Source organism: Chitinophaga sp. RCC_12 (assembly GCF_041360695.1).
Taxonomy (GTDB): Bacteria; Bacteroidota; Bacteroidia; order Chitinophagales; family Chitinophagaceae; genus Chitinophaga.
On the sequence record NZ_JBFUPS010000010.1, the window covers coordinates 173014 to 230684 of the forward strand.

The following is a 57671-nucleotide window of genomic DNA, read 5'->3' on the forward strand; positions in this document are numbered from 1 at the left end:
CCGCCAACAACAAACGAAGAAGAATAGGCTTGCTCCCTTCCCTGATAAGTAAAAACCGCATGCGTAATTACCCGTAATTCGTTGAATGGGATTGTTATTTATTTGGATAAATCTAGCTTTATGCTAATTTTGAGCACTTTTTTACATATACAAATAATTTAATTTAAGATAAAATGGTTGCAATAGGAAGTAAGGCACTGTCTCTGGAAGAAGTGTACAGGGTCCTTTTGGGCGGGGAAGAGCTGACATTGGAAGCAGCGGCTTTGCAGCAGGTGGAAGCTAGTTTTCTATTCCTCGAGAAATTTTCGGCAAAGAAACTGATCTACGGTATCAACACTGGTTTTGGTCCGATGGCCCAATACCGCATCAGTGATGAAGATACTTTCCAGTTGCAGTATAACCTGATCCGCAGCCATAGCTCCGGCGCCGGCAACTGCATGTCGCCGTTGCATACCAAAGCCCTGATGATAGCCCGTTTGAGCAGCTTTATGCAGGCGCATTCCGGTATTCACCCGGAAGTGGTACATCTTTTAAAAGACCTGATCAACAAAAACGTATATCCCTGTGTGTTTGAGCATGGTGGCGTAGGCGCCAGCGGCGACCTGGTACAGCTGGCCCACCTGGCGTTGGTACTGATCGGGGAAGGAGAGGTTTGGTATGAAGATAAATATCAGCCTACGGCAGATGTTTTTGCTAAACTGAACCTGAAACCTATAGGCATCCACGTGAGGGAAGGACTGGCCATTATAAATGGTACTTCCGCCATGACGGGTATCGGGCTGGTAAACCTCATTGAAGCGAAGAAGCTGCTGGGATGGTCGGTAGTATTATCTGCCATGATCAATGAAATAGTAGAAGCATTCGACGATCACCTGTCGGCAGAACTGAATGCTGTGAAAAAGCATGAAGGCCAGCAGCAGATTGCTGCGAAAATGCGGGAGATCCTTACCGGCAGCAAAATGGTCCGCCATCGCCCTGATCATCTCTATAAAGAACTGGAAGAAGAAATTTTTAAAGATAAAGTACAGGAATATTATTCCCTGCGCTGCGTACCGCAGATCCTGGGGCCTGTTTACGATACCCTTGCACAGGCAGAGAAGCTGGTGGTACAGGAACTGAATTCCGTGAGTGATAATCCTGTAGTGGATCATCACCTGGAAAACGTTTTCCACGGCGGAAATTTCCACGGCGATTATGTCTCCCTGGAAATGGATAAAATCAAGATAGCCATCACCAAATTGTCGATGCTGGCAGAAAGACAGCTCAACTACCTGCTGAACGATAAGCTGAATCACAAGTTTCCGCCGTTTATGAACCTCGGCAAACTTGGCTTTAATTTTGGAATGCAGGGGGTGCAATTTACGGCAACCTCCACCGTGGCGGAAAACCAGACATTGTCGTTCCCGATGTACGTACACAGTATTCCGAACAACAACGATAACCAGGATATTGTGAGTATGGGAACCAATGCGGCTGTTATGACCAGCAAAGTGATAGAAAATACTTTCCAGGTATTGGCTATCCAGGTAATGACAGTGTTACAGGCGGTGGATTATCTGAATTGCCAGGACCGTTTGGCGGGATTTTCACACAAAGTATACCAGGAAGTGAGAGCAATTTTCCCTAAATTTATTGAGGACAGCCCGCGCTATAAAGATCTTCAGCAAATTAAAGCTTACCTGGTAAAGAATATGCCGATCCAGTTCTGATCAGATAATTGTGGTTAGCCGTCATTCGTCATTCGTAATTTGTAATTCATGAAATGTGCATTAGTAACAGGAGGGTCCAGGGGAATAGGAAGGGCAGTATGTATTAAGATGGCCGAAGCAGGTTATCATGTGCTGATCAACTACAAGGGAAATGAGGCAGCAGCGCTGGAAACGCTGGAAGCGGTGAAGGCAAAAGGCAGTACCGGTGAACTGATACCATTTAACGTAGGCGATGCCGCCGAAGTACAACAGGTATTGGGAGGCTGGGTAGAAAATAATAAAGAACAACAGATAGAAGTGCTGGTGAATAATGCAGGCATCCGGGAAGATTCCCTGATGTTCTGGATGAATGAGGCGCAATGGAGTAATGTACTCAATATCAGTTTGAATGGATTTTTTAACGTGACCAAGCAGGTGCTGAATGGCATGCTGCTGAAACGTTACGGGCGTATCATCAATATGGTATCGCTGTCGGGTATTAAAGGTTTACCCGGACAAACCAATTATTCTGCCGCCAAAGCAGGGGTAATAGGCGCTACAAAGGCGCTGGCACAGGAAGTAGCCAAAAGAGGGGTAACGGTGAACGCCGTTGCGCCGGGTTTTATTAAAACAGATATGACGGCTGAACTGAATGAAAAGGAGCTGGCAGCGCAGGTTCCCATGAACCGTTTTGGCACAGCCGAAGAGGTGGCAGATGCAGTGGCCTTCCTGGCTTCCAGGTCGGCAGGTTATATTACCGGGGAAATTTTGAACATCAATGGGGGGCTGCACACTTAATAACGTCAATATTACTGGGCTATAGGCTAACCGCTAAAAGCTAAGAGCTATGAACAGAGTAGTGATCACTGGGATGGGAATTTATTCCTGCATCGGAAAGGACATGCAGGAAGTGAAAGATTCATTGTATCAGGGCAAATCCGGTATAGTACTGGATCCTGAAAGAAAGACATTTGGTTACCGTTCCGGTTTAACCGGGTATATAGAAAGACCTGAACTCAAAGGATTGCTGGATCGCCGGGCCAGGCTTATGATGCCTGAACAGGCGGAATTTGCCTATATGGCCACCCGGGAAGCCCTCGCACAGGCAGGCATGACACCTGAATATATCGACTCCACACCAATAGGACTTTTATATGGTAACGACAGCTCCGCAAAACCGGTGGTAGAAGCCAATGACGTGATGCGGGCTAAAAAAGATACGATGCTGGTGGGTTCAGGATCTGTTTTCCAGACCATGAACTCCACGGTAAATATGAACCTGGCTACTATTTTTAAGCTCAGGGGCGTGAATTTCACCGTAAGTGCAGCTTGCGCGAGCGGTTCGCATGCTATCGGGCTTGGGTATATGTTTATCCGCAACGGCATGCAGGACGCTGTGATCTGCGGCGGGGCCCAGGAAGTGAATGTGTATGCCATGGGTAATTTTGATGCCATTGCCGCTTTTTCGGTGAGGGAAAGCGATCCTACCCGCGCTTCCCGGCCATTTGACCGCGACCGGGACGGACTGGTACCCAGTGGTGGTGCTGCCACTGTGATCCTGGAAAGCCTTGAATCTGCGCAGCGCAGGGGCGCCACTATTTTAGGCGAAGTGCTGGGATATGGTTTTTCCTCCAATGGCGCACATATTTCCAATCCTACTGTAGACGGACCTGTAAGATCCCTGCAGATAGCCCTGCAGGATGCAGGATTACAGCCGGGAGATATAGAATATATCAACGCGCACGCTACATCTACCGCCGCCGGCGATGCCAGCGAGGCCAAAGCGATTCATGAAGTATTTGGCGGTTCGCGCCCGTACGTAAGCTCCACTAAGTCTATGACCGGCCATGAATGCTGGATGGCGGGCGCCAGTGAAATTGTGTATTCCATGCTGATGATGCAGCACGGCTTTATTGCCCCCAATATCAACCTGGATAACCCCGATGAGGATGCCGCGAGGCTAAATATTGTAACCAGTACAATTAATAAAAATTTTAATATATTTTTGTCGAATTCTTTTGGCTTTGGAGGAACAAATTCGTCCCTGGTAGTAAGGGGGTGGAATGGAAAATAAATATCCTTAACTTTGGGCGCTCGGAATAGGATTAGCTGACCAATAGACTACGTAAACACAATTTTTAAACCGACCTATATCTGATTTCACACTTTATGGACATTAGAGAGATAATAACTGTTACGAATAAGTTTCTGGTAGAGGAGTTTGAAGCAAACCCCGCGGCCATCACGCCGGAAGCAAACATGAAATCCACACTGGATCTGGATAGTTTGGATTATATCGATATGGTGGTAGTAATAGAAGATAACTTCGGATTTAAAGTAAATCCCGAAGAATTCCAGGCTATTGTTACTTTCCAGGATTTCTACAATTATGTAGCCACTCGTGTACAACAAAAAGAACTGGTATAATGCCCTCCTGGCAAGGAAAATCTAAAGGGAGTAAGTTCGGATATAGTTGTTTTGTTTTCCTGTTGAAGCATGGAGGGGTGGTGCCTGCGTATATGTTGCTGAGATTTGTAGCCTTCTATTTTTTTGCATTTTCCTGGAGTTCCTCAAAACCTGTCTATCATTATCTCCGTAAAAAAATTGGTTATGGCAGGGCGCGCGCGTTGCTCAGTTTATACCGGAATTATTACGTATTTGGTCAAACACTGATCGATAAGGTGGTGGTAATGGCAGATATGTCCAATAAATTCACCTTTGAGTTTGAGGGAGAACATCATTTGCGTGAAATGATTGCCGGTGGCAAAGGCGGTATCCTGCTGAGCGCACATGTGGGCAACTGGGAAGTTGCGGGTCATTTGTTTAAGCGCCTGCAAACCCGTATTAATATTGTGATGTTCGATGGCGAACACCAGCGGATCAAAGATTACCTGTCTGGTATTACGGGCGACCGGAATATGAATGTTATCGTGATCAAAGACGACCTGTCGCACATTTATGCAATCAATGAAGCATTGAGTAATAAAGAACTGGTGTGTATGCATGCCGACAGGTTTCTGCCCGGTAATAAAACTGTAACAGTCCCTTTTTTAGGACAGGACGCCCGTTTCCCGCTGGGTCCTTTCCTGCTGGCCGCCACCTTCCGGGTGCCGGTTTCCGTGGTATTCGCCTTTAAGGAGTCGTCTGCCCATTATCATTTTTTTGCGACGGAGCCCCGTCAGTACCACGGCCGGCGTAACCAGGGAGTAGAAACCGCCCTGCAGGATTTTGTGCATCATGTGGAAGAAAAAGTATACCGTTACCCGGTGCAATGGTTCAATTATTACGATTTTTGGGAATAATGCGTGTTTTTACTGTTCATAATTTCGTATAATTCTATTTATTTCGTGTTTCATATTTAATAATAACTTGTGCAGATGTTTATTCATTCAGACGATATCACCGCCTATATTCCCCAGCGTACCCCCATTGTAATGATCAGTGGTATTCTGGCAGTAGATGGTCCCATCACCCGCACAGGTCTTCATATTGCACCTGATAATATTTTTGTGGAGAATGGAGTGCTTACGGCGCCCGGCCTGATGGAGAATATTGCACAAACCGCCGCTGCCCGCATCGGCTATATCGCCAAACAACAAAATACACCCGTTCCCCTGGGATTTATTGGCGCGGTGAAAGACCTGGAAATACTGGAGCTGCCGCCGGCAGGACAAATGATAGAAACGACCACCGAAATCGGCGGTGAAGTGTTTAACGCCACTATGGTAACCGGCAAAGTAATGTTTGACGGCCGCCTGATGGCAAAATGTGAAATGAAAATATTCATCAATCCCCAAATTTAATCACACATGAACTGCAGAAAATTAATTGCACTTCCGTTGCTGATGTTGAGCATGATGGCTATGACAGCAAATGCTCAAACACTGAAGAACTTCCTGGACAACAAAGATTCGAGCTTTACCTGGCTGGGCGTGGATTTTACACAGGCTAAACTGATAGGTGACGCCGCTGCCAAAACAGATGCGATCGTAGACCATGAGTTTACTGCCCTTAACCAGGTAATTGTGAACGAACAAAAGAAGTACGATGTGCCAGGCGCATTTCACCGCGATAAATACAATACCAGTATTGGTTTGGTGAACAAACGCAATGAAGCTATCAATGGAGATGCACTGAAATCCGACGAATCTTCCGACTTTGAACGTCTGAAACCGGAAGACATCACCAAAGTGGTGAAATCGTATGATTTTTCCGGAAAACACGGCATTGGCGTAATGCTGGTAATGGAAGGCATGAGCAAAACCAGCAAAAGTGCGTCTATGTGGCTGGCCATTGTAGATATGGACCGGAAAAATGTACTGCTCACAGAACGTTATGTGGGTAAAGGCCAGAAATGGAGCTTCGCATGGCGCAACTACTGGCTGGCTACCATTAAAAGTGCTTTGGAAGAGATCAACGATGATTACAGCAAACTGAAAACCAAATATGCTGACGCCAGAGATCCGGAAGAACCTAAACCGGTAGTGCAGGCGCCCGCAGCAAAGAAGGAAACTAAAGCTGCCGGTACAACACCCGCAACAAAGAAACCAAAGAAGAAAGGATAAATTATGATACTCACTGAATGCACCAACATACTGATAAGATTTAATGAAGCAGATCCGCTGGGAATAGTATGGCACGGGCATTATGTGCGGTATTTTGAAGACGGCAGGGAAGCTTTCGGAGAAAAATACGGGCTCAGATACCTGGATATTTTTGAAGAAGGATTCACCGTGCCGGTAGTAAATGTACAATGTGATTACAAACGCTCTTTACGCTACGGCGACAGGGTAGTAGTAGAAACAAGGTATGTGGACGACCTGGCAGCAAAAATAAAATTTGAATACATCCTTACCAATCCTGCCACAGGGGAAATAGTAGCAAAGGGTTCTTCCGTACAGGTATTCCTGGACAAGGAAACTTCTTCCCTGCAATTGATTGCTCCTCCTTTTTTCAGTGAATGGAAAAAGAAGCACGGACTGGTATAACCAAAGGGTACTATGCAACAGGTGTATGTAGTAGCAGACAATATTGTGGGGCCTCTTGGCAGTACTACCCGGGAAAATTTTGACCAGGTGTTATCTGGCAACAGTGGCATAGCGCAGCATAACAATGCAGCCTATGCCGCTGCTCCGTTTTATGGCGCCATCACAACGCCTGCGCAACTGGATGCCTTTACGGCAAATGCTAACGTAAAAGGATATACGCGGTTTGAGCGGCTGCTGGTTGCCTCCATACAATCGGCCCTGCAACAAACTGCTGTTACGCTTACGGATGCACGCACCGGTTTCATTGTTTCCACTACAAAAGGAAATATTGAATTACTGGAGCAGCAACCCGAAGGCGCCGTACCGCCGCTGGCCAACATGCAGCTGTACACCACCGCAAAGAAAATAGCGGCCCATTTTAACGCCGCTAATGAACCGCTGGTGATTAGCAGTGCCTGTATTTCCGGACTGGTAGCCATTTTAACCGGTAAACGGCTCATTGAATCAGGGCGTTATGACCATGTAGTGGTTACCGGTGCAGATGTGCTCACCCGCTTTGTGTTGTCGGGGTTTCAGTCGTTCCAGGCGGTAAGCGCCGTTCCCTGTAAACCATTCGATGCCAACAGAACAGGCGTTACACTCGGAGAAGGCGCGGCCACCGTGATCCTCAGCAGGGAGAAAGGGAATGCACGCTTTTCACTGGGTGCAGGCGCAATCAGCAACGACGCCAATCATATTTCCGGTCCTTCCCGTACCGGCGAAGAACTGGCGGCAGTAATGCAGCTGGCGGTAAATGGCAGCGGACTAACCGCTGCCGACATCGGTTTTGTATCGGCGCATGGCACTGCCACCCTGTACAACGATGAAATGGAGGCGAAGGCGCTGCACCACGCAGGCCTGGCAGCAGTACCAGTTAACAGCCTGAAGGGCTATTACGGTCATACGCTGGGCGCCGCCGGACTCATAGAAGCAATCATCAGCATGCAGGCCATGAAAGCCGGTGTGGTATTGCCAACAAAAGGATTTGAAATACCCGGTGTAAGTATGCCGGTGAATGTTCATAATACCCTGCTGCAAAAAACATCCCGCCACTTCCTGAAAACAGTATCAGGTTTCGGTGGATGCAATGCAGCGATGGTTTTTAATCTTAACAGCTAAACAAAGTTATTGTCGTGTTTAATAAAGAAACAAAAACAGCACTCGAAGCAAAAGAAGCGGCATTGCGTCTGGCATTTGCCCCCGTTGCTTTTCAGGCTACCCGGGCATTACGTGATATGGGCATTTTAACGGCAGTGAGCAACAGCCGCTCTGCCGGTATTACCATTGAGGAAATAATGGAGCAAACCAAAATGTCGCGTTATGCCGTAAGAGTGTTGCTGGAAGCAGGTTTAGGGATGGAACTGGTGATCGTGAACGATAAACGGTATACCCTCACCAAAACCGGTTACTTTATTTTACATGATCAGCTTACCCGCATCAATATGGACTTTTCGCAGGAAATCTGCTACAAAGGCATGAACCACCTGCAGGAAAGCCTGAGAGAAGGAAAGCCCGCCGGCCTGCGCGAACTCGGTCCCTGGGATACTATTTATCCCGGCCTGTCGCTGCTGCCACCCGAAGTAGGTAAAAGCTGGTTCGACTTCGACCATTACTATTCAGATCTTGCCACCCCACAGGCGCTGGATATTGTTTTTGAAAAGAAACCGAAACGTTTACTCGATATCGGTGGTAACACCGGTAAGTGGGCCCTGGCCTGCACCGCCAAAGATCCGGAAGTGGAAGTGACCATCTTTGATTTACCAGGTCAGGCAGGACTGGCACAGCAGAAAATGAAAGATGCCGGTGTGGAAAACCGCGTGCATTTTCATATTGCCAACATCCTCCACGAGGAAGTGCCTTTCCCGAAAGGCTTTGATGCCATCTGGATGAGCCAGTTCCTCGATTGTTTTTCTGAAGCAGAAATTGTTTCCATCCTGAAACGTTGCCGCGAGGCGCTCAACGAAGGAGGAACTGTATATATCCTGGAACCTTTCTGGAACCGCCAGCAATTTAAATCCGCCGCTTTTTGCCTGCAGCAGACTTCCCTGTACTTTACCGCTATGGCTAATGGTAACAGCCAGATGTATCACACAGATGATTTCTTCCAGTGTATTGACGATGCGGGGTTAACGATTATCGAGGAAAATGACCAGATGGGCATGAATTATACCTTGTTGAAATGTCAAAAAAAATAACCAATTCAATCGCATAAAATTTATAACTCCCAAAATCGTCACTTATGAAAACTGAGCAAGTTGATGTACTGGTAATAGGAGCAGGTCCGGCGGGAACAGTAGCAGCGTCTATTATTCATCAGGCAGGGTACAAGGTAAAAGTGGTGGAGAAGCAGAAATTCCCCCGTTTTGTGATCGGCGAAAGCCTGTTGCCACGCAGCATGGAAGCCCTGGAAGAAGCGGGGTTTATTGATGCCATCAAAGCAAAAGGTTTTCAGCAGAAGTATGGGGCAAAGTTTGTAAAAGGAGATGCGCTCTGCGATTTTACTTTCGAAGAGCAATTTACGCCGGGCTGGACCTGGACCTGGCAGGTAACACGCGCCGACTTCGATAAAACGCTCGCCGACACCGTAGAAAGTATGGGGGTGCCGGTAGCTTATGAAACAACCGTAACGGATATACGTTTTAATGGATCCGATTCCATTACAACCGTGGAAGATAAAGATGGCCAGCAATCGCAGATAGCCGCCCGTTTCATTGTAGACGGCAGTGGCTACGGCCGGGTAATCCCTAAATTATTTAACCTGGAGAAAAACTCCAACCTGCAACCCCGTAAGGCATTGTTTGCCCATACGGTGGATGTGCGCCGTTCAATGGCCGACCAGCCAAACCGCATTACCGCGGTGGTGCATAAAAAAGGCGTATGGATCTGGATCATTCCTTTCTCCACCGGGGTTACTTCCCTGGGTTTTGTAGGAGATCCTGAGTTTTTTGAGCAGTACCCCGGCACCGATGAGGACAAATACCGCGCCCTGCTGGAGGCGGAACCCTATACCAGGGAACGTTTCCGTGATGTAGAGCTGGTATTTGAACCACGTGTTTTACAGTCGTGGTCCGCCACCACGGATAAATTTTACGGAGACGGATTTGTGCTGACAGGCAACGTGACAGAATTTCTGGACCCGATTTTCTCATCTGGTGTAACTTTGGCCTGTGTTTCTTCACAAACGGCGGCAAAACTGGTGATCCGGAAACTGAAAGGCGAGGCGGTTGACTGGGAGAAAGAGTACATGGAGCCTACTATGCAGGGCGTGAATACGTTCCGTTCCTATGTAATGGCCTGGTACGAAGGTACCCTGGATACTATTTTCTTTAAGAAAGATGCTGATCCGCTGATAAAAGGACAAATTTGTTCTGTACTGGCTGGTTATGTATGGGATATGAACAATCCTTTTGTGAAAAATCATGATACTGCCCTAAAACGTCTGGCAAGAACGATTGAATTAACAGAAAAATTAAAAAGCAGCCCTGAGATTGAATAGCGGATCGACATATATTACGGGGAGTTGCGTCATACGGCAAAACAGGGTTTATTTAAATGGCTCTTTGTTGTGGGAAGCGGATTCCGCACTGGAATTACCTGAATTTCTGCGGGCGGGATACGACCGTTTTTCCGGTCAATATCCTAAATTCCATAAAATGGATGCCCTCAGCAAGCTGGGCTGGCTGGCAGCGGAAGTATTGCTGAAAGATACCAGCATCCATTCGTTGTCACCGGAGCAAACGGGCATGGTATTGTCCAACCGAAGCAGCAGCCTGGATACGGATTTGCGGTATTATGCTACTGTAAAGGACTTTGCCAGTCCGGCGCTGTTTGTGTATACCCTGCCCAATATCGTGATGGGAGAGATCTCTATCCGGCATGGTTTTAAAGGAGAGAATACTTTTTTTGTATCAGATGTTTTTGATACGGCTTTAATGAGTACCTATCCGGCACAGCTGCTGGCAGAAACGCCTTTGCAGGCCTGTATTTGCGGGTGGGTGGAAGTCATGGAACAAGCATACGAGGCAATATTATTCCTCGTGGAAAATAAACAGCGAAACAATGCCATCCCGTTAACGGAGGCGGCTTTGTCAGCGTTGTATCAACAAAAAAACAGTTAATAACTTTAATCAAACTACAGTGGAAAAGTTGATGGCGGATCTGAAAGCGCAGATCATAGAACAATTGAACTTGCAGGAAGTAGCACCGGATAGCATTGGCAACGATCAGCCGTTGTTTACAAAGGAGGGGCTTGGGCTCGATTCTATCGATGCGCTGGAATTGATTGTATTGCTGCAACAGCACTACAATATCCGCATTGCCAATCCTGAAGAAGGACCGAAGATCTTCCACTCGGTGCGCACGATGGCGGTGTATATTACCGAAAATCAAACCGTAAAGGCATGAATGAAAAGGTGTGGATAGCAGGTGGTGGTGTGATCTGCGGTATCGGGCTGGACGTACCTGCCTGTATACAATCGTTCCGGGACATGAAGCCCGGTATGGAAGCCATGCAGCACCTGTCTTCTGTTCACCGCAGTACCTTTCCGGTAGCGGAAGTAAAGGCCGATAACGCTACCCTTGCCGATATGGCGGGGATGCCGGAAAATATCAGCCGTACGGCCCTGCTGAGCATGATTGCCGCCCGGGAGGCGTGGCAGTCCAGCGGGTTGGGAGACATTTCCCAATACCGGGTAGGGTTTGTTTCAGGTAATACCGTGGGTGGGATGGATAAAACCGAGGATTTTTTCGCGGAGTACCTGTCTGATCCTCGTGGTGGCCGGTTGCAGAACCTGCTTCACCACGAGTGCGGGAGCATTACTGAACTGGTGGCCGACAGCCTTGGGGTGCGTCATCATATTTCTACCATCAGCACCGCCTGTTCTTCCGGCGCCAACGCATTAATGTATGGCTCCCGGCTGATCCGCAACAACATTGTGGATGTAGTAATTGCCGGTGGTACAGATGCGCTGACCCGCTTTACCCTCAACGGGTTCAATACCCTCATGATCCTGGATCAGCAGCCCTGCCGGCCTTTCGATGATACCCGTACGGGGCTTAACCTCGGCGAAGGTGCAGGTTATGTGGTGCTGGTATCCGACAGCCTGGCTGCCCGTTTGCAGCCCTGGTGCCGCCTCAGCGGCTTCGCCAACGCCAATGATGCCTTTCACCAAACGGCCTCTTCACCGGATGGCACCGGTAACTACCTGGCCATGAAAGGCGCGCTGGATATGAGCGGACTGCAACCACAACAAATTGGTTATATTAATTTACACGGCACCGGCACACAGAACAACGATGTATCGGAAGGAATCGCTATAAACCGGCTCTTTGCACCGTATTTCCCGGCAATGAGTTCTACCAAATCCTTTACAGGTCATACGCTGGGCGCCAGCGGCGGCATAGAAGCTGTATTTTCGGCGCTCGCAGTAAAGGAAGGAATTATTTACCCGAATGCACGTTTCGAACACCAGATGAAGGAGTTACCGTTTGCACCCGTTACCGCCTTTTCTGCAGGTCATGATCTGCAACATGTAATGTCCAACTCATTCGGTTTTGGCGGCAATTGTTCCAGCCTCGTATTTTCAAGGGCCAGTTAACAGCTATAAATTATGCAGATCTATATAAATGGCACCGGTTGTATTTCTCCGCAGGAAACTGCACAGGGAGGCCCCTTGCTGGCCGCTCCAAGGGAATACGAGCAGGTACGCCTGGCCACAGTGGACCCGGACTACAAACAGTGGATTGATGTGAAACAGATCCGCAGGATGAGCCGCGTGGTGAAAATGGGAGTAGGGGCAGCGAATTTAAGCCTGGAAGCAGCCGGTGTTACCGCCCCGGATGCTATCATTACCGGTACTGCTTATGGCTGCCTGGACGATACCGGCGTGTTCCTCACTAAAATGGTGAACCAGCAGGAGGAAATGCTGACGCCTACTGCATTTATACAAAGCACCCACAACACCGTAGCCGGCCAGATTGCCCTGCTACTGGGTTGCAACGGATATAACAACACCTTCGTTCATCGCGGCTTTTCTTTTGAAAACGCCCTGCTGGACGCTATCATGATATTGAAAGAAGGTTCGGCACAACATATTCTCGCCGGAGGCGTGGATGAAATTACGAATCATAGTCACCAGTTGCTGTCGCGTTTCGGACTCTATAAAAAGACGCCGGTAAAAACGATGGAACTGCTGAATAGTCCTTCCAGGGGCACTATTGCCGGAGAAGGCGCTGCCTTTTTTACATTGGGTATTGCCAAACAACCCGGCGCTGTAGCGGAATTATCCGGTGTAAGCACCTTATACAAGCCGCTCTGGGAAGGAGAAGTGATCGGGCACATCATGAAATTCCTGGAAGACAATAATTGCACGCCTGCAGATATCGATCTGATCGTTACCGGCAGGAATGGAGATATTGACCAGGATGAAATTTACGAAGAAGTAGCCGATGCCTTATTTCCTGATCATGCGGAAGCCAGCTTTAAACACCTCTGCGGGGAATACCCTACAGCAGCGGCATTTGGCGTTTGGATGGCGAATGCCATTATAGCGCAGCAGGAAGTGCCGGAAGCAGCGGTGTTTTTTGGCAGGACGCCGGAGAAGATAAAAAAAGTATTAATCTATAATCATCACCAGGGAACACATCATTCGCTGGTATTACTCACTGCATGCTAAACAACAGGATTGTAAATATCATTGCTGTTATCACGCTCCTGGTACTTTTATTCCTGGATAAAGTAATGGCGTATGGTATTTCTTTCTGGTGGTATAGTTTGCCGGTGCTTATTTTTCTCCCGGTAACTGTTTACGGGGCGATGAATATTGAATCGGGCTTTTTTTTAAAGGCGTTCTGTGAGGCCAATACTACGGAAAAGGTAGTGGCACTGTCTTTCGACGATGGGCCACAGGAGGCATATACGCCGCAGATACTGGATATCCTGCGCAGGGAACAGGTACCTGCTGCCTTTTTTTGTATCGGGAAAAATATCAGGGGGAATGAGTACTTACTGAAACGGATATACGAAGAGGGACATGTAATAGGTAATCATACTTATTCACATCACTTCTGGTTTGATATGAAGTTGTCTGGTAATATGCTGAAGGATATGCAGGAAATGGATGCGCTTACGGTAAATGCTACAGGCTTGCATCCACGGTTGTTCCGGCCGCCTTACGGCGTAACCAATCCCAACCTGGCAAGGGCAGTAAAGGCAGGGAATTATCTGCCGGTAGGCTGGAACATACGCTCGCTGGATACTGTGGCAAAAGATGAAACGGCTTTGTTGCACCGGATCATGCAGCAGCTGAAACCCGGAGCAGTTATTTTGTTGCATGATACCTGTAAAATAACTGCCGGTATACTGCCTCAGCTGATCCGGGGCATCCGTGAAAAGGGATACCGCCTGGAGAGAATTGATAAAATGTTAAACGTTCGAGCATATGTGTAAATGGCTGTTAATACTAATTGGATGTGTGGTGAGCCTGCAAATACAGGCGCAGTCCGGATTTAAACCGGTAGCGGACATGGCGCCGCTGAAACAGCAGTTTGCAAAAGCGGCTCAGAGCACACAAAGTATTCAGTGCGATTTTGTACAGGAAAAGAACCTGAGCATGTTGTCTGATAAAATTGTGTCTAAAGGGAAATTCTGGTTTAAGAAAGATAATAAAGTAAGAATGGAATATCTCCAGCCTTCTTATTATCTGCTGGTGATTAACGGGAAAGATATCCGTATCAAAGATGCGCAGAAAGAGAATAAAGTATCGGGAAAGAATAATAAGCTGTTTGAGCAGATCAATAAAATTACGGTGGATTGTGTAAGGGGAACTGTGCTGGATAACGCCGATTTTTCTACCAAAGCCGCTGAAAATGCGCAGTATTACCGCCTGGAGCTTACGCCGGTAAACAAGGTGATGAAAATGTATTTTCAAACGATTGTATTGCTGGTAGATAAACAGGACTATTCTGTATCAAAGATTACGATGGCAGAATCGTCAGGTGATGATACCACCATCAGTTTTTTACATAAACAATTGAACACAAATATCCCGGATGCGGTATTTTCTGCTAAGTAGTTTGTTGGGCATCGTGATGCTGATGGCAGGTTGCCGGTCGGTGTACAAAGGGTTGCAGCCTGTAAACGGCGATGTGAATTGTATCAGGCAGTTCAGCCCGCAGTTCACCTCTACGCTGTACAGCACACAGGTGGATATCCTGAAGCATCACCTGAGCGGACTCCTGTTTTTTAAGCAGATGCCGGATAGCAGTATCCGCGTGGTATTCGCCAACGAGATGGGATTTAAGTTCTTTGATTTTGAATTTGACAAGCAGGGAAATTTCACCAAACACTACCTGATGGCCAAAATGGACAAGAAGGCGGTGGTCAAAACCTTGCAGCAGGACTTTGCGTTAGTACTGCTGCGGCCCGATCTGCGGGCGGCACATACGGCTACGGATAACCGTTACCGTTATACAGTGGTACCTACCGAAAAGGGTAATAACTATTATATCACGGACACAGCCTGTAGTGAACTGGTACGGATAGAAAAGTCGTCGCGCCGCAAACCGGTCGTCACCGTATGGATGCAGCATTATAACAATGGCGTGCCGGATACGATCAACATCCGTCATGAGCATTTCAAATTCAATATTTCATTGCAGAAAGTAGAAAAGTAAAAACGTCACCTTAATTATATAATCACATAAGTTCAATGTTAGCAGGAAATTTTTATACCGTTACAGCGCAATCCCGGGAACCCGGGCAGGTGACTGCCACCATCGAATTGAATGCGGCGCATCCTATATTCCAGGGTCATTTCCCGGAACAGCCTGTAGTACCGGGTGTATGCATGATGCAGACCATTACGGAAATGCTGGAAAGTGCGCTGGATAAAAAGGTGATGCTGAAAAAGGCCAGCCAGATGAAATTCCTGCACATGATAGACCCGGTGAAACAACCACTGGTGGATGTTTCACTTACCTACAAAGAAGATGAAGGAGAGTGGAAAGTGAATGCTACGCTGAAGCGCGACGACAAAACATTTATGAAGTTCCAGGGTATATTCAATTAAGTGACCAGTCAGCCTACACATAACGAACATTTTGAACGTCACCGCGCCGCGGTGCTCATTCCTACGTATAACAACGCCGGTACGCTGGGCGCTGTATTGTCTGATGCGCTTACCTATACCAGTCATGTGATTGTGGTAAACGACGGCGCTACAGATGAAACAGCTGCGGTGCTGGAAAAGTTCCCTTCCCTGCAAATAGTTTCGTATAGCCCCAACCGTGGTAAAGGAGTAGCGCTTCGCCGCGGATTTTCCTATGCGCTGGAGCAGGGTTACGACTATGTAATCACCATGGATGCCGACGGGCAGCATTTTGCGACCGACCTGCCCACCATGTTGCAGCAGATTGAAGAACAGCCCGGGGCGCTGATCATAGGCGCCCGGAACCTGCACCAGGAGAATATGCCGGGCAAAAGTACTTCTGCCAATAAAGTATCTAACTTCTGGTTTCACGTAACTACCGGGTTAAAAGGCCCCGATACCCAATCCGGCTACCGCCTGTATCCCCTGCAACGCATGGGGAGAATGCATTACTTCTGCACCAAATACGAATTTGAGATAGAGGTATTGGTGCGCAGTGCGTGGAAAGGAATCAAGGTGGACTGGACACCGGTGCGTGTATATTACCCGCCGCCGGAAGAGCGGGTGTCGCATTTCAGACCGGTAAGGGACGTTTCGCGTATTACTGTATTGAATACCATACTGGTGTTCGTTACCTTTTTATATATCAAGCCCCGCGACCTGATCCGTTTTCTTTTAAAAAAAGAAAACTGGAAAAAGATGTGGAAAGAAGAAGTGCTGAAGTCTGACGAATCCAATATCAGGAAAGCGGCTTCCATCGGCTTTGGTATTTTTATGGGGATCATACCTATCTGGGGATTCCAGCTGCTGGTATCTATCCTGTTGTCTATAAAATTCAGGTTGAATAAGGCATTGGTACTGCTTTTTGCGCATATCAGCACGCCGCCGCTAACGCCGTTTGTGATCTTTGCCAGCTTCCTGGCAGGCCGGGTGTGGATGGGGCAAACTGCCAAAGACCTGGTATTTTCCAATGGTATTAACTTCGACACCATCAGGGATAACCTGTTGCAATATGTATTTGGCAGCATTACACTGGCAGTATTGGGTGGATTGCTGGCCTGGATAGTGAGTTGGGCAATACTGACAATTTTTAGAAAAGAACGAAGAAATGGGTAATCTTTTTGTAGCGATCCATAATTTTTTTGAGCGGCGTAAAGCATGGCTGTGGTGTTGCACCATCGCCAGTTTTTTGCTGGTTGGATATTTTGCTGCACAAATAAAGCTGGAAGAAGATATTACCAAAATTTTACCGCAGGATAAGAAACTGGACAAACTACAACAGGTGTTCCAGGATTCCAGATTCGCGGACAAGCTGATTGTTACCATCTCCCAGAAAGATACTATACAGGAAGCCCGGCCCGACAGCTTAACGGCTTACGCCGCAGAACTGTCTGTCAGGGCGGGCGCGCAGCTATCACCTTATATCAGGCAGATCCAATCGGAAACAGACGACGCCATGATAATGGGATTGATGCAGGTGATACAACAACACCTGCCCATCTTCCTGGAAAAAAATGATTACGCGAAAATTGATAGTTTGCTGTTACCCGGGCAACTGCAGCAATCGTTACAATATGATTATAATACGCTGATATCACCAACAGGACTGGTGTTAAAAAAGATGATCCAGGCCGATCCCGTAGGCATCTCCTGGATAGGCGTAAAGAAACTGCAACACCTGCAGTATGATGATCAGTTTGAGCTGTACGACAACTACATCATCACCAGGGATCATAAACACCTGATGATCTTTATCACCCCGGCAAATCCGCCGGGCGCCACAAAAATCAATGCACAGTTCCTGAAAGGACTTGATAAAATAAAAGATAGTCTTGATAACCAATACCCCGGCATCGCTGCTTCTTACTTCGGAGGAACCGCTGTATCTGTGGGCAATGCCACGCAGCTAAGACGGGATACTTTTTTAACACAGGGCATTACGGTAGTACTATTGATAGTACTGATCGCCCTGTTTTTCAAAAAGAAAAGAGCGCCGGTGCTGGTGATGCTGCCGGTTATTTTCGGCGGCTTGTTTTCACTGGCATGGATATACGTTATTAAAGGGCATATCTCTGTAATGGCCATGGGTGCGGGCGCTGTCGTACTTGGTATTGCGGTGAATTATTCGCTGCATGTATTTAATCACTACCGTCATTCGCAGGATATCCGCGAAGTGATCAGCGACCTGGCTACGCCTATGACGCTTGGTAGTTTTACGACTATCGGCGGATTCCTGTGTTTGCAGTTTGTGCATTCTCCCATGCTGAAAGATGTGGGGCTGTTTGCCGCACTCAGCCTGGTGGGTGCTGCATTGTTTTCACTGATTTTCCTGCCCCACTGGATGGTGATGGGGCAACAACCGGCGCAGGTAACCGCTCATCATGATAACTGGCTCGACAAATTATCGGCATACCGGCCGGAGAAAAATAAGTACCTGGTAGGCGCTATTTTCCTGTTGACCATCGTGTTTTTCTATACCGCGCGCAACGTATCCTTTGAAAGCGATATGATGCGTATGAACTACATGACGCCGCAATTAAAAGCAGCAGAAGCGCAGCTCAACAGTGTGAATTCTTATGTGGCGCAGTCGGTATACGTGGTATCGGACGGCCGGAACCTGGAAGGGGCGCTTGAAAGCGGCGAAAAGCTGTTGCCGGTTATTGAACAGTTGCAGCAAAAGGGTATTGTAAAAAAGTACGCCGGCGTACAGGCGTTACTGTTATCCAATAAAGAACAACAGGAACGCATTGACCGCTGGAACAAATACTGGACGGCAGACAGGAAACAACAATTGTTGCAATATCTCCGTAGTGAGGGAAGTGCGCTGGGCTTTAGCAAAGCGGCTTTTGATCCGTTCGATCAGCTGATAAACAAAGATTTCAAACCACTTGATCCGGATGCTTTGCAGGTACTGCGTAGCGGTAACCTGGGAGATTTTATCATAGAGAAGAACGGCACTACCTCCGTGGTAACTTTGCTGAAAGTAGATCCGGCGCACAAACAAGCTGTATATGATGCATTGGAAAATATGCCGAATACGACGGTGCTGGACAAACAATACGCCGCTAACCGCCTGGTGGAAGTAGTGAAAGATGAATTTAACAGCATTGCGTGGATGACTTCCCTGCTGGTATTTTTTGCGTTGTTGTTATCGTATGGCCGCATTGAATTGGCGCTCATTACCTTTATCCCGATGGCTATCAGCTGGGTATGGATATTAGGTATCATGGGGCTTTTCGGGATTAAGTTCAATATTGTAAATATTATCCTCTCTACTTTTATTTTTGGTTTGGGAGATGATTACAGCATCTTTATGATGGATGGGCTGTTGCAGGAGTACAGGACCGGAAAGAAAACCCTTTCTTCTTTTAAATCATCCATCTTCCTGTCGGCCATCACTACTATTCTTGGACTGGGTGTGCTCATCTTTGCACAACATCCTTCACTTAAATCTATTGCGCTGATTTCTATTATTGGTATTGGCACTGTAGTACTGATTTCGCAGGTGATGATCCCTTTCCTGTTTAACTGGCTGATCACCGGCCGGGTGCGGAAGGGCTTCGCACCATGGACTTTCAAAGGCTGGACGCTGTCTGTGTTTTCCTTTACTTATTTTGCCATGGGCAGTTTTATCCTCACCGCTATTGGTACAGTATTGATCCGCTGGAATCCGTTCAATAAAGAAAAAGGCAAGGTGTTGTATCACCGTATACTTTCTGCTTATACGCACAGCGTATTGTATATTATGCGCAATGTGAAGAAGCGCATCATCAATCCTTTGAATGAGCAACTAGAGACGCCGGCGGTGATTATCAGTAATCATCAGTCGTTCCTCGATATATTGGTATCCACTATGCTGCACCCGAAGGTGATATTGCTTACCAATCAATGGGTATGGCGGTCGCCGGTGTTTGGGTCAGTGGTTCGCCTGGCGGATTACTACCCCGTAGCGGATGGCGCAGAAGGCGCTATTGACAGGCTGAGGGACAGAGTGAAGGAAGGGTATTCCATTGTGGTGTACCCGGAAGGTACCCGTTCTCCCGATCCGGCTATCAAGCGTTTTCATAAAGGCGCCTTTTATATTGCAGAGCAACTGGGACTGGATATTTTACCAATGGTGATTCACGGTACCGCCTATACGATGAGTAAAGGAGATTTCCTGTTGAAAGATGGGACGGTATCGGTAAAATACCTGCCGCGTATCAGGCAGGAGGATAAGTCGTGGGGAGATAATTACAGCGCACGTACGAAATCTATCAGCCGGTATTTTAAACAACAATACGAGCTATTGCGTGCAGAAACGGAAGTGCCAGAATATTTCCGGGAGCAGCTGAAATATAATTACATCTACAAAGGGCCGGTGCTGGAATGGTATATGCGCGTGAAAACGGCGATGGAAAACAACTACCAGCTGTTTCATGAGTTGCTGCCAAAAGAGGGGCGCATACTGGATATTGGCTGCGGATATGGCTTCATGGATTACATGCTTGTCTGGACCGCACCAGGAAGAACCATCACGGGTATTGACTACGACGAAGATAAGATTGCCACTGCTGCTTACTGTTATAATAAGCCGGAACAGCTGCAGTTTATTCATGGTGATATTTCCGCTACTCCTTTTAATGAATATGACGCTTTTATACTGAGTGATGTATTGCACTATCTGCCTGCCGGTGAGCAGGAAATGCTGCTACAGCAATGTATAGCGCGCCTTACACCGGATGGCGTGATTGTAATCCGCGATGGCGACAGCGATATGGCCAAAAGGCATGAGCGGACGAAGTTCACGGAGTTTATGTCTACCAAAGTAATTGGGTTTAATAAAACAAAAGACCAGCCATTGTCGTTTTTCTCAGCTGCACATGTCCGTAGTCTTGTTCACAAATATGGCGCGGTAGCGGAGGAAATAGACAATACGCGGTACACCTCTAATGTAATATTCGTGATAAAAAAACTTCCCCGGGAGAATTATGCACCACTATGATGTGATCATTATAGGCAGCGGCCTTGGCGGACTGGTATGTGGAGCTATCCTCAGCCGGCATGGGTATCGTGTATGCATATACGAAAAGAACCGGCAAACCGGCGGATGCCTGCAGACATGGTCGCGCGATAAGGTTATTTTTGACTCCGGGGTGCATTATATCGGCGGACTGGCGCCTGGTGAAAACCTCTACAAAGTATTTAAATACCTCGGCATTTATGATAAGCTCCGGCTGAAACGTATGGATATGGATGGTTTTGACCATATCAGTTTTGCCGGCGATGATAAAGTATACCGGATAGCGCAGGGAGAAGAAAATTTTATCCGCACGCTGTTGGAAGATTTCCCTGGAGAAGAAAATGCGCTTCGTGCTTATTGTAATAAGATCACGGAAGTATGCAGCAAGTTCCCGCTGTATAATCTCCGTACCGGCGATTATGAAGAGAAGCGGTCGGTGTTGCAGCTGAATACCGCTGAGTATTTGCGCAGTATTACCAGCAATGAAAAGCTGCAGCAGGTATTGGCGGGTAACAATCTTTTGTATGCTGGCGTAGCAGAGAAGACGCCATTTTACGTACATGCGTTGGTGTTAAACAGTTATATGAAAAGCTCCTGGAAGTGTGTGGATGGCGGCTCCCAGATAGGAAAGCTGTTATGTCGCCAGATCCGGGAGAACGGCGGAGAGGTAATCCGCAACATGGCGGTTACCGCTATCCACGGCGAAGGTGATAAGGTAAATCACATTGTATTACAGGATGGGAGCATGGTACAGGCCACGCATTACATTTCTAACCTGCACCCTGCTCAAACCATGGCGATTACCCACAGCGATGTATTGCGCAGCGCTTACCGCATTCGTATGCAGGGGTTAGAGAACTCTATCGGTGCTTTTGTATTGAACGTAGCATTGAAACCGGGTACCTTTAAATATCTTAACTACAATCATTACTACCATGCCACGGGCAATGCCTGGGCAGGAATTGACTATAAAGAAGAAGATTGGCCGCAAACCTATGCGATGTATGTGTCGGCCAGCTCACGGCATGAAACCTGGGCAGATAGCTTATCCATCATGACCTACATGCGGTACGACGAGGTAAAGCAATGGCAGCATACTTTTAATACGGTGTTGGAAACCGGCAGCAGGGGAGCGGACTATGAAGCTTTTAAAGAAAGAAAAGCCAACCTGCTGATCGGTTGCGTGGAAAAGCAATTTCCTGGCTTCCGTGATTGTATTCATACTTCCTACGTGGCTACGCCGTTATCTTATCGTGATTATATCGGTACCGGCGACGGCAGTATGTACGGCATTGCAAAAGATAGTGCAGATCCGCTGCGGACAATGGTTTCGGCCCGCACTAAACTATCCAATTTGTATCTTACCGGTCAAAACCTGAACTTGCATGGAATTTTAGGGGTAACTATCAGCAGTGTGATCACCTCGGCAGAGTTGCTGGGAATGGATTTTTTGGTAGATGAAATTAATCAGTCAATATATACTTGAAGTGAAAAATAAGAAACGCAGCGGCTGGAGAAGATTTGGACGCATACTACTATACATCATTGGCTTTTTTGTATTGCTTTTTATCGGGCTGGCCATTTACCTGGTATCAGTAAGTAAAATGCCGCCGCCGGTAATAGCCGACCAGCGTGCGTTGCAGCTGCAACGTACTCAACTGGACAGCACCGCGTATACACTGGGTAACAACTGGTTCCGTAAAAGCAACAGTGGTTTATACGAGATGTATGTAGAAGGCGCTCCTTTTGAAAGAGGGGTGATCAACGGGAAGCTCTCCGGGGAGTTGATCCGGCGCCAGGAAGACGTATTTGTGGCGCAGTTCAGCAAAATGGTGCCTTCCACCTTTTACCTGCACTTCCTGAAATATTTTATCGGATGGTTTAACCGCGACCTGGCGGATCATGTGCCGGAAGAGTTTAAAGAAGAAATTTACGGGGAGTCTTTTTCTGCTTCTCCCAACTACGATTATATCGGTACCAACTATGCCCGGCTGATGAACTATCATGCAGCGCACGACATTGGGCATGCCCTGCAAGGCATGATGCTGGTGGGTTGTACGTCGTTCGGCACCTGGAATGACCAGTCGGCCGACAGTAACCTGATCATCGGCCGCAACTTCGATTTTTATATGGGCGATGCCTTTGCGGAACAGAAGATGGTAGTATTCTACCGTCCTGAAAAGGGGCACAACTTTATGTTTGTCACCTGGGGTGGCTTTACCGGCGTGGTTTCCGGCATGAACGACAAGGGACTCACCGTAACCATCAATGCTGCCAAAACCAGCGTGCCTACAGCTGCTGCTACGCCGGTATCGCTGGTAGCGCGGGAAATACTACAATATGCGAAGAACATCCAGGAAGCATGGGAGATTGCGCGGAAGCGTAAGATGTTTGTTTCGGAATCTTTCCTCGTAGGTTCTGCGGAAGATAATAAAGCGGTGCTCATTGAAAAAACGCCTGAGGGCATGGATATGTACAGCTCCGGTAAAAATTTTATTACCTGTACCAACCACTTCCAGGGCGATTCACTGGGCAGCCTGGCCTCTAACAAATTGCAGATAAAGGAAAGCGCCTCTGAATACCGCTACGAAAGGTTGACAGAGCTGATGAAAGAGAAAGGACCCAATACTGTTCAGAAAACGGTGGATATCCTGCGCGACCGCGGTGGTTTACACAACGCCGATATCGGGATGGGGAATGAGAAAGCCATTAACCAGCTGATTGCGCATCACTCTATTGTATTTGAACCTAAGAAAGGGATGGTATGGGTATCTACAGCTCCCTACCAGCTGGGGCAGTTTGTGGCGTACGATCTGAATAAAATTTTCAGCATGCATGGTCTTACTACCGACCATGAAGTATATGACAGCGCACAGAACATTGCGGCTGATAGTTTCCTGCTGTCAAAAGATTATCTTGCCTTTGAAACCTACCGCAGGCTGAGAGACCAGCTGAAAGAAGGAAAGGCAGTGGATATACAGGCATTGATCGCTTCCAACCCGGCTTATTATCATACTTATGTGCTGGCGGGCGATTATGAGTATCAGCTGAAAGCATATGCAAAGGCGAAGGATTATTACGAAACAGCGTTAACAAAAGTAATTGCTACCAAAGGAGAGGAAGATCACATCCGCAAACAACTGGCACTGTGCAATGCTAAACTAAAAAGCTAACCACTATGATCATTGGCATCGGAACAGATATCGTAGAAGTACCGCGTATCGCGGCCAAGCTGGCGAAAGGAGATGGATTCCGTAACCTGGTATTTACTCCTTTTGAAATCAGCTATTGTGAGAACCAGGCGATGCCGGCAGAAAGTTATGCTGCTCGTTTTGCTGCGAAAGAAGCCCTGCTCAAAGCATTGGGTACCGGCTGGGGAAACGGCGGTGTGAACTTCGATGAAATAGAGATCCGCAATAATGAAGTTGGGAAACCGGAATTATTTTTAATAGGAAATGGCGCAGACAGATATGCATCATCAGGCATCAGGAAAATATGGGTATCCTTATCCCATGAAAAAAGTGCCGCTGTTGCAATGGTGATTTTAGAAGGATAAATTTATAGAAGATGTATATACCGGATATTGAACTACAGTCGAAAGCAGCCATCAGGGCCTACCAGGAGAAGGAAGTAATGCGCCTGCTGGGTTACCTGCGAGAATTTTCACCATTCTATAAAGCATGGTTTAAAAAACACGGCATCGTTGCAGACCAGGTTCAATCGCTGGAAGCATTTTCACAAATCCCGCCCGTAACAAAAGAAGATCTCCAGGAACACAACTGGGAATTTCTTTGTGTAGATAAAAGTAAAATAGCCGAATACACTACTACATCCGGCACTTTAGGACGCCCGGTGATCATTGCCTTAACGGAAAAGGACCTGCAGCGTTTAAGCTATAATGAATATATTTCTTTCTGTTGTGCAGACGGTACCGATAGCGATATCTATCAGCTCATGCTCACGCTGGACCGCCAGTTTATGGCAGGTATGGCTTATTACAACGGCATCCGTAAACTGGGAGCGGGCGTACTGCGTGTGGGGCCTGGGGTACCAAGCATGCAATGGGAAAACATTCAGCGGATACAGCCTACCACCATTGTAGGTGTTCCTTCTTTTATTGTAAAGCTGATTGCTTATGCCCAAGAGCATCATATAGATATCAATCAAACGTCTGTAAAGAAAGCTGTTTGCATCGGGGAGAATATCCGTAATACGGATTTTTCACTGAATGTACTGGGCAAGAAGATCACGGAGCAATGGAATATCCAACTCTATTCTACCTACGCATCCACTGAAATGCAAACTGCTTTTACCGAATGTAAAGCCGGGCAGGGTGGTCATCACCATCCGGAACTGCTCTACGTTGAGTTGCTGGATGAAAACAATCAGCCTGTTGCCCCCGGTGAAGAAGGCGAAGTAACTATTACCACCCTGGGCGTGGAAGGCATGCCCCTGCTACGTTACAAAACCGGCGACATCTGCCAGTATCATTATGAAGCCTGTTCCTGCGGCAGACATACGCTCCGGTTATCTCCCGTAATAGGCCGTAAAAAACAGATGATCAAATATAAAGGTACTACGCTGTATCCACCTGCCCTGTTTGATTTGCTCAATGATATGGAAGATGTGAAAGAATTTGTGGTGGAAGTATATTCCAATGAACTTGGTACGGATGAAATACTGCTGCACTTGTGGCCGCGGGAAGAATCAGAGGAAATGGACCGGAAGATAAAGTCCTATCTGCAGGCGAAGCTGCGTGTCATTCCGCAGGTACGGTATACGGGTCAGCAGGATATTATGCGGATGCAGTTCCCGGAGAACAGCCGGAAGCCGGTGAAGTTTTTGGATAACAGGAGTTAAACATGCTGCATAATAAACTCCGCATCAATTTTGAGCTTGTGATAAATTTTCTTCAGAAAATCCACATCCGGATCCCGTTTGCCATTTAATATCTGTGAAAATTTGGCTTCTCCGATATCCAACATACTTGCCATCTCTTTTTGTTTGAGTTTCATCTCAAACATTTTTAACGCTATCATGCCAGCCAATGTAGTTGGCTTAGGGATTGGATAACGTGTATCTTCATAATGCTCAGCAGCGATGGAAAGTTGTTGAAGTTCTTTTAATTCATTAGCACTTAAATTGGATTCACCTTTTTTCATTAATAGGTGAATACGTTGCATTGCGGCAGCATACTCTTTTTCAGTAGAAAAGGAAGGGTTGGGTAACTTTTTCATATTATCGTTTTTACTGTGTGCACACATCACCCCATGTGCAGATGGGCCTGTTATTAAAGCGAGTCAGGTTTTACTTTATCATATTCTTTGTGAGTACCTATAAATCTTATATACACGGTTCGGACACGAAAGAAAATCCTTGCTATTAGTCTGAATTTATTTCCACCTATATCAAAAACGTATAAGTCGTCACCAATATAGTCTACAGTATTAAAGCTTTCCTTTATATCCGAAAACTTTGACCAATCAGCCAGTTTACTAATATAATACCAGTATAATAAAGGGTCAACAGCGTCTGGATGTTTTAAGGAAAACTCATTGATTGCAGTTTTCGAAACGATCACCATAACAAGAGTTTACCTCTCGAAGATAGGAATTAAATTTCAATAAATGAAATTTAATTTAGTTTATTGAAACTTTCGAAATCTGTTTTTATGGCCTAAAACCCCATCACCGCCACCTCTTTCGGGTTATCCAGTTTCACACTTTTCCGCTCTCCGCCCACCAGCACATGCACCATATTTGTTTGCGTGGAATGGCGTTCATACAACAGGTTATTCTTTACCTGTACCTGTTTTGGCGCGGGCACATTTTCCGCTTCCAGGAAGCTCCACACTGCGTCTTCTTCTATTTTATAGCCAATGAAGTGCAGGGGAACATTTTTACCGTCGAGTGTGATCACGAGGTGCTGGGAAAGATAGGCGGAAATATAGCCTTCCACCTGTTTCCGGTTGGAAGGGTGGGTGATATCCAGCGGCATTTTATACTGTGCTTTAAGGGTATTTTCCAGGTCGTCTGTAAAAATGCGGCAGCTTACCTGCAGTTCCTTTTTACCGGCGTCGTGCGAAATCTCTGTCACGCTTGCATAGAAGGGATGCAGGGCTGTGAGCCACAAAGTCATCCACCATTTACATAATAATAAACCCACTGGACTAAGATTTTAAAAAAAATTAACTTTTACTTTTTATAATTACCAAAATTATAGAAAAGGGAACAATGGATGAGTTGTATTTTCAGCTGGGGTGGCAACATATTATAAATTGGGATGCGTATGACCATATTCTTTTTATAATAGCGTTGAGTGCCATATACCTGCTGCGTGATTGGAGGAAAGTACTGGTATTGGTGACCGCATTTACCATCGGTCATTCTATTACGCTGGCTTTGAGTGTGTTACATATTGTTCGTATACCTGCGGCGCTTATTGAGTTCCTGATACCGGTCACTATTTGTGTAACGGCTGTTTCCAACATTATCCGGAAAGACGATGAGCCGCAAAAGCTGCAACTGAACTATTTTTACGCCTTATTTTTCGGTTTAATTCACGGACTGGGGTTTTCCAATTATCTGAAAAGTTTGCTGGGAAGCCAGGCAAATATTGTAAAGCCACTGCTGGGATTCAATTTAGGGCTGGAATTCGGGCAGATCATCATTGTGATGTGTATACTGCTCATTTCCTCTGCGATCGTGAATTTTGGAGGCGTAAAACGCCGGGATTGGAACATGTTCCTTTCTTCTGCCACCTTTGGCGTCGCATTTTTAATGATCATTCAAAGCGTAAGAGCACTGTTTATATAATACTGTTTATGAGAAAACAACTTTACCTCGCGGGGGTATTGTGTTGCAGCGTTTTGTTGCTGCAGGCGCAAAATAACCCGGGATCCAACCATGGCAACCGTTTTGAGCAGCTGGGAACCATGCTGCAAACACCCAACATGTACCGCTCGGCCTCCGGCGCTCCCGGCCCTAAATACTGGCAGCAAAGAGCCGATTACGAGATCGAGGCGCAACTGGATGATGAGCAGCAGAAACTCACCGGCGCAGAAACCATCACCTACTTTAATAATTCTCCCGATCCGCTTACCTACCTGTGGCTGCAGCTCGACGAGAATGAACACGACAGCAAAAGCGATAACCAGCAGTTCAATGAAAGCCGTATGTCTGATAAAATGACGCTGGCTACGTTGAACAACATTCTGCCTTCCGGGAAGGACCTCGGCGTAAAGATTGTAAAGCTCACAGATGCCGATGGCAAAGCATTGCCTTATACCATCAACCAGACCATGCTCCGCATCGACCTGCCAAAGCCATTGATGCCCGGCGAGAAGTACCGGTTTAAAGTATCCTGGTGGTATAATATTTCCGATCGTATGACCATCGGGGGCCGCGGAGGGTATGAATATTTTCCGGAAGATAAAAATTACCTGTACACCATTTCCCAGTGGTATCCGCGACTGGCAGTATATTCCGACTTCCAGGGCTGGCAGAACAAGCAGTTTACCGGCAGAGGGGAATTCGCCCTCACGTTTGGGAACTTTCGTGTACGCATGACCGTTCCTGCCGATCATGTGGTGGGCGCCACCGGTGAATGCCAGAACTATAAAGAAGTACTCACACCGGCGCAATACCAGCGCTGGCAACAGGCGCAGAACAGCAAAGAGCCTGTTGAAGTGGTGAGCCTCGACGACGCAAAGAAAGCCATGCAGGGCCACGCCGGCAAAACAAACACCTGGGTATATGAAGCGCAGAATGTACGCGACTTCGCCTGGGTATCTTCCCGCCGCATCGTATGGGACGCCCTGGCTACCAATGTGGAAGGCAACAAGGTAATGGCCATGTCGTACTACGGGCCGGAAGCCTATCCGCTCTACCGCCGTTATTCTTCGAAAGTAGTGGCGCATACCCTTCAGTCCTACTCCAAACATACTATTCCATATCCTTACCCGGTGGCTATTTCTGTAGAAGCGGCCAACGGCATGGAATATCCAATGATCTGTTTTAACTATGGCCGCGCCGATAAAGACGGCACCTACAGTGAGTCAACAAAGAACGGGATGATCGGGGTAATCACCCATGAAGTGGGGCACAACTTCTTCCCCATGATCGTGAACTCCGATGAAAGGCAGTGGACCTGGATGGATGAAGGCCTCAATACCTTCTGCCAGTTTATGGCGGAACAGGAGTGGGACAGCAACTTTCCTTCTTCCCGCGGGCCTGCTCATAAGATCGTGGATTATATGAAGATGCCGAAAGATCAGCTGGAGCCCATCATGACAAACTCCGAGAACATCGTGCAGTTTGGGCCCAATGCCTATGCAAAACCGGCTACAGGATTGAACATCCTCCGCGAAACTATCATGGGCCGCGACCTGTTTGATTTTGCATTTCGTGAATACGCACGCCGCTGGGCCTTCAAACATCCCACACCGGCCGATTTCTTCCGTACCATGGAAGACGCCTCTGCAGTAGACCTGGATTGGTTCTGGCGCGGATGGTTCTTTGGAACGGAACCGGTGGATATCTCTATCGACAGCCTCAAATGGTATCGCATGGATGGCAAGAATCCGGAAGAAACAGCCAAAACAGCGCAGGCAGCCTACGATAAAAATATGGATCACGTAGCGATGCAGAGGAATAAGGCGGCCGGCGTAAAATACACGGTGGACCAGGATACCAGCCTGCAGGACTTCTACAGCAAATGGAACCGCTTCGAGGTAAGCCAGGAAGATAAAGCGGCTTACACTCAGTTCTATAACGACCTGAGCAAAGAAGAAAAAGCCTTGTACGACAGTAAGAAGAACTTTTACCAGCTGACATTCTCTAATAAGGGAGGGCTGGTGATGCCGCTCATCATTGAGTGGACGTTTGCAGATGGCACCAAAGAAACCGACCGGATCTCCGCCTACATCTGGCGCAAAGATGAAAATGCCGTTACAAAGGTGTTTGCAAAAGATAAAGAGGTAGTAGCCGTGAAGCTTGACCCATTGCGTGAAACAGCCGATATCGATGAAAGCAACAACAGCTGGCCACGGGAAGCTGCTCCCTCCAGGTTTGAGTTGTTTAAGTCATCAGGAGGTATCCGTGGCGCTTCAACCGGCGATAACCCGATGAAGAAAGCAAGTACAAAATAAACAAGCTATTTTATATTTTGTGGCGGCTATCATCCTGGTATGGTAGCCGCCATACTTTTTTTAGAGTCTTTTAAAAGCCCGAGTTATGAAAGGAATAGCCCGATTTTTATTATTGATATGCCTGGCGCAAACAGCCAGGGCCGCGGATGTAGATACCGTTTCTATTCACAGCGGCAAAATGCAGCGTGCCTACAAATGCGTGGTCATCACCCCCAATACCTATAAAAACGGTACGCAACGCTACCCGGTGGTATACCTGCTGCACGGCGCCGGTGGCAACTTCGCTAACTGGGTAACCAACGTACCCATTATCAAAGAGCTGGCAGACACCTATCAGTGCATGATCGTATGCCCCGATGGCGCAGTAACCAGCTGGTATTTCGACAGCCCCATAGACAGCTCCATGCGTTTTGAAACCTATGTGTCGAAGGAAATTCCACAATACATTGACCAGCATTACCAGACCTTACCCGAACCCGCTCACAGGGCCATCGCCGGTTTAAGCATGGGTGGCCATGGTGCTATGTTTCTTGCCATCCGCCACCAGGATGTATTTGGAGCCGCCGGCAGCATGAGCGGCGGCGTGGATTTTCGCCCCTTCCCAAAAAACTGGGACCTGAAAAAACGCCTGGGCGAACCCGGCACAGATGGCGCTAACTGGTACGACTATACAGTGCTCAAGCAGGTAGATAGCCTCAAATCCGGCGCATTGTCCATCATCATCGATTGCGGGGTGAAAGACTTCTTCATCGACGTAAACCGGGATCTTCATAAAAAATTATTACTGGCAGGTATCGCCCACGACTATACGGAGCGCCCGGGAGAACACAACTGGAAATACTGGGCTAACGCGGTGAAATACCAGCTGTTGTTTTTCCACGAGTTCTTTCAAAGGTAAAAAGCGAATTTTGTCTTGGCTCAGGATTACGCTGATTTTACTGATTACCTGGATTTTTACTTTTTGATTTTTTTTGATTTTTAGATTTAATAATAGTTAAGGGAGATTAAAGCGAATATATCCGCTTTAATCTCCCTTAATCCTTTATAAAATCCAGAAGTAAAAATCCAGGTAATCAGTAAAATCAGCGTAATCCTGAGCCAAGACAAAATTCGCTGCCGGTCCTCAACAGGACCGGCCTTTTTTATGCACGCGATTCAAAATAAGAATGTCTGGTAATTATTTTTTCGGATCCCACCACAAATGGGTACCGCCTACGTCTTTTGGTTCGCTCAGTGTACTCACGGCTTTCGCAACGGCAGCACCGTTGGTAGAGTATTCGTTACTTGGGAATGGGGCCCTGCGGACGAAATCAGTTGTACTTACTTTTCCACCGCTATTATTCACAACAACAGGGAACAGTTTAGGATAACCGGTGCGGCGGAACTCACTCCATGCTTCCTGTCCTTCAGGGAAGTTAGCGATCCATTTCTGGGTGATGATTCGTTCCAGTTTCCTGTCGAGTGTAACGCCTTCTTCCCATTTGATGGTAACGGTGCTCAGGTACTGTGAACCCTTCTTAATATCATTTTGTCCGGCAGTCATGGCTTTGGGATCAATGTATTCAGCAGGTAGGGAAGTGGCATTGTTGTAATAAGTGCTGGCGCTGCCTAATGAATATTGATTAAAGGATGTCTGGATACCTGTTTCGTAGTTGGTTTGTGCGTTACCTGCGCCTGCCCATCCGCGGATGGCTGCTTCTGCTTTCAGGAACCAGGCTTCGGCAGCTGTTACCAGTTGCAGTTTACCAGGCAGGTCTACCAGTTTGGAATAGTCGGCGTAACGCGCCTTACCGTCAATGTTAATACCATTGCGGATACCGATATACCGGTCTTTTACCGCGGGGTCCACTGCTTTCTTGAAGTACAGGGGCAGGCGTGGATCGTTGTAACCACCGAGATAAGTACCAATGGGTGCACCCATTAGAATATCGCCCCAAGAGCCGCAGATGGTGTTCAGCGGATGCGTGGTGCTTCCGATATCCACCGTGAAGTTATCCTTGTAAGTTTGCAGCAGTCCGCCGGCATTGGCGAGTGCGGCTTCACCTTCCAGCTTGGCTTTTGCAGCATCTACGTTTACGATACGCAGTGCGAGTCTTAAGCGGAGGGTATTGGCAAACTGTAACCATTGTTTGTAATTACCACCGTATACGAGATCTGATTTTTTAAACAGCTCTGTAGACGGTTTATCGGCCAGCGGCGTTAGAATATCGATCGCTGTTTTCAGTTCTTCAAAGAAGGTATAATAAACATCCTTCTGGCTGTCGTACTCAACAGAACCATCACCGCTGGGTGTATTGTATTTGCTGTAGATGATGGGGCCAAAGATATCGGAGGTACGGTGCATGGCTTCCACCTTCACGATCAGCGACATGGCGTAGCTATCGGGTACTTTACCTTTTGTAAAACCGGCTACTTTATAGCAGGGGTTCATTACATTGGTATAGCCGGTGCTGAAAGTAGTGTTGATCCAGCCATCCACGAAGCTGTATGTGATGTTGTTGATGTTGCCGCCAAACGGAGTAGGAGACATCATATAACCACTGTAAATATCGCTCAGGAGATTTTGTTGCAACTGGAAGGTAGGCGCCGGCTGATACAGGTAAATACTGCGTTGTGCCTGTTGCAGTAGGGCAGGTACCAGGGCGAAATCAGCCGCTAACTCCTCATCAGTGGAGCCGTATGGATTTTTGTTGATGTCTTCAAAGTTTTTGGTACAGCTGCTGAAGCATAGTGTGGCTGCCATCGCCAGACCAGCTATTTTGAATATTTTATAATTCATAGCTCTTGTTTTTGTTGTTCTTAATCAGGTTAAAATGCACATTTCAGGTTCAATCCAAAGCTGCGGGTAGATGGTAAACCAAATACATCCACACCTTGTACACCATTGCCGGTACTCATGCTCAATTCAGGATCGTAAGGCGCTTTTTTAGTGATGAAGAACAGGTTACGTCCTACCAGTCCAAGCTTCATGTCTTTGAAGAATCCTGGTTTCAATGCGAAATTATAGCTGATGGATAATTCTCTTAAACGGATGTTGGTAGCATCATACATGTAGAATTCAGTGATGCCTGCGCGACCGCCAATGCCCTGGTAGTAGAGATCTGCAGGAACTTTTCCGGTGTATGCTTTACCACTGGCATAAACAGCAGGTACATCCACACCACCGTTATTACGGGCATCTGCGCTTGCTTTTGATACGCCATACTGGTCCATCATGGCCTGGGTAATACTCATTACTTTACCACCAAAGCGGCCATCTACCAGGATGTTTACATTGAACTTTTTCCAGTTGATAGTATTGCTCCATCCCAGGAGGAAGTCTGGTGTGGGATTACCGAGGTATTCCAGTTTGCCGTCTTTTGCTTTTGGCTTACCGGTTTCGTCATCTATTACGAGTGCACCGCTTTCACTGCGCACTGCTTTCCTGCCGTAAATGTCGCCATAGGAGCTTCCTTCATGCAGTACTAGCGCATATGTATTAACGTTATCGCCTCTTGGTGTGAGGGTATAATCACCGTTTAACTGCGGCGCCAGTCTGATAAGTTTATTCCTGTTACGGGTGAAGTTGAAGGCAGTATTCCAGCCCACGTTCTTCTGTTTAACTACCTGGAAACCCAGCGTGGCTTCTATACCGGTATTCTGTACATCACCTGCATTCAGGTAAGCATTAGGATACAGGTAACCTACGGATACGGGGAAGTCGAAGTACTGGTCTTTGGTGTGTGAATTATACCAGGTAACATCCAGGTTCAGGCGATTGTCGAAGAATCTCCACTCTGTGCCGATTTCAACGGAAGTGGTGATCTCTGGTTTCAATGCCACGCCGCCAAAAGGACCGGCAATGTTTGATATCAGCGTTCCGGAAATGATCTGGTTGGTAGGGCGTGTTACAAACTGGTCCACGTCGTTACCCACCTTCGCATAAGATGCGCGGATCTTTGAATACGTGATCGCGGAAGGCATCTTAAATACATCACTCAGAATAGTATTTAAACCAGCTGAATAATACAGGTAACCTTTCTTCATGGAAGGGGTATAAGCCATGGTGGATGACCAGTCGTTACGGGCGGTCAGGTCCAAGAATACTTTTTCGCTCAGGTTCACACCCGCTGTTGCAAATACGGATTGAATCTGTCTTCTGGCGCCTGTGGGCGTTAATTTTGCGGCAGGGCTCAGGTTCAGGTTACCAATGTGGAATACGTTGGCAAAGGCCAGGTCGCCGTCTTTGGAATCTATAAAGGTACGGTCTTGTTTAAGGTCGTTGATGCTGGTACCGGCAGTGAAATTGAACCCGAGTTTATCGGACAGTTTCCTGTTACCCGATACTAACAGGTCGCCGTAGTATTGTGTGCTGGTCAGGTAATCGTAGGTATAACGGCCGTTGGCGTCTGCAATGGTAGTTTGTGTACCGGCATTTGCTTTCAGCTCATACTTATCCCATGCTTTGTTGGCGTTACCGCGTACCTGTACATTTAACCAGTCGTTGATAGCATAACGCAAACTCAGCGAAGCAATCAGGTTATCTTTCCTGTTTTCAGTGACGTTCCTGTTGAGGATCCAGTATGGATTCTGCTGAAAGTCTTCTCCCGCCTGGCCCTTATCATAATTGATATTCCACCAGTTCTGCATGTTCACGTTACGTTGGGCAGAAAAGTATTCGTAATTGTTTTTATAACTTTCGAAGTCCAGTCCTCTTGGGAAGATGTATAAACCGGTAAGCGGGTTATAGTATAAACCGGAAGTAGGGCGGTTATGTGCATTTTGTGTGGTCATCTGCACATTCGCGTCAATGTTCAGTTTATCGTTGAGGAAAGTACCTGTTTCCCTGAAGTTGAGCGTATGCTGACCATACTTTGCAGTAGGCATTATTCCTGTATTCGTGGTATTGGAGTAGGAGAAATAGGTTTGTGCCTTTTCTGTACCGCCGGCTACGTTTACGGAGTTGATCCAGGTGGTGCCTGTTTTGAAGAAGTCTTTTACAATTTCCTTACTGCTGCCTGCTTTACCCCAGCTATCAATAGTGCCGGCGCCGGTTTGAAGATAGGAGTTTTGTGATTCGGGCAGATATGCAGGTCTGTCGATAGTGAAGTTAGAAGAGAAGTTCACTTTTGCCTGACCGGCTTTCCCTTTTTTAGTAGTAATGATGATCACACCATTACCCGCCTGGCTGCCGTACAGTGCAGATGCAGAAGCGCCTTTCAGTACGTTGATGCTTTCAATATCGTCCGGGTTGATGGTGCTCAGGATGTCGCCACCATCGCGTCCACCGGAGGAAGCACCTGATGCTTGTCCCCAGAGATCACCTGGCTGTGCGCTGGTGAAGTTCGCGATGGGTACTCCATCGATCACGTACAGCGGCTGGTTTTCACGGATAGATTTTTGTCCGCGTAAAATCACCCTGGCAGAGCCGCCCACACCGGAAGCGCTGCGGTTGATCTGCAATCCGGATACCTTACCGGATAAACTATTGATAACGTTTGTTTCTTTTACATTCGTGAGATCTTCTCCTTTTACCTGCTGGGTAGAGTAGGTGAGATCCTTTGCTTTACGCTGGATGCCCAGCGCGGTAACTACCAGTTCATTCAGTCCTCTTACATTGTCTTCCAGGGTTGCATTGAGGGTAGCGCTGTTGCCAACGGTACTTTCTTTAATGGCAAAACCAACATAGCTGAAAACAAGTACATCACCGGTTTTGGCATTGATGTGATATTTACCTTCTGCGCTTGTTTGGGTGCCTTTGGAGGCGCCTTTAATTTGTACAGTAACACCAGGAAGAGGATTGCCTTTGCTGTCCTTTACGGTGCCGCTGATTTCTTTTTCCTGGAAAGTGCTACGGAATGAAGATGCGGGCGACCATACATAGCTGGCTGCCTTCACATATGCACTGTCTGCTAATATGGAAGTGAGGGCCAGACCGGTCATAGCGCACACTTTCATAAGGCGTAGGTTTTTTTTCATACTTGCCTTTTTTTTGGTTAATAAATGGGATTTGTATTGTTGAATTAAACTGACCATTTTTTTATTGCGTGCATTGTTTGGAAATGAGATGTCCGTTAGCATGGCGCGTACCATCCTTTAGCGGCTGTTTTTCTTCGTGTTACATGCATTTACCGGCCTATAGGGGCGTGCAAGGCCTCATCGCTAATGGCAATGTGTTGACCGGGTTGAGCAAAGCAGTTTGTTGTTATGTGTTTTCCTTACATGAAATGTTGTTTTTAATAACGTCTGTTTGTTACAGGCTGCGTAGCATAAAGCGTTCAAATGTGGCGCTTCCGGAAAGGAGTCGTGTGGAGATATATTTAGTACTATCCTGTTTTAAATTATTTTTATTTTTTTTTGAGATATTACCGGAGATCCCACCAGAGTGGTGTTCCGCCGGTGTCTGGTCCTTTTAACGTGGCTACTGCGCGGGCTACTGCTTTAGGATTGGTAACGAGTTCTATCTGCGGCATGGGCAGGCGGCGGATAAATTTTTCGGTAGAAATGGTGCCGCCGCTGTTGTTAATTACTACGGGAAATAATTTAGGGTAACCGGTGCGGCGGAATTCACTCCATGCTTCCTGTCCTTCGGGGAACATGGCAATCCATTTCTGCGTGATAATCCGTTCCAGTTTCTGTTGAAGCGTAGCGCTTTCATTCCACTTGATGGTAACCGTACTTAAATGCGGATCGCCTTCCGGTATGTTATTGTCGCTATTTTGAGGATCCGTATATGGGTGGGGTTTATCCACATTGTTATTCATATATACGTTAGCGTTAGTAATGCTGTATTGATTAAAAGAAGTGCTGATGCCGGCAGCATAATTGGTAGCCGCATTACCGGCGCCCTGCCAGCCGTATAGCGCTGCCTCGGCCTTCAGGAACCAGGCTTCCGCAGCTGTCATGAATAATATCCTGCTATCGAATTTTACCAGCTGCGAAAAGCCGCTGTATTCTTCTTTGGCAGCAATCTTAATACCGTTGCGGACGCCATGGTAAATATTTACGCCATCGTCGGTAGGCACAAAATAATGTGCCAATCGCGGATCTTTATATCCCGTGAGGATTGATTCCATGGGAGCGCTCATTCTCAGATCAGCCCAGGTATAACACATAATATTCAGCGGATGCGTAACCGGTGAAATATTCACTGCAAAGTTATCTGCAGGTGTTGTGAGCAATCCCAGCGGATGCCGCAGCGCTGCTTCTCCTTCTTCCTTTGCTTTCTTCGGATCAATCCCGGAAATACGGATGGCCAGCCGTAAGCGAAGGGTGTTGGCAAATTTTACCCATTGGGTGTAATCGCCTTTGTATACCAGGTCGAAGGCTGCAAAGCGTTGGGGGAAGCCACTGTTTATAAAACCGGTTAATGTGTCCACCGCTTCATCCAGGTCTTTAAAAAAAGCATAGTACGCTTCCTGCTGTGAATCATAATCAATGCCCATTTCTTCATTCAGTATACCATATTTTGTGTAGATCACGGGACCGTAAATATCGCTGATGCGGTGCATGGCTTCCACTTTGATGATCTGCGCCCAGGCATAAAAATCGGCGTAATGACCTTTCGCTTTCGACTGTGCAAAATCGCAGGTCTTCATTACATTGCTGTAAGTTACCTGCCATGGTTTATTATTCCAGTAGTACAACAGGCCATAGTTGGTGTTATTGATATTGCCTTCAAAAGGGGTGGGGGCCATCATATAGCCGGAGAAAACATCTGCATTCAGATTCTGTTGTAACTGCGCGGTAGGCGGGTCGTTATAAATAAGCAGGTTCAGTTGCGCCTGGGATAAGGGTTCCCCCATCAGCCGGTAATCGGCTTTCAGCTCCTCTTCTGTAAAGTCGAAAGGGTTTCTGTTAATCTCATCAAAATTCTTCGTACATGCACTTGCCAGCAGAATTGCCATAACGGCGGATAATGTGGCGATTTTCCAGCTTTTCATTGGTGAGTATTTTAAATGCCTAATCTCAGGTTGATCCCCATACTTCTGGTGGGTGGTAATCCAAAAACATCTACGCCCTGCAGCCCGTTGCCCGTACCCATCGATACTTCCGGATCAAATGGTGCATGCAGCTCAAAAAAGAAGAGGTTCCTGCCTACGATGCCCATCCGCATATTCCGTATCCATTTCCACTTCAGCGGTATGCGGTAGCTCAGGCTCAGTTCCCGTAAGCGGATGTTGGTGGCGTCGTACATATACATTTCACCGATGCCGGCCCTGCCGCCAATAGTGGTATAGTAGCTTTGCGCATCCAGTTTCCCGCTGTAAGGCGTTCCGTTGCTGTTCACCGCATTTATTTCCACGCCGCCTTTATCGCGGGCTTTGGCGCTCTCTTCACTTACGCCATACCAGTCCAATACCGCCTGTGTTACACTCATCACCTTGCCACCGAAGCGGCCGTCGATGAGGAAGCTCAGGTTGAAATTTTTATAGTCGATGCTGTTGTTCCATCCTAATGTAAAGTCGGGATTTGGGTTGCCTACTTTTTTAAATGCGTTGCGCGTTTGCAATTTGCCGGCAGCATCAATTACATAAGCGCCCTTATCGTTCTGCAACAATTCTTTATTGGAGTAAATGTCGCCCCAGGAGCCGCCTTCCATAATGAAGGAGCCAAACATATTTACTCCGAAATCGGTGAGCACAAACATGCTGCTCGTATCCGCACCAATGATCCTGGAATTGGAAAGAGAAACGATTTTATTTTTATTCGCGGCAAAGTTGATGGTGCTGGTCCACGATACTGCCTTATTACGTATAGGCATTAAGGTGAGCGTAGCTTCCCAGCCCTGGTTTTGTATATTCCCCATGTTGAGGTAGTAGGTGTTATACCTGTTACCCAATGGCGCCGGCACTTCCATGTACTGCTTGTAGTTATTATTTTTATAGAAGGTTACATCGGCGGTGATCCTGTTTTTCAGCAAATGTGTTTCCAGTCCTATTTCAAAAGAACGGTTGTCTTCCGGTTCCAGGCTGAGACCGGGATACAGGGTACGTTGATTCAATACTACCCGTGTTACGCCGGCAATGGTTTGTAACGTAAATGCCGCCGGCCGGGATGCGTAAGCGGCGATATCATTACCAACCTTGGCGTAGGAAATACGGGAACGCAGGAAATCAATGAAGGCGGGCATTTTAAACATCTCACTCCATACGGCAGACAGCCCGGCGGAATAGTAAAAGTATCCTTTATGCAGGGTAGAGGTATAGGCAAAGGTGCTGGACCAGTCGTTACGACCGGTGACATCCAGGAAAAGGTAGTTGTTGATGCCTGCCTGCACATTGCCGAATACGGCCTGCAATTGTTTCTGATCTATGCTGTGTTGTGCATCGAGCGAGGTGCTCAGGATATTGGATACCGAAAATTTATTAGGGTACGTGAGTCCCGGATCGGCATTGGGATTGGAGCCGTTAAAAGTGCGTTCGTGTGCTTTGGTGTCGGTGATGCTTGCACCGATATTACCGGCCAGGTGCAGCCACTTGTTCATTTTGCGGCTGGCATTCAGCATGATATCCCCGTACAGTTGGGTATTAAATTCCCGTTCGAGGGTATACCGGCCGTTGGAACCGGCGAGTACGATTTGTGTACCGGCGTATGCTTCCAGTTCGTATTGATCGAGCGATTTGTCAAAGTTGCCGCGCCCTTTCAGCGACAGCCAATCGTTCAATTGCCAGGTAAGCGATATGGTAGCGAGGCCGCGGTAGCGGGAATCCAGGCGCAGGTCGCGGTACAGCGCCCACATGGGGTTTTGCTGGTCGTCCTGGCCAATCCATTTTTTATCATTGCGGATGTTCCACCAGTTCTGCATGTACAGGTCGCGGCCCTGGTCGTAGTATTCAAAATTGTTTTTGTAATAGTCGAAGTCCTGCCCGCGGGGGAAGGTATAGAGCCCGGAAATAGGACTGTAGTACAATCCGGATGACAACCGGTTAGTCGTGTTTTGTGCGGTAAAGGATACATTGGCGTCCATTACCAGTTTGTCGTTCAGCAGCTTCAGGGTTTCGCGCAGGTTCACCGTATGGCGGTCGAATTTGTTGGTGGGAAGAATTCCTTTATTGGTGGTGTTGGCGTAGGAGAAGTAACTCTGTGCGGTTTCTGTGCCGCCGCTGAAGGCGATGGTGTTGGTAAAGGTGGAGCCGGTGTTATAAAAGTTTTTTACATGATCGGGTGCGTTCACAGGTCTGCCCCAGCTGCCGAGTGATCCGGGTTGTGGCGTGCCTACTTTATCTACGCCGGGCGTATCGGTTTGTGCATAGCGATATTGCAGCGGGGGCAGGATTGCGGGCATTTCCCGGGTATAATCGGAAGAAACGTCGATTTTGCTTCTGCCGGGTTTTCCTTTTTTGGTGGTGATGAGGATCACGCCGTTGGCAGCCTGGCTGCCATAGAGGGCGGCAGCAGAAGCGCCCTTCAGGATGCTGATGCTTTCAATATCGTCGGGGTTGATGTTGGAGATGCCATCGCCGCCATCGCGGCCGCCGGCGCCGATGATGTTGTGCGACTGGCCCCATACATCCGAAGGTTGCGCGGGTGTGTAGTTGGCATAAGGTACGCCATCCACGATATACAGGGGCTGGTTTTCACGGGTGGATTTGTTGCCGCGCAGTACTACTCTCACGGAGCCGCCAACGCCGGAGGCGCTGCGGGTGATGGTGGCGCCGGCTGTTTTTCCGTTCAGGCTGTTGATAACGTTGGCATCTTTTACCAGTTGCAGGTCATCGCCATCGAGCTGTTGGGTAGAGTAGGGCAGTTCCCTGCTTTTTTTCTGGATGCCCAGTGCGGTCACCACCAGCTCATTGAGTGCTTTTACATTTTCCTGCAGGCGTACATCGAGGTGAGGATCGGCGCTCAGGATAACTTCCCGGGTGATAAAGCCAACAGAACTAAACACCAGCACGTCGCCGGTGCTGGCTTTTAGTGAAAAACCAGCATCGGCGTTAGATTGGGTTCCTTTATTGGAATATTTGATCTGAATGGTAACTCCCGGGAGCGGCGTGCCTTTGTTATCGCGTACTGTTCCACTGATCTGTCTCTCCAGAGATACATGATTCAGCAGGTCTGCAGTGGGTGAGGGTTTGGCTTCACTTTCTGCGCCTACAATGATTTTGTTGTTGATAAGGGTAAACTTTAATCCGGCCTGGACTGATAATAACGCTAGTACTTCATCGATGGGTGTTTTCGTACAGTTTAACGTAATCTTTTTCTTCAGGTTAAGATCAGCTTTGTCGTAATGAAAGTTTAGTCCTGTTTTTACCGAAATTTCGGCCATTACTTCTTCCAGGTTTTTGTTTTTTACCTGTATGGTGACAACTATACCTGTGGGCGGGTCGGGTGTTTGCGTGATGGCACTAGTCGTTGTGTTCAAGCTCCCGGCCAACAGTAGTGTCAGCATCAACCCCATGGATACAAACCACATCATGGGGTATGGCTTTACCCTCATATGGACTAGTTTTTGTTTTGCAGGTGAACGGTATCGTTTTTAATGGTATAAGAAAGGGATTTGGCCAGGCAAATAATATCCATGACGTCTTTCAGGCTTTCGTTTTTGAAAGAGCCGTTGTAGTTCCATTCTTTTTTGTCGCTTTCGTTGATAACGGTAACGTTATAACGATTTTCTATACCTGTTACTATTTCATTATAGGGTGCATCTTTGAATACGAGGTATCCCTGTTTCCAGCCGGTGATGTCTTCGGGTTTACTAACAACAGATTTTACGAGGCTGAGTGAAATACGGTCGTAGCTGATCTGTTCACTTGGCAGCAAAATGAGGGATGAAGCGGATTGGCTGTTTTTATTCAGCTGGTCTACTTTTACCTTGCCGCTCACGAGAGCTACCGTTACTTTATGTTCGCTGGCATATGCGCGTATATTGAAGGCGGTGCCGAGTGCGGTGGTGGCCAGTTCGCCGGTATTCACCACAAATTTCCTGGCCGGGTCGGCAGCTACATTAAAAAAGGCTTCTCCTTCTTCCAGGAAAATGGTGCGGCTGTTGCTGTCGAAATGTTCGGGGTAGCGTACTTTACTACCGGCGTTCAGTTCCAGGGAGCTGCCGTCTTCCAGGGTAATACTTTCTTTGTTGCCTTTGGGGGTGTTGATTTCCACAAACCCGTTTTTTACAATCCTGTTGGCCCCGTTGGCGGCAATGGGCGCGGGTTGGTTAACAGGATGTATGCGGGGTGTTTGTTGATTGAACCAGAAAAGACCGGCCGCCAGTAAAACCACCGCTGCTGTGGCAGCGTACCAGTAACGGGTACGGATATGCCGCACCTTTGGCGCGGGTGTGATATGTTCATTGAGTTGTAAACGGATGCTGTCGAGCTCGTGGTCCAGTTCTTTATCTGCTATGTAGGTGGACTTATGCCGGTTGATATTTTCAAACCACTGATCTACAATAGCAGCTTCCTCCGGTGAGCAATTCCCCTGGTTATATCGCTCCAGCAATATTTTAATCTGTTCTGTGTCCACCTGTTGCCGTTTTATGTGTTGATAAGTCGTAATAACGTGGAAAAGGTACCATGTACATTTAATTATTTTTTACCCGGCGCCGGGCCTGCGGGTTAAATAAACAAATAAATATATATCAGGAGTACGATCAGGTCGGTCCTGGCATAGCTGGTCCTTAGTATCTTCAATGCTTTGGTAATCTGGTTTTTTACTGTCTGTTGGGAAAGGCCAAGATGGGTGGAGATCTGTTCTACGGTGAGGTTTTCAAACCGGCTGAGCATGAAAATTTCTTTCATGCGGCCGGGCAGGTGGTTGATCGCCTCAAACAGTTCCTGTGTCCGTGCTTTATTGTCTACTGTTTCCGTGATGGAATGCGGCTGGGCATCGAAATGTTCGATGAGTTGCTGCAGGTATTTGCGGTAAGTGGCGTTTTTCCGGTAAATATCGATGATTTTGTGACGGGCTACCTGGTACAGGTAAGCTTTCAATGATTCTTTGAGGATCAGTGAATGTCTCTTCTCCCATAGGGAAATAAAGAGTTCCTGCAGCACATCTTTGCTGATCTCTGAGGCGTCCAGTTTGCTGTGTATAAACAAATACAGCATTTTACTGTAGCGGTCGTAGATGGCATTGAAGGCAGCGCTGTCGTCGCTTTTCAGCAGCGAAATTAGCTGGTTGTCGGAATAACTGCTGTACATCGAATTACAGTAGTAATTAAGCGTTTTGGTTGATAATTACTGAAATGAATGTAAGAAGAAAATTTTGATATTCTGACATTTGGCGCTTACTTTTTAAAATAACTAAAGAACCAAATGATAAAATAATTACATTTTTTATCATGCTTCCTTCAGGCGCAGTTCATTTTTATATTCCTTAGGAGTTTTGCCTACTATTTCCTTGAAGAAGCGATTGAAATTGGAAAGGTTTTTAAAGCCGCAGGAGTAGGCGATTTCCGCGATGGACCAGTCTTCCTCGGTTAACCGTTTACAGGCGTGACCGATACGTACTTCGTTGAGGAACTGTACAAAGGATTTTTTTGTACGGTTTTTAAAGAAGCGGCAGAAGGATTGGGGTGAGAGGTTGGTGATGCTGGCCACATCCTGCAGGGATATTTCCTTGGAGAAGTTATTCATGACGTACTTGAACACTTCATCGATCTTATGATTATCCTTTACGTTGTAGGCGTGGGAGTAACCGGTGCTGGCCAGGTAGTAGCAGTCGCGGGTTTCCGAAAGTGTTTTTAGGATGTGGAGAAGGGAAATGATGCGGTCCAGTCCCTCCTTCCGCGGAAGCGCCAGGATTTCGGGTTTCAGCAGTTCATGGGTGGCGCCGGTGATTTTCATCCCTCTTTGTGCCCGGTGAAATAGTTCACTGAGTGCTTTGGTTTCCGGCAATCCGTAAAATTTCTCCCCGAATATGTCTTTGGGAAAATAGATAACCACAGAGCGGGCTTTCAGATTTTCATCTCCCTTATAGTATTCTTCTTCATTATACCATACATGCGGAATATGCGGACCGAGAAACACCATATCGCCTTCTTCAAAGCTTTCGATGCTATCCCCTACAATTCTCTTCCCATGGCTTTCCGTAACATATACCAGCTCGCACTCCGGGTGGAAGTGGAATGGTGTATTGAAATAAGGATCACTTCTTTCTATGATCGTGATCTGATTATCGGCAAAAGCCCCAACTTTAATAAGGATGGGTTTCATTCATGTATTAATTTAAGCTACTATGTTACTGTGACCGTCCTATACTTTATTACCATCGCCATTATCCTGGCTCAGGGGAACCCTATGCAGGCAGGTGAGTAGTATTGATATCGTCCTATGAATGATGCCAAATTATTAAAAATTGGTTAAAAAAATATCATTTTCCCGAAAATAACCTTTTTATGTGATAGAAAATCAACCGGGGTAGCGTAATAGTTTTGGCGGGGTTACTTGGAATAATTAGTACAACAATGTAATTTCCAACTTCATTTTGTAAATTACGTCCGGCTAAATCGATGTAGCATTTTTTCTATGAAAGGGATCTCTATTAAAGATATTGCAAAACAAGCCGGAGTATCTCCCACAACGGTATCTTTTGTACTCAACGGTAAAGCAAAGGAGAAAAGAATTAGTGAACAGGTAAGTAAGAAAATCCAGAAAATTGCAACCCGGCTGAAATATAAACCCAACCAGCTTGCCCGCGGACTGCGAACCGGTAAAACCAAAACCATTGGTCTTATTGTGGAGGACATTGCGAACAACTTCTTCGCCACGCTGGCTAAAGTAGTGGAAGACGAGGCCGACAAGCACGGTTATAAAGTACTTTACGGCAGTACGGAAGATAATACGGAAAAGGCAAAGGGTCTACTGGAAGTGCTGAAATACCGGCAGGTAGATGGTTATATTATTACGCCCACCAAAAACCTCGATAAAGAAATAGAACTGCTTCAATCGGCTGCGAAGCCGCTGGTGCTGGTGGATCGCTATTTCCCGCATGTGAACAGTCACTATGTGGTGCTCAACAACTATAAGGGCGCCTATGATGCTACTGCGCACCTGGTGGAGCAAGGCTATAAAAAAATTGCCATTGTTACCATCGCATCTGATCAAACGCAGATGAAAGACAGGCTGGATGGTTTTACGGCAGCACTCAAAGATCATAAAATTCCTTTTAATAAATCGTTTGTGAAACGCCTGCCGTTCGACCTGGACCGCGAAAGTTTCAATAATGAAATAAAGAAATTCCTCACTGCTGCAAAGGGTGTAGACGCCGTATTTTTTGCGACCAACTACCTTGGAATTGCTGGTATTGAAACCATCCGCTCAATGGGCTGGGAAATAGGAAAAGAAATCGGACTGGTGGGCTTTGATGACCACGATCTGTTTCGTTTGCATAGTCCTTCCATTACCTGTGTTTCACAACCTATTGCCGCCATCGGGAAAAGTATTGTGGAAGTGTTGATGAAAGAATTAAATCATCCGGCAGGGGCACCTGCTTCTCCACAACAACAGGTAGTGCTGGAGCCAGAGCTGATTATCCGCGCGTCTTCGCGGAGGTGATCGCCTTCGGCGATGCGGAAATTGTCTTGGCTCAGGATTACGCTGATTATACTGATTAGCTGGATTTTTACTTTTTGGATTTTTTAAAGATTAAGGGAGATAAGAGCGGAGATACTGCTGTTATCTCCCTTAGTTTTTATTGTAATTAAACTAATATCTCATTTATTTTTCAAAAAAGATAGTTGAAAATGATACGCTGATATCTTTTTTAATCTTTAAAAATCCAAAAAGTAAAAATCCAGCTAATCAGTATAATCAGCGTAATCCTGAGCCAAGACAATTTCCGCATCGCCGAAGGCGATCACCTCCTAATGCTATTTTGATCACATGGAATATTATTTTCTCTTTCTTAACGAGCTGTTAACGATAAATAAAAAAATTGTTAAATCTTCTTTGCACTTCTCATAATTATCCCTAAGTTTGAAACCATTATTCAAAACTGATCAGCCAAACTTGTAGTGAAATGATATGTGAAAATGGTATACAGGTTTTTTTTATGTGGTATTGCTAAAACGTTTTACTTCTGCTGTAGTGTCAGAATAACAATTAATGCCAATGGAGTAATTCCATTTGATTTTTTAAGAACGGAAACTACTTGATTACCATCAGGACTCCTGTGCAATGCAGGCAAGTTAATGGTAGCGGGACTTTTGTGTCTTTTTTTGCTTATGTGTCTGATTCACTTGTTATAATTCACTAAACCAAAAGGAAGCTATGCGAAGATCACTTCTTCTCACCACGTTGCTTTTCTTATGCTGCTGTATCACTGCGTGGGCGCAGGATAAGAAAGCTGTTGCGGGAACCGTTAAGGACGCAAAAGGAACGCCTTTACCGGGTGTTACCGTAAAAGAGAAAAACGCCTCCAACGGAGCTACAACCGGCCCCGATGGAAATTTCAAAATCCAGGTAGCAGACGGCGCTACACTCGTTTTTTCCTACATTGGATTTATCAACCAGGAAGTAGCTGTTAATGGACAGTCTGCCGTAAACATTGTATTAAAAGAAGACAACAAGAATCTGAATGAAGTAGTGGTTACCGCTATGGGTATGAAACGCGAACAGCGTAAACTCGGCTATGCGGTAACAGAATTAAAAGGGGCGGATGTGGCGAATACCAATTCCGTTAACCCTGTATCGGCCTTACAGGGTAAGGTAGCAGGTCTGGACATCTCCGCAGCTGCTGGCGGTCCTGCCGCTGCTCCGCGTATCGTACTGCGTGGTGCTAAATCATTAAATGGTAAAGACCAACCCATCTTTATTCTGGATGGTGTGATCTTTGAAAATGATGAAAGTGCCAACGACGTAAACTTCGGTAACGTATTGAAAAACCTCAACCCGGACGATTATGAATCAGTAACCGTACTGAAAGGTGCTGCCGCTACTGCTTTGTATGGTTCCCGCGCTATCAACGGTGCAATCCTGATTACCACCAAAAAAGGTACTGCCAGGAAAGGTATTGGCGTTACAGTTAGCCAAACGGCACAAATGGAAAAAGTATATCGCGGCGCCATTGACCTGCAAAACTCTTACGGTCAGGGTCTCGACGGTAAATACGATAATACGGCAGGTGGTTACAGCTTCGGTTCCAAAATGGACGGCAGCACGGTAACACTGGCTAATGGTATGCAGGTTCCGTACACTGCCAAACCAAATAATGCGAAGGACCTGTACCAGACAGGTAAATATTTTAATACCAACGTAGCCATGGAAGGTGGTAATGATAAAGGAACTTTCCGTTTGTCTTACTCCCATCTGGACAATAACAGCGTATCTCCCAACAACAGTTTTGGAAGAAATACCTTTGCATTCCGTGGATCTTCCCAGATCTCTAAAGTGCTGAGTGCAGATGCGGGGGTGACTTATGCTACCAGTAAAACAATGAATCCTGATCGTCAGGGTGGCGATTACACCAGCTACAACATTGGCCGTAAATGGGTGTATGTATTTCCACGTAACTATGATCCAAGCATCTGGAGCAAACCGGAAAATTTCACCGGAGCACAGGGTGGCCGTGCCGATCTGAGTACACATCCGGGCGCCGACTACTTCTTTCAGCAGGCATATAACAGCTGGTCCCGCAAGGAATCACTGATCACGGGGAATTTTTCCCTGACCGCCACTGCTACTGACTGGCTGAAATTTGTAGGTAAAGCAAACTTTAGCAGCGAGCAAAGCACCGATGAACGTAAGGAAGCAGGTACAGGGACTAACTTTACGGGTTCCGATGGCTTTTACTCTATTGCAGGTGTGAATAAATCTCAATATACTTTCACCGGTATGGCGATTATCACGCCGAAACTGGGAAAGAAATTTGACGGTAACTTAAATCTGGGAGCGGAAACCTGGAACAGCGGTATCGGTAAACAATATAACAACTACACCAGTGGTGGTTTACGTATACCTTTCCTCTATGACATCAGTAACAGCACCGGCTCATCAGTAATTAAAAATGACCCGCTGCTGCGTAAACAGATCAATTCTGTGTTCTTTGCAGCCAGTCTTTCTTATAATAATGAATTGTTCCTGGATGTAACCGGTCGTAATGATTGGTCCTCTGCGCTGACATATCCTAAAGGAAGTCTTGGGAATACCACCAACTCTTACTTCTATCCTTCTGTAAGTGCTGCATGGGAATTTACCCAGACGCTGAAAAATACGTTGCCAGAGTGGGTTAGCTATGGTAAACTGCGCGCTTCCTACGCTATGGTAGGTGGTGACCTGGATCCATACCAGATCAATACAGGCTATTACACTTCCGATTATTTCAGAGGCTCAGGTACAGGTGAGAACCTGCCAATGGTGAATATCTTTAACCAGGATATCCTGCCTAACATGAACCTGAAGCCATCTATTTCCAAGAGTGTGGAATTAGGTGCGAATGTCCGCTTCCTGAATAATCGTTTGGGCTTTGACGTTGCCTGGTACCGTACCAATATTACTAATCAGATCATCAACCTGCCAACTACCATTGAAAGTGGTGTAGTATCCCGCTATATCAATGCTGGTAGCATGATCAACAGGGGTATTGAGGTAATGATCAACGGAACGCCAATACAAAGTAAAAACTTTACCTGGGATGTAAGTCTGAATGGTAGCCGTAATAAAAATAAAATTGTCAGCCTCACACCTGGCGTAGACCAGATGCAGCTGAATGAAGATCAGGGCGTACAGGCCATTGCCAAAGTAGGCGGCGCTTATGGCGACCTGATCACGGATTACGGCTATACCAAGGATGCCAATGGTAATAACCTGATCACTTTTGGTGGCTCTGATTTTCCATACAAATTTGTACGTGGCCGCAGAATCGTAGGTAATATCTTACCTGACTTCAACCTCGGTTTACAAAACTCCTTTACTTATAAAAACTGGTCACTCGGTGTACTGATCCAGGCACGTATTGGTGGCGACTTCTTCTCTGCTTCCCATCAGTATGGTACCGGCAGAGGTAATACAGCCAACACTATGGAAGGACGTGACACTGAACACGGCGGTATCACTTACACAGACGCTTCCGGCGTAAAACGCAACGATGGTATGATCCCGGAGGGTGTGTTTGCACAAGGAACTGTTATCAATAAAGATGGCCAGAATATTACACTGGATGGTATGACATACCAGCAGGCCTACGAAAAAGGTTATGTATCTCCTGTTACACCAATGCAGTATTACGGTATGATCGGAGATTGGGGTATTGGTATCCGTGAGGCATCTGTATTTGATGCTTCTTATGTGGCATTGCGTGAAGTATCCCTCGGGTATTCTCTGCCAACAGATATGGTTCAACGCTGGAAACTTAACAGCCTCCGTGTATCACTGGTGGGTCGTAACCTGGGTTACCTGTTCAATAATCTGCCGGATCATATTAACCCGGAAGCAGTACGTAACAACAAAACTTCTGCATTCTCCGAATATGGTGCTGTACCATTTGTTCGTAACATGGGTGTAACTGTGCAGGTAGGATTCTAATAACCGTTTAACAACAAAAAAAAGAAAGATGAAAACTGTTAATAAATGGGGTATAGGTGTGGCAGTTGCGGGTTTAATGCTGAGCTCCTGTACAAAAAATTTCGCTGACCTGAATACAAGTCCGGTTATCACGCAAGATCCGCCACCGGAATTATTAATCACACAATCTGTGAAAAGCATTGTAGACCGTGATTTTGATTGGTTCTATGACGCATATCAATACCAGATGCAGTGGATGCAGTTCGGCGTAGCTTCACCGGGAACATCTCCTACCGGTTTATTTAGCCCGAATAACACCAATGATTTTTATAATGCATTATATAAGAATATTGGCCGTAACCTGGTAGAAATACAGGATGTAGTGGCCAGGAAGCCACAGGATCAGCAGGCGCAATACAGCAACCTGGTAGCTATTGCACAGATCTTAAAGGTATATTCTTCCTGGAGGGTGTCTGATGCTAACGGCAGCATCCCATATACAGAGGCATGGCAGGCCCGCAGCGACGCTAATTTTACGCCCAAATATGATACGCAGGAATCCCTGTTTACCACCTGGGATGCGGAACTGAAAAAGGCGGTAGAAACACTGGCAGCTGGATTACCTACCCAGGTAAGCTATGGCGCTAACGATATCTTTTACAGCGGAGACGCTGCAAAATGGGCAAAAGCTGGTAACGTACTTCGTCTGAAAATTGCGATGCGCCTGTTAAAGAGGGCACCTGAAAAAGTAAGTGCCGTGGCTAAAGAAGTATTAGCCAGCAATGCCGGTATTTTTGCGTCCAACGACGATGAATGGAAATTTGTTTCTGCTGCCATCAACTTCGCACGTGGTGGCAACTGGGCTATGGATAACAACCCGCTGTCTGCCGCCAAGAACATGGTGGATTACATGGTAGATAACAAAGATCCGCGTCTGAATCTTTTCTTTGAAAAGAACAGTTACACCAAAGCATTGTTCGACAGTCTGAAACTGGCAGGTATTTATAGCCCCACAGCACAATATGTGGATCGCCGCTATGTAGGTCTTCCTTCCAGTCCGGATAAAAGAACCAATGCTGCTTACAGTAATGTATTTACTGTTAAGAAGTATACCATGGTGATCAATGGCAAAACGGTCAACAGGAATGCGGATACCGTGTCGGCTCTTCAGCGCAGGTTATTTAATCTCGATGCAGAGAATGGATCCAACAATGGAGCCCGCTATACACAGCCCATCCTTACCTATGCAGAGCAGTGCTTTATGCTGGCGGAACTGGCTGTACGTGGCATGGTAGAAGGAGATGCCAAAACTTATTATGTGAATGGTATCACTGCATCCGTAACTGCATATGATGCAATGGGTAGCCTGGCAAAGATCCAGGACTATGCACCGCTGGATGCAGCTGCATTACAGGCTTATATTGCAAGTCCCGCAGTGGCTTTCACCGGCGCTACAGATGTATTGCTGGAAAAAATCAATATCCAGAACTTCCTGAACCACTTTAAATCACCATGGGAAGCCTGGGGTGCATGGAAAAGAGCAGGTGTGCCTAAGGTAGACGGTATACTGCCAATGGAACCAATGGTGTCCTCCGGACAAACAGTGGCTATTCCACGTCGTTGGTCATTACCTCAACCTTCTATTGCGAACCAGACCAACTGGAGAAATGCCATTACTGAAATGCAGAAGACCGGTGAATATGGATCAAATGATAATGACTTTACAGGCCGTGTTTGGTGGGATAAGAAATAGTGTAACCGTATAAGTTATTATAAGACAAAAAAACGTCCCGGATATATTCCGGGACGTTTTTTTATGATAATCATGATCAGAAACCTACCCGATCATATTCTTAATCTCGCTCAGCTTCAGCAATGCTTCCACCGGCGTTAGCCGGTTAATATCCACGGTATCCAGTTTCTCACGGATCTGCTGGAACACATCACTGTGCGCGTCAAATATATTCAGCTGTAACTTCTGAGACGGTGTGCTGATCTGTTTTATGTTTTTCTGCAATGGCGCATCAATATGTTTTTCTTCGAGATTTGCCAGCACTTCATTGGCCCTGTTGATCAGCTCAGGCGGCATGCCCGCCATGCGGGCCACGTGAATACCGAAGCTGTGGCGGCTTCCGCCCGGCGCCAGTTTACGCAGGAAAATAATTTTGTTCCCCGATTCCATATTAGTGATATGGAAGTTCTTTACCCGCGCATGTTTGTTTTCCAGTTCATTCAACTCATGATAGTGCGTGGCAAACAGCGTTTTAGGGCAGTGCGCAGTCATATCGTGAAGGTATTCCACGATGCTCCAGGCAATGGAAATGCCATCGTACGTGCTGGTACCGCGTCCTATTTCATCCAGTATCACAAGGCTGCGGGGGGTAATGCTGTTGATGATGCTGGCGGTTTCGTTCATTTCCACCATGAAGGTAGATTCACCGCCGCTCAGGTTATCGGAAGCGCCTACACGGGTAAATATTTTATCAGTAAGACCAATATCAGCACTGGTGGCAGGTACAAAGCTGCCCATGTGCGACATCAGGGTGATGAGCGCTGTTTGCCGCAGCAGGGCCGATTTACCGGACATGTTGGGTCCGGTAAGAATAATGATCTGCTGGGATGCTTTGTCCAGTTGGAGGTCGTTGGAAACATAGCTTTCACCGGCAGGAAATCCTCTTTCGATCACCGGGTGACGGCCTTCTTTGATGACCAGGTCAAATCCCTCCGTGATATTCGGGCGGCGGTATTTGTATTGCATGGCATTATGTGCAAAACACAGGAGGCAGTCGATCCGCGCAAACACCTGCGCATCTTCCTGTACCGGCTTAATAAATGCCTGCAGGCTTTGTACCAGGTCGTCGAACAATCTGCTTTCCAGCACCTGGATCTTATCTTCCGCCCCTACAATTTTTTCCTCATACTCTTTCAGTTCAGGCGTAATATAGCGTTCTGCGTTGGCCAGTGTTTGCTTACGCATCCAGCGGTCGGGCACTTTGTTTTTATGGGTGTTGGTTACTTCCAGGTAATAGCCGAATACATTATTGAAAGCTATTTTCAGGGAAGGGATGCCGGTAGCTTCGGATTCTTTCTGTTGAATTTGCAGCAGGTAGTCTTTCCCTTTGTTCGCGATATTGCGGAGGTCATCCAGCTCTGCGTTTACGCCTTCTTTGATGCAGCCGCCTTTGTTTACCAGTACCGGCGGGTTTTCCATAATTTCATTAAGAATGCGGTCCAATAAGGGAACGCAGGGATCCAGCTTTTCGTTTAGCCGGCGGAGGTAGTCGCTGCTACTGTTTTCCAGCAGTGCCTGCACGGCCTGTACCTGTTGCAGGGAGCGGGCCAGCTGTAGTACTTCCCGCGGATTTATTTTCTTGAGTGGTATCTTGGATACCAGTCTTTCCAGGTCGCCGGTTTGTTTCAGGTGGTGTACCAGTGACTTGGATAGATCGGTTTCTTTGATAAAGTATTCCACGGTATCCAGCCGTTCGTTGATGGCTTTGATATCGCGGAGGGGGAATACCATCCAGCGTTTGAGCAGGCGTGCCCCCATAGGTGTAACGGTATTGTCCAGTACTTTCAGGAGGGTATGCCCGTTTTCTACGCTGCTGTTGAGCAGCTCCAGGTTGCGCACGGTGAAGCGGTCCATCCAGAGGAAATCGTCCTGGCTGATGCGCTGCATGCGTGTGATATGCTGGAGGTTGGGATGCTCGGTGTCTTTCAGGTAGTGAAGGGTGGCGCCGGCAGCGATAATAGCAGCGGGCAGGCCTTCCACGCCGTATCCTTTCAGGGAATGGGTCTGGAAATGTTTCAGCAGTATTTCTTCCGCATAGGTGGTGGTAAATATCCACTCATCCATCGTATAGGTGTAGAAACGGGTGCCGAAAGTGGCTTTGAAATTTTTCTGTTGTTGTTTGGCGAACAGTACTTCCGCCGGACGGAAGCTCTGGAGGAGTTTATCCACATATTCCGTGCTGCCTTCTGCAATAAAAAACTCCCCGGTGGAAATATCGAGGAAAGACACGCCGGTGGAGTCTGCACCAAAATGAACCGCCGCCAGGAAGTTGTTGCTGGCGTTTTCGAGCAGCTTATCGTTGATGGCTACGCCGGGTGTGACCATTTCAGTGACGCCGCGTTTAACAATGCCTTTTACTGTTTTGGGATCTTCCAGCTGGTCGCATACGGCTACCCGGTGACCGGCTTTTACCAGTTTATGGAGATAAGTATCTAACGAGTGGTGGGGAAATCCTGCCAGGTCAACATAAGAGGCGGACCCATTGGCCCTTTTGGTTAACACAATGCCCAGTACACGGGCGGCTATAACTGCATCCTCATTAAACGTTTCATAAAAATCGCCAACACGGAACAACAGTACGGCATCAGGGTATCTATCCTTGATGGCCTTATGTTGCTGCATGAGCGGTGTTTCTTCCGTTTTACTTTTTGCCATGGCGCAAATATATAAAACTCATCCCATCCTATTATCTTTGCAGGTGATGAGAAAATTAAGCATGGATGAACTGGGCCGTAAAACGGTGGAAGAGTTCAAGGCTGCCGATAAAACGCCTATTGTACTGGTATTGGATAATATACGCAGCATGCACAACGTGGGATCAGTGTTCCGTACCGCGGATGCATTCCTGGTACAGGGGATCATTCTTTGCGGCTATACGCCGGTGCCACCGCACCGAGATATCAATAAAACGGCTTTGGGCGCTACCGAAACGGTGGAGTGGCAGTATTTTGACACCACGGTGAGCGCGGTACGGGAACTGAAAGCAGCCGGGTACCGGGTGATGGCCATTGAGCAGGCGGTGAACAGTTATATGCTGAACAGTTTTACGCCTCCGGCAGATCAGCCGCTGGCGCTGGTTTTTGGGAATGAAGTGAGCGGGGTGGACGGGGAAGTAATGAAGCTGGTAGATGGTTGTATCGAAATTCCCCAGTTGGGCATGAAGCATTCCCTGAATATTTCCGTGAGCACTGGTATTGTGGTTTGGGATATCTTTGTAAAATTGAAGAAGGCTTAAAGGATTAATTATATGATTTCTACGGTCAACAAGTATCTATCGCTGGTAAAGTTCAGTCATACCATCTTTGCCATGCCTTTTGCCCTCACCGGCTTTTTTATGGCTACCACCAAAGGAGGCGGCAGCTTCAACTGGGGAACGTTTTTACTGGTAGTGCTGTGCATGGTGTTTGCACGCAGTGCGGCAATGGCGTTCAACCGGTGGCTGGATGTGGATATCGACAAGCTCAATCCACGTACGGCAAAAAGGGAAATACCGGCCGGTATCATATCTCCCAAAAATGCCCTGTTCTTTATTATAGCCAATGTGGTATTGTTTATTATCACCACCTGGTTTATCAACCCGGTATGCTTTTACCTGTCACCGGTAGCTTTGCTGGTGGTGCTGGGATATAGCTATACCAAGCGTTTTACCGCATTTTGCCATTTGGTACTGGGCGTGGGGTTGTCGCTGGCGCCCATAGGCGCTTACCTGGCGGTAACGGGCAGTTTTGCACTGTTACCGGTACTGGTATCCTTCCTGGTGCTATGCTGGGTATCCGGATTTGATATTATTTACTCCCTGCAGGACGAGGATTTTGACAAATCGCAGCAGCTGAATTCCATTCCGGCCTGGCTGGGACTTTCCGGCGCCCTGCGTTTTTCTGAATTACTTCATGTGATAGCGGCCGCGCTGGTAGTAACCATCGGCTTAACCGGGCATTTTCACTGGATCTACTGGATAGGAGCAGCTGTTTTTGTGGTGATGCTCGTTTCCCAGCATTTATTGGTAAAACCCAATGATCTCAGCAGGATCAATATCATGTTTATGACTACCAACGGGATTGCGAGTGTAGTGTTCGCTGTTTTTGCGATCACAGACATGCTCGTTTTTCATTAGCCCTAACCTTGTTAAAAGCTACTATATGGCCCGCCTGATGGCAATAGATTACGGAAAAAAGAGAACGGGACTGGCCGTAACAGACCCTTTACAGATGATTGCCACCGGGCTTACCACCGTTGCTACGCACGACCTGATCCCTTTCCTGAAAAAGTACTTCGCCGCCGAACAGGTGGAAACGATTGTAATAGGAGAACCCAAAGGACTGGATGGTAACGCTACCGATGCCACTGCACTGGTGGTGGAGTGTATCCGCATCATTAAAAAGAATTTCCCCGATATCCCTGTTGTAAAGGTAGATGAGCGTTTTACCTCTAAAATGGCCTTCCAGACGATGATCGACAGCGGTCTGAAGAAAATGGACCGCCGGAATAAAGCCCTGGTAGACGAAATAAGTGCCACTATTATATTACAGGAATATCTCCGTAATAAAATATAATAACATATAAAAAATCACCAAAATCAGCGTAATCCTGAGAAAGACAACCTCCGCTTAACTACGAAATTGTCTATCTTTGCGGATTAAACCAAGTATTTGAACATGATTTTGCCAATTGTAGCTTACGGGCACCCGGTATTGAGAAAAGTAGCAGAAGACATCACTCCTGAATATCCAAACCTGAAGGAATTGATTGCCAATATGTGGGAAACCATGTATGGTTCTAATGGTGTGGGCATTGCCGCTCCACAGGTAAATAAGGCGATCCGGTTGTTTGTGATAGATAGTGAGCAGATTATTCATAACCTGGAAGAAGACGAAAAGAACGATTATCCCGGAGATGAAGGGGTGAAAGGCGTATTTATCAATGCACATATCGTGGAAACCGGCGGAAAAGAGTGGGCATATAATGAAGGATGTTTGAGCATTCCAAAGGTGCGTGAAGATGTAAACCGTGCGGAAACCGTTACCCTGAGCTATGTGGATGAGAACTTTACCCCGCATGTAAGAACATTCACCGGCGTGACTGCCCGGGTAATCCTCCATGAATATGACCACATCGACGGGGTTTTATTCATCGATCACCTGAAGCCATTAAAGCGCAGAATGTTGAAAAGTAAGCTGGAAGATATTACCAAAGGTAAAATAAGAGTAGATTACAGGATGACGTTCCCTAAATAGGAAATAATTTTGTAATGTAAAGAAAACCTGTTATTTTGGTATCATAAAGTATAACATCCATATCCTCAAACTTGGGAGCTACCTTAACATACACTGAAGTTGAATTGATTCAGGGCCTTATAGCCAGGGATGAAAAGATATTCACTTATTTGTATGATCACTATTCACCCGCTTTATATGGTGTAGCCCTGAAAGTAGTGGGAGAAGAAACAGCCGCCGGAGATGTGCTGCAGGAAGTATTTGTAAAGATCTGGCGGAATATTGACCGTTATGATGCCTCAAAGGGCAGGTTATTCACCTGGATGTTGAATATTACCCGCAACACAGCAATTGATAGTCTCCGCTCAAAAAATCACAAACTGGAACAGCGCGTACAGGATGTAAACAGCGTGGCACTGATGTATGAACCACAACTGGCGGTGCATTTATCTGTGGACCATCTTGGTTTAACCAAAGTGATTGAAAAGCTTCAAAAAGATCAACGTATTATTATTGACATGGCTTACTTCAAGGGACATACCCAGGAAGAAATAGCCAAGTCCCTTGAAATACCATTGGGTACGGTGAAAACCCGCATGCGCAATGCTATTATACAATTGAGAACACTGTTAAAACAATTGTAATTATAAGAAATAGTGGATGTACAACGATACATATCATCCGGAATCCTTGAAAGCTATGTATTCGGTATGTTACCGGAAACAGAACAAGGTGAGGTAGAAACGGCCGTATCTCAATACCCCGATGTTAAAGCTGCAGTGGATTCATTGCAGCATGACAAGGAGCGTTTTGTGCAGCTGTACGCGATAGCCCCTCCTTACGGCATTAAGGAACGGCTGATGGAAATTATCCGTCAGGAAAACACGCAGGAAGGAAACAACCTGCTGCCGGATGAACTGCGTGCGCCCATCTCCGCTCCCCTGAACGGGAAAAATAAAAAACAAGTGCAGCAGCCCGCCCGGGAAACACCGGTAAAACAGCTGCCGGTAGCAAAAAAATCAAATGACAAGCTATGGAAGTATCTCACAGCCGCCATTGTAGCTTTGTTGCTGGGCAGTGTTTTCATGAACTTCTTTTTCTTCCGTAAATCCACCGACTATAAAAGCCGCTACCAGTCGCTCATAGCCACCAAAGAAAAGCTGGAAGCAGATAAAGAACAACAGGCGCTGACCAGTTTGAAGGAAACGCCTGCCAACGTAGTAACAGAAGCAGA

At 46.8% G+C, this 57671-nt stretch carries 49 protein-coding genes (2 of these 49 only partly in view); 38 read left to right on the plus strand and 11 right to left on the minus strand.

Features of this window, described 5'->3' with window-relative positions:
* The 26 genes from AB6805_RS25580 to AB6805_RS25705 all read left to right on the plus strand — a co-directional run.
* On the plus strand, positions 1 to 27 hold the 3' end of the coding sequence (locus tag AB6805_RS25580; RefSeq protein ID WP_370912289.1) for a hemolysin family protein. Its footprint begins 1263 nt before the window's first position; the window shows 27 of its 1290 coding nt (coding positions 1264-1290); the start codon falls outside the window, past its left edge; its stop codon occupies positions 25 to 27.
* Positions 28 to 173: 146 nt separating this feature from the next.
* On the plus strand, positions 174 to 1709 hold the full coding sequence (hutH, locus tag AB6805_RS25585; RefSeq protein ID WP_370912290.1) for a histidine ammonia-lyase: 1536 nt from the start codon (positions 174 to 176) through the stop codon (positions 1707 to 1709).
* Positions 1710 to 1757: 48 nt separating this feature from the next.
* Entirely contained in the window at positions 1758 to 2486 is a 729-nt protein-coding gene (fabG, locus tag AB6805_RS25590; protein WP_370912291.1) for a 3-oxoacyl-ACP reductase FabG, read from the plus strand.
* Positions 2487 to 2535: 49 nt separating this feature from the next.
* Entirely contained in the window at positions 2536 to 3762 is a 1227-nt protein-coding gene (locus AB6805_RS25595; RefSeq protein ID WP_370912292.1) for a beta-ketoacyl synthase, read from the plus strand.
* Positions 3763 to 3857: 95 nt separating this feature from the next.
* A complete protein-coding gene (locus tag AB6805_RS25600) occupies positions 3858 to 4115 on the plus strand; it encodes a phosphopantetheine-binding protein (RefSeq protein WP_370912293.1) in 258 nt (85 codons plus the stop codon).
* Positions 4115 to 4990, plus strand: a complete 876-nt coding sequence (locus AB6805_RS25605; RefSeq protein ID WP_370912294.1) for a lipid A biosynthesis acyltransferase — start codon at positions 4115 to 4117, stop codon at positions 4988 to 4990. The genes AB6805_RS25600 and AB6805_RS25605 overlap by 1 nt, the downstream gene beginning before the upstream one ends.
* A 75-nt stretch (positions 4991 to 5065) precedes the next feature.
* The gene (locus AB6805_RS25610) at positions 5066 to 5491 is read left to right on the plus strand and encodes a 3-hydroxyacyl-ACP dehydratase (RefSeq protein ID WP_370912295.1); all 426 of its coding nucleotides are present in this window, start codon (positions 5066 to 5068) and stop codon (positions 5489 to 5491) included.
* A 6-nt stretch (positions 5492 to 5497) separates the two neighbouring features.
* On the plus strand, positions 5498 to 6253 hold the full coding sequence (locus tag AB6805_RS25615; protein WP_370912296.1) for a hypothetical protein: 756 nt from the start codon (positions 5498 to 5500) through the stop codon (positions 6251 to 6253).
* 3 nt (positions 6254 to 6256) lie between these two features.
* Complete coding sequence (locus tag AB6805_RS25620; protein WP_370912297.1) at positions 6257 to 6676, plus strand: acyl-CoA thioesterase; 420 nt, start codon at positions 6257 to 6259, stop codon at positions 6674 to 6676.
* 12 nt (positions 6677 to 6688) lie between these two features.
* Entirely contained in the window at positions 6689 to 7834 is a 1146-nt protein-coding gene (locus AB6805_RS25625) for a beta-ketoacyl synthase (RefSeq protein WP_370912298.1), read from the plus strand.
* Between the two features lie 14 nt (positions 7835 to 7848).
* Positions 7849 to 8910, plus strand: a complete 1062-nt coding sequence (locus AB6805_RS25630; protein WP_370912299.1) for a methyltransferase — start codon at positions 7849 to 7851, stop codon at positions 8908 to 8910.
* Positions 8911 to 8954: 44 nt separating this feature from the next.
* Positions 8955 to 10211: an NAD(P)/FAD-dependent oxidoreductase gene (locus tag AB6805_RS25635; protein WP_370912300.1), complete on the plus strand. Its 1257-nt coding sequence runs from the start codon at positions 8955 to 8957 to the stop codon at positions 10209 to 10211.
* 67 nt (positions 10212 to 10278) lie between these two features.
* Positions 10279 to 10833, plus strand: coding sequence for a beta-ketoacyl synthase N-terminal-like domain-containing protein (locus AB6805_RS25640; RefSeq protein WP_370912301.1), 555 nt, complete (start codon positions 10279 to 10281; stop codon positions 10831 to 10833).
* 19 nt (positions 10834 to 10852) lie between these two features.
* Complete coding sequence (locus AB6805_RS25645; protein WP_079470532.1) at positions 10853 to 11119, plus strand: phosphopantetheine-binding protein; 267 nt, start codon at positions 10853 to 10855, stop codon at positions 11117 to 11119.
* Positions 11116 to 12312 carry a beta-ketoacyl synthase gene (locus AB6805_RS25650; RefSeq protein WP_370912302.1) on the plus strand — a complete coding sequence of 399 codons (1197 nt, stop codon included), beginning with the start codon at positions 11116 to 11118 and terminating at the stop codon, positions 12310 to 12312. Before AB6805_RS25645 ends, AB6805_RS25650 begins: the two co-directional genes overlap by 4 nt.
* A 12-nt stretch (positions 12313 to 12324) precedes the next feature.
* The gene (locus tag AB6805_RS25655) at positions 12325 to 13389 is read left to right on the plus strand and encodes a beta-ketoacyl synthase N-terminal-like domain-containing protein (RefSeq protein ID WP_370912303.1); all 1065 of its coding nucleotides are present in this window, start codon (positions 12325 to 12327) and stop codon (positions 13387 to 13389) included.
* Positions 13383 to 14162, plus strand: coding sequence for a polysaccharide deacetylase family protein (locus AB6805_RS25660; protein ID WP_370912304.1), 780 nt, complete (start codon positions 13383 to 13385; stop codon positions 14160 to 14162). Before AB6805_RS25655 ends, AB6805_RS25660 begins: the two co-directional genes overlap by 7 nt.
* A complete protein-coding gene (locus AB6805_RS25665; RefSeq protein WP_370912306.1) occupies positions 14155 to 14787 on the plus strand; it encodes an outer membrane lipoprotein carrier protein LolA in 633 nt (210 codons plus the stop codon). The genes AB6805_RS25660 and AB6805_RS25665 overlap by 8 nt, the downstream gene beginning before the upstream one ends.
* Positions 14765 to 15388 carry a hypothetical protein gene (locus tag AB6805_RS25670; protein ID WP_370912308.1) on the plus strand — a complete coding sequence of 208 codons (624 nt, stop codon included), beginning with the start codon at positions 14765 to 14767 and terminating at the stop codon, positions 15386 to 15388. The genes AB6805_RS25665 and AB6805_RS25670 overlap by 23 nt, the downstream gene beginning before the upstream one ends.
* A gap of 35 nt (positions 15389 to 15423) precedes the next feature.
* The gene (locus AB6805_RS25675; protein WP_370912310.1) at positions 15424 to 15783 is read left to right on the plus strand and encodes a 3-hydroxyacyl-ACP dehydratase; all 360 of its coding nucleotides are present in this window, start codon (positions 15424 to 15426) and stop codon (positions 15781 to 15783) included.
* Complete coding sequence (locus AB6805_RS25680; RefSeq protein WP_370912312.1) at positions 15784 to 16977, plus strand: DUF2062 domain-containing protein; 1194 nt, start codon at positions 15784 to 15786, stop codon at positions 16975 to 16977.
* Positions 16970 to 20845: a 1-acyl-sn-glycerol-3-phosphate acyltransferase gene (locus tag AB6805_RS25685; RefSeq protein WP_370912314.1), complete on the plus strand. Its 3876-nt coding sequence runs from the start codon at positions 16970 to 16972 to the stop codon at positions 20843 to 20845. Before AB6805_RS25680 ends, AB6805_RS25685 begins: the two co-directional genes overlap by 8 nt.
* A complete protein-coding gene (locus tag AB6805_RS25690; RefSeq protein ID WP_370912316.1) occupies positions 20832 to 22349 on the plus strand; it encodes a phytoene desaturase family protein in 1518 nt (505 codons plus the stop codon). The genes AB6805_RS25685 and AB6805_RS25690 overlap by 14 nt, the downstream gene beginning before the upstream one ends.
* A gap of 1 nt (position 22350) precedes the next feature.
* On the plus strand, positions 22351 to 24036 hold the full coding sequence (locus AB6805_RS25695) for a C45 family autoproteolytic acyltransferase/hydolase (RefSeq protein ID WP_370912317.1): 1686 nt from the start codon (positions 22351 to 22353) through the stop codon (positions 24034 to 24036).
* Positions 24037 to 24041: 5 nt separating this feature from the next.
* Positions 24042 to 24419, plus strand: coding sequence for a holo-ACP synthase (locus AB6805_RS25700; protein ID WP_370912319.1), 378 nt, complete (start codon positions 24042 to 24044; stop codon positions 24417 to 24419).
* An 11-nt stretch (positions 24420 to 24430) separates the two neighbouring features.
* Positions 24431 to 25723, plus strand: a complete 1293-nt coding sequence (locus AB6805_RS25705) for a phenylacetate--CoA ligase family protein (protein WP_370912320.1) — start codon at positions 24431 to 24433, stop codon at positions 25721 to 25723.
* Here the strand turns inward: AB6805_RS25705 and AB6805_RS25710 are convergent.
* The 3 genes from AB6805_RS25710 to AB6805_RS25720 all read right to left on the minus strand — a co-directional run bounded on the left by AB6805_RS25710 (position 25720) and on the right by AB6805_RS25720 (position 27028).
* The gene (locus AB6805_RS25710; RefSeq protein ID WP_370912321.1) at positions 25720 to 26100 is read right to left on the minus strand and encodes a type II toxin-antitoxin system HigA family antitoxin; all 381 of its coding nucleotides are present in this window, start codon (positions 26098 to 26100) and stop codon (positions 25720 to 25722) included. The genes AB6805_RS25705 and AB6805_RS25710 overlap by 4 nt on opposite strands.
* 53 nt (positions 26101 to 26153) lie before the next feature.
* Entirely contained in the window at positions 26154 to 26447 is a 294-nt protein-coding gene (locus tag AB6805_RS25715; protein WP_370912322.1) for a type II toxin-antitoxin system HigB family toxin, read from the minus strand.
* 92 nt (positions 26448 to 26539) lie between these two features.
* Complete coding sequence (locus AB6805_RS25720) at positions 26540 to 27028, minus strand: DUF6702 family protein (RefSeq protein ID WP_370912324.1); 489 nt, start codon at positions 27026 to 27028, stop codon at positions 26540 to 26542.
* A gap of 68 nt (positions 27029 to 27096) precedes the next feature.
* Between AB6805_RS25720 and AB6805_RS25725 the strand changes: the two genes are divergently transcribed.
* The 3 genes from AB6805_RS25725 to AB6805_RS25735 all read left to right on the plus strand — a co-directional run bounded on the left by AB6805_RS25725 (position 27097) and on the right by AB6805_RS25735 (position 30909).
* On the plus strand, positions 27097 to 27678 hold the full coding sequence (locus AB6805_RS25725; protein WP_370912325.1) for a HupE/UreJ family protein: 582 nt from the start codon (positions 27097 to 27099) through the stop codon (positions 27676 to 27678).
* Positions 27679 to 27686: 8 nt separating this feature from the next.
* Positions 27687 to 30011 carry a M1 family metallopeptidase gene (locus AB6805_RS25730; protein WP_370912326.1) on the plus strand — a complete coding sequence of 775 codons (2325 nt, stop codon included), beginning with the start codon at positions 27687 to 27689 and terminating at the stop codon, positions 30009 to 30011.
* Positions 30012 to 30096: 85 nt separating this feature from the next.
* Positions 30097 to 30909, plus strand: a complete 813-nt coding sequence (locus AB6805_RS25735; RefSeq protein ID WP_370912327.1) for an alpha/beta hydrolase — start codon at positions 30097 to 30099, stop codon at positions 30907 to 30909.
* 279 nt (positions 30910 to 31188) lie between these two features.
* Here AB6805_RS25735 and AB6805_RS25740 read toward each other — a convergent pair whose 3' ends face one another.
* The 7 genes from AB6805_RS25740 to AB6805_RS25770 all read right to left on the minus strand — a co-directional run bounded on the left by AB6805_RS25740 (position 31189) and on the right by AB6805_RS25770 (position 44146).
* Positions 31189 to 32790 (minus strand): SusD/RagB family nutrient-binding outer membrane lipoprotein, encoded by a 1602-nt coding sequence (locus AB6805_RS25740; protein ID WP_370912328.1) that lies wholly within the window; start codon positions 32788 to 32790, stop codon positions 31189 to 31191.
* A gap of 29 nt (positions 32791 to 32819) precedes the next feature.
* Positions 32820 to 35969, minus strand: coding sequence for a SusC/RagA family TonB-linked outer membrane protein (locus tag AB6805_RS25745; protein WP_370912329.1), 3150 nt, complete (start codon positions 35967 to 35969; stop codon positions 32820 to 32822).
* 386 nt (positions 35970 to 36355) lie between these two features.
* Positions 36356 to 37933 (minus strand): SusD/RagB family nutrient-binding outer membrane lipoprotein, encoded by a 1578-nt coding sequence (locus AB6805_RS25750; RefSeq protein ID WP_370912330.1) that lies wholly within the window; start codon positions 37931 to 37933, stop codon positions 36356 to 36358.
* Between the two features lie 11 nt (positions 37934 to 37944).
* Positions 37945 to 41430: a SusC/RagA family TonB-linked outer membrane protein gene (locus tag AB6805_RS25755; protein WP_370912331.1), complete on the minus strand. Its 3486-nt coding sequence runs from the start codon at positions 41428 to 41430 to the stop codon at positions 37945 to 37947.
* A gap of 5 nt (positions 41431 to 41435) precedes the next feature.
* Positions 41436 to 42455 carry a FecR family protein gene (locus tag AB6805_RS25760; RefSeq protein ID WP_370912332.1) on the minus strand — a complete coding sequence of 340 codons (1020 nt, stop codon included), beginning with the start codon at positions 42453 to 42455 and terminating at the stop codon, positions 41436 to 41438.
* Between the two features lie 92 nt (positions 42456 to 42547).
* Positions 42548 to 43132, minus strand: coding sequence for an RNA polymerase sigma factor (locus AB6805_RS25765; protein ID WP_370912333.1), 585 nt, complete (start codon positions 43130 to 43132; stop codon positions 42548 to 42550).
* A gap of 138 nt (positions 43133 to 43270) precedes the next feature.
* Positions 43271 to 44146 carry an AraC family transcriptional regulator gene (locus tag AB6805_RS25770; RefSeq protein WP_079470510.1) on the minus strand — a complete coding sequence of 292 codons (876 nt, stop codon included), beginning with the start codon at positions 44144 to 44146 and terminating at the stop codon, positions 43271 to 43273.
* Between the two features lie 312 nt (positions 44147 to 44458).
* Between AB6805_RS25770 and AB6805_RS25775 the strand changes: the two genes are divergently transcribed.
* From AB6805_RS25775 to AB6805_RS25785, 3 genes are all read left to right on the plus strand, one after another.
* Positions 44459 to 45487, plus strand: a complete 1029-nt coding sequence (locus AB6805_RS25775) for a LacI family DNA-binding transcriptional regulator (RefSeq protein ID WP_370912334.1) — start codon at positions 44459 to 44461, stop codon at positions 45485 to 45487.
* Positions 45488 to 46201: 714 nt separating this feature from the next.
* Positions 46202 to 49453, plus strand: coding sequence for a SusC/RagA family TonB-linked outer membrane protein (locus AB6805_RS25780; RefSeq protein ID WP_370912335.1), 3252 nt, complete (start codon positions 46202 to 46204; stop codon positions 49451 to 49453).
* Between the two features lie 28 nt (positions 49454 to 49481).
* Entirely contained in the window at positions 49482 to 51185 is a 1704-nt protein-coding gene (locus AB6805_RS25785) for a SusD/RagB family nutrient-binding outer membrane lipoprotein (RefSeq protein ID WP_370912336.1), read from the plus strand.
* Between the two features lie 84 nt (positions 51186 to 51269).
* Here AB6805_RS25785 and mutS read toward each other — a convergent pair whose 3' ends face one another.
* Entirely contained in the window at positions 51270 to 53879 is a 2610-nt protein-coding gene (mutS, locus tag AB6805_RS25790; RefSeq protein ID WP_370912337.1) for a DNA mismatch repair protein MutS, read from the minus strand.
* Between the two features lie 46 nt (positions 53880 to 53925).
* Here mutS and AB6805_RS25795 point away from each other — a divergent pair, with 46 nt between their 5' ends.
* From AB6805_RS25795 to AB6805_RS25820, 6 genes are all read left to right on the plus strand, one after another.
* Complete coding sequence (locus tag AB6805_RS25795; protein ID WP_370912338.1) at positions 53926 to 54459, plus strand: RNA methyltransferase; 534 nt, start codon at positions 53926 to 53928, stop codon at positions 54457 to 54459.
* 12 nt (positions 54460 to 54471) lie between these two features.
* The gene (locus tag AB6805_RS25800) at positions 54472 to 55338 is read left to right on the plus strand and encodes a UbiA-like polyprenyltransferase (protein ID WP_370912339.1); all 867 of its coding nucleotides are present in this window, start codon (positions 54472 to 54474) and stop codon (positions 55336 to 55338) included.
* A gap of 25 nt (positions 55339 to 55363) precedes the next feature.
* Positions 55364 to 55777: a Holliday junction resolvase RuvX gene (gene ruvX, locus AB6805_RS25805; RefSeq protein ID WP_370912340.1), complete on the plus strand. Its 414-nt coding sequence runs from the start codon at positions 55364 to 55366 to the stop codon at positions 55775 to 55777.
* 102 nt (positions 55778 to 55879) lie between these two features.
* Positions 55880 to 56458: a peptide deformylase gene (def, locus tag AB6805_RS25810; RefSeq protein WP_370912341.1), complete on the plus strand. Its 579-nt coding sequence runs from the start codon at positions 55880 to 55882 to the stop codon at positions 56456 to 56458.
* Positions 56459 to 56562: 104 nt separating this feature from the next.
* Positions 56563 to 57081 (plus strand): RNA polymerase sigma factor, encoded by a 519-nt coding sequence (locus AB6805_RS25815; RefSeq protein WP_370912342.1) that lies wholly within the window; start codon positions 56563 to 56565, stop codon positions 57079 to 57081.
* Positions 57082 to 57147: 66 nt separating this feature from the next.
* Positions 57148 to 57671: the 5' portion of an anti-sigma factor domain-containing protein gene (locus tag AB6805_RS25820; RefSeq protein WP_370912343.1), read on the plus strand. Its footprint extends 346 nt past the window's final position; 524 of the gene's 870 nt are visible here — the first part of the coding sequence; it begins with the start codon at positions 57148 to 57150; its stop codon lies off the right edge, out of view.

Bases quoted from the DNA above. Each gene is read 5' to 3' on its own strand.
- AB6805_RS25780 (WP_370912335.1), top strand. From the start codon at position 46,202: ATGCGAAGATCACTTCTTCTCACCACGTTGCTTTTCTTATGCTGCTGT.
- fabG (WP_370912291.1), top strand. From the start codon at position 1,758: ATGAAATGTGCATTAGTAACAGGAGGGTCCAGGGGAATAGGAAGGGCA.
- ruvX (WP_370912340.1), top strand. From the start codon at position 55,364: ATGGCCCGCCTGATGGCAATAGATTACGGAAAAAAGAGAACGGGACTG.
- AB6805_RS25600 (WP_370912293.1), top strand. From the start codon at position 3,858: ATGGACATTAGAGAGATAATAACTGTTACGAATAAGTTTCTGGTAGAG.
- AB6805_RS25800 (WP_370912339.1), top strand. From the start codon at position 54,472: ATGATTTCTACGGTCAACAAGTATCTATCGCTGGTAAAGTTCAGTCAT.
- AB6805_RS25750 (WP_370912330.1), bottom strand. From the start codon at position 37,933: ATGAAAAGCTGGAAAATCGCCACATTATCCGCCGTTATGGCAATTCTG.
- AB6805_RS25675 (WP_370912310.1), top strand. From the start codon at position 15,424: ATGTTAGCAGGAAATTTTTATACCGTTACAGCGCAATCCCGGGAACCC.
- AB6805_RS25700 (WP_370912319.1), top strand. From the start codon at position 24,042: ATGATCATTGGCATCGGAACAGATATCGTAGAAGTACCGCGTATCGCG.
- AB6805_RS25670 (WP_370912308.1), top strand. From the start codon at position 14,765: ATGCGGTATTTTCTGCTAAGTAGTTTGTTGGGCATCGTGATGCTGATG.
- AB6805_RS25595 (WP_370912292.1), top strand. From the start codon at position 2,536: ATGAACAGAGTAGTGATCACTGGGATGGGAATTTATTCCTGCATCGGA.
- AB6805_RS25705 (WP_370912320.1), top strand. From the start codon at position 24,431: ATGTATATACCGGATATTGAACTACAGTCGAAAGCAGCCATCAGGGCC.
- def (WP_370912341.1), top strand. From the start codon at position 55,880: ATGATTTTGCCAATTGTAGCTTACGGGCACCCGGTATTGAGAAAAGTA.
- AB6805_RS25605 (WP_370912294.1), top strand. From the start codon at position 4,115: ATGCCCTCCTGGCAAGGAAAATCTAAAGGGAGTAAGTTCGGATATAGT.
- AB6805_RS25715 (WP_370912322.1), bottom strand. From the start codon at position 26,447: ATGGTGATCGTTTCGAAAACTGCAATCAATGAGTTTTCCTTAAAACAT.
- hutH (WP_370912290.1), top strand. From the start codon at position 174: ATGGTTGCAATAGGAAGTAAGGCACTGTCTCTGGAAGAAGTGTACAGG.
- AB6805_RS25755 (WP_370912331.1), bottom strand. From the start codon at position 41,430: ATGAGGGTAAAGCCATACCCCATGATGTGGTTTGTATCCATGGGGTTG.
- AB6805_RS25745 (WP_370912329.1), bottom strand. From the start codon at position 35,969: ATGAAAAAAAACCTACGCCTTATGAAAGTGTGCGCTATGACCGGTCTG.
- AB6805_RS25665 (WP_370912306.1), top strand. From the start codon at position 14,155: ATGTGTAAATGGCTGTTAATACTAATTGGATGTGTGGTGAGCCTGCAA.
- AB6805_RS25615 (WP_370912296.1), top strand. From the start codon at position 5,498: ATGAACTGCAGAAAATTAATTGCACTTCCGTTGCTGATGTTGAGCATG.
- AB6805_RS25735 (WP_370912327.1), top strand. From the start codon at position 30,097: ATGAAAGGAATAGCCCGATTTTTATTATTGATATGCCTGGCGCAAACA.
- AB6805_RS25625 (WP_370912298.1), top strand. From the start codon at position 6,689: ATGCAACAGGTGTATGTAGTAGCAGACAATATTGTGGGGCCTCTTGGC.
- AB6805_RS25610 (WP_370912295.1), top strand. From the start codon at position 5,066: ATGTTTATTCATTCAGACGATATCACCGCCTATATTCCCCAGCGTACC.
- AB6805_RS25740 (WP_370912328.1), bottom strand. From the start codon at position 32,790: ATGAATTATAAAATATTCAAAATAGCTGGTCTGGCGATGGCAGCCACA.
- AB6805_RS25770 (WP_079470510.1), bottom strand. From the start codon at position 44,146: ATGAAACCCATCCTTATTAAAGTTGGGGCTTTTGCCGATAATCAGATC.
- AB6805_RS25635 (WP_370912300.1), top strand. From the start codon at position 8,955: ATGAAAACTGAGCAAGTTGATGTACTGGTAATAGGAGCAGGTCCGGCG.
- AB6805_RS25785 (WP_370912336.1), top strand. From the start codon at position 49,482: ATGAAAACTGTTAATAAATGGGGTATAGGTGTGGCAGTTGCGGGTTTA.
- AB6805_RS25650 (WP_370912302.1), top strand. From the start codon at position 11,116: ATGAATGAAAAGGTGTGGATAGCAGGTGGTGGTGTGATCTGCGGTATC.
- AB6805_RS25685 (WP_370912314.1), top strand. From the start codon at position 16,970: ATGGGTAATCTTTTTGTAGCGATCCATAATTTTTTTGAGCGGCGTAAA.
- AB6805_RS25765 (WP_370912333.1), bottom strand. From the start codon at position 43,132: ATGTACAGCAGTTATTCCGACAACCAGCTAATTTCGCTGCTGAAAAGC.
- AB6805_RS25690 (WP_370912316.1), top strand. From the start codon at position 20,832: ATGCACCACTATGATGTGATCATTATAGGCAGCGGCCTTGGCGGACTG.
- AB6805_RS25775 (WP_370912334.1), top strand. From the start codon at position 44,459: ATGAAAGGGATCTCTATTAAAGATATTGCAAAACAAGCCGGAGTATCT.
- AB6805_RS25730 (WP_370912326.1), top strand. From the start codon at position 27,687: ATGAGAAAACAACTTTACCTCGCGGGGGTATTGTGTTGCAGCGTTTTG.
- mutS (WP_370912337.1), bottom strand. From the start codon at position 53,879: ATGGCAAAAAGTAAAACGGAAGAAACACCGCTCATGCAGCAACATAAG.
- AB6805_RS25710 (WP_370912321.1), bottom strand. From the start codon at position 26,100: ATGAAAAAGTTACCCAACCCTTCCTTTTCTACTGAAAAAGAGTATGCT.
- AB6805_RS25655 (WP_370912303.1), top strand. From the start codon at position 12,325: ATGCAGATCTATATAAATGGCACCGGTTGTATTTCTCCGCAGGAAACT.
- AB6805_RS25660 (WP_370912304.1), top strand. From the start codon at position 13,383: ATGCTAAACAACAGGATTGTAAATATCATTGCTGTTATCACGCTCCTG.
- AB6805_RS25795 (WP_370912338.1), top strand. From the start codon at position 53,926: ATGAGAAAATTAAGCATGGATGAACTGGGCCGTAAAACGGTGGAAGAG.
- AB6805_RS25620 (WP_370912297.1), top strand. From the start codon at position 6,257: ATGATACTCACTGAATGCACCAACATACTGATAAGATTTAATGAAGCA.
- AB6805_RS25725 (WP_370912325.1), top strand. From the start codon at position 27,097: ATGGATGAGTTGTATTTTCAGCTGGGGTGGCAACATATTATAAATTGG.